We start from the raw sequence: 57671 nt of genomic DNA, 5'->3' as shown, positions 1-57671 counted from the left end.
TCGCGCGTGCACGCGGCGACGACCGGGCGCGTGCTGATGCTGTACTTCGTGCTGCGCCAGGTGAGCGCCGCGCTCGGCCTCACGTCGCTCGGCGGCCACGCGCAGATGGTGCGGCCGCTGATCGCGCCGATGGCCGAGGCCGCGGCGGTCGGCCGCCACGGCGAGCTGCCGGAGTCGGTGCGCCAGCAGATCCGCGCGCACGCGTCGGCGGCCGACAACGTCGCCGTGTTCTTCGGCGAGGACATCTTCATCGCGATCCAGTCGATCCTGCTGATCAAGGGCTTTCTCGAACAGAACGGCATCTCGATCGAGCCGCTGCAGCTGTCGGTGTGGGCGATTCCGACCGCGCTCGCCGCGCTGCTGATCCATTGCGCGCGGCTCGCGCTGCTCGACCGGCGGCTCTCGCGCGGCTTCGGCGCGTTCGCGCGGGAGGGCGCGCGATGATCGGCCTCGAACCGCTGTACACGGTGGCCGGCGCGACGTTCGCCGCGTTCGCATGCTTCAACCTGATGGACCGCACGAACCCGCGCCGCGTCGTCAATTTCGCGTTCTGGGCCATCTATGCGCTGACGTTCCTGTTCGGTGCGCTGCTGCCGCACTTCGTGACGGGCTGTCTCGCGATCGCGCTGGCGCTGATCGCCGGCTCGGGCAAGCTCGGCCGCGGCAAGTCCGACGAAGCCGGCGAGGCGGCGGCCGCGCGGCGCGCGGCGAACGCGCTGCGCTTCGGCAACAGGCTGTTCCTGCCCGCGCTGCTGATTCCCGTCGTCACGCTGATCGGCACGTTCGTGCTCAGGCTCGTGCCGTTCGTCGAACCGAAGAGCGTGACGCTGATTTCGCTCGTGCTCGGCACGCTCGTCGCGTTCGCCGTCGCGCTCGCGATGCTGCGCGATTCGCCCGTTCATGCGCTGAAAGAGGCGCGTCACACGATGGACGCCGTCGGCTGGGCCGCGATCCTGCCGCAGATGCTCGCGGCGCTCGGCGCGCTGTTCGCGCTCGCGGGCGTCGGCGGCGTGGTGTCGGGGCTCGTGCGCGACTGGGTGCCGGTCGATTCGCCGTTCGCGGTCGTTGCCGCATACACGGTCGGGATGGCGCTGTTCACGATGATCATGGGCAACGGGTTCGCGGCGTTCCCGGTGATGACGGCCGGCATCGGCCTGCCGCTGATCGTCCATCAGTTTCACGGCAACCCGGCGATCCTCGGGGCGATCGGGATGCTGAGCGGCTTCTGCGGTACGCTGATGACGCCGATGGCCGCGAACTTCAACATCGTGCCGGCCGCGCTGCTGGAACTGAAGGACAAGAACGGCGTGATCAAGGCGCAGTGGCCGACCGCCGTGCTGCTGCTGGCCGTCAATACGCTGCTGATGTACGCGTTCGTATTCCGCTACTGACGAGACCCCATGACCGACCGACTGACTGCCGAGCTGGCCGCGAAATTCGCGTCGCTCGCGCTCGCGCACCTGACCCGCGAATATCCGAACAAGCTCACGCACGAACTCGCCGGCCCGCACGACGTGCAGGGGCCGCGTGCGCTGCACCCGATCTTCTACGGCAGCTACGACTGGCATTCCTGCGTGCACGGCTACTGGCTCGTGCTGCGCGTGCTCGAGCGCTATCCGGCGCTGCCGCAGGCCGCGCAGATCGTCGCCGTCGTCGATGCGCATTTCACCGACGCCAACGTCGCCGGCGAACGCGCGTATCTCGCGCTGCCGCACAACAGCGGTTTCGAGCGGCCCTATGGTTGGGCGTGGCTGCTCGCGCTGTCCGGACAACTGGAGCGGCTCGCGCTGACCGGCGCGGTGCCGCAGGCGGCGCGCTGGGCGAAGACGATGGCGCCGCTCGCCGACTTGTTCGTGTCGCGCTTCGAGACGTTCCTGCCGAAAGCGACCTATCCGCTGCGCGTCGGCACGCACTTCAACACCGCGTTCGCGCTCGCGCTCGCGCATGATTTCGCGCGCGCCACGCGGCGCGACGGGCTCGCCGCGCTGATCGCCGATACCGCGAAGCGCTGGCATCTGAACGACGTCGCGTGCCAGGCGTGGGAGCCGTCGGGCGACGAGTTCCTGTCGCCCGCGCTGATGGAGGCGGAGCTGATGCGGCGCGTGCTGCCGGCCGCCGACTTCGACGGCTGGTTTGCACGCTTCCTGCCGGATCTCGCGCGCGGCGAACCGGCGACGCTGTTCGTGCCGGCGACGGTCAGCGACCGCAGCGACGGCAAGATCGCGCATCTGGACGGCTTGAACCTGAGCCGCGCGTGGTGCCAGCGTTCACTGGCGCACGCGCTGCCGGAACATGACGTGCGGCGCGCGAAACTGCTGGATGCGGCCGAGCGCCATCTGTCGAGCGCGCTCGCGCACGTGGCCGGTGACTACATGGGCGAACATTGGCTCGCGACGTTCGCGTTGCTCGCGATCGAAGCGTAATCTCCATCGCGGTGAGCGGTGAGCAGGGCGGCCCGCAAGCCGCCCCGCGCCATCGCCCGCCGCTCGCGCTTACTGATAGAAGTTGAGCGTGACCATCGCCGAGCGGCCCGGCGCCCACGTCGCGTAGATCGGATACGCGCTCGCGTAATACTGCTTGTCGAACAGGTTCTGCACGTTCAGCTGCACATCCATCGTCTTGTTCACGCGCCACGTTGCCGCGGCGTCGAAGCGCGCGTAGCCGGGCGTCCACTTCTTCACGGTCGACGATACCGAGGCGTAGGTCTTGCTCATCACCGTCGCGCCGGCACCGAGCGTCAGCTGCGGCAGCACGTCGTAGCTCGTCCACAGCGTGAAGTTGTGCTTCGGCACCATCACCATCGGCAGGCCCGACGCGCCGGGGCTGCCGGGGCCCGCATCGGTCGTGATCGCATTCAGGTACGAGTAGCCGCCGAACACGCGCCACTTGCGCGTCAGGTTGCCCGCGAAGCCGAGCTCGACGCCGCGCACGCGCTGGCTGCCCGCGTTGACCGTATGGCCGAGCCCGTCGCTCACGCGCGCATTGGTCTTGTCGGTCTGAAACAGCGCCGACGTCAGCGACAGCTGATCCTGCAGCACGTCCCACTTCGCGCCGACCTCGATGTTGCGCGAGCGCTCGGGTGCGAGATCCTGGTTCGTCGCGGTGATCTGGTCCGAGCCGCCGCCGAGGCCCGCGTTCGAGCCCGGCGGGTTCGACGACGTGCCGTACGACGCGTACAGGCTCACGTTCGTCACCGGCTTGAACACGAGGCCGAACTGGTAGCTGAACAGGTTCGACGTATTCGACAGGTCGGCGACGCCGGCCTGCTTGCCGGTCGTGTCGTAGCGGTCGAAGCGCAGCCCGGTGTTGAACTGCCAGCGCTCGGACAGCCTGACCGTATCGAAGATGTACGCCGACACGGTGTCGGTGCGCGTGTTCGTCGTCGCGCCGGGGAAGCCCTTGTCGCCGTTCAGCACGATGCTGCCGGTCCACGGCATGTTCGGGTTCCAGCCGCCCGCGAGCGGCGTGCAGTTGCCGGCCACCGAGCACGGGCCGCCGGTGCGGATGTTGTGGCCGGCGGCATCGGACACCAGATAGCCCTCGTAGCGCGACTGCTCATGGCTGAACTCGACGCCGGCCGTCATCGTGTGCTTCATTCCGAACAGTTGCGCGCTGCCGGTCACTTCGGTCTGGTTCGCGATGCTGTTCAGCGCGTACTTGCCGCTCTTCGCCTGCAACGCGATCAGGTTTGGATTCGACGCGAGGATCTGCGGGTTCGTCGCGACGTAGTCGAGCGTCGAGCGCCCGAACATCGTCGTGTTCTTCAGCTTCCACGCGTCGTTGAGGCGGTGCTCGACGCGCACTTCGCCGGTGTCGGTCTGGCCGTAGCGGTAGTCGCGCGTGTTCAGCCCGAAGAACCGGCCGCGATCGGTCGGCACCGGCGTGCCACCCGACGCGCGGAACGGCACGCTGAAGTCGGGCATGTCGTACGAGTTCATGTGGTAGTAGCTGACCGTGACGGTAGTCGGCGTGTTCAGCCCGAACACGACCGACGGCGCGACGCCCCAGCGCTTGTTGTACACGTCGTTGCGGCCGGGCTGGTTCGCGTCGTGGCCCATCACGTTCAGCCGCACGGCCGTCGTGTCGCCGATCTTGCGGTTCGCGTCGAGCGTCGCCCGCTTGTAGCCGTCGGTGCCGAAGCCGATGCTGCCGTTGACGAAGTTGTCGTTCTGCGGCGTCTTCGTGACGATGTCGATGCTGCCGCCCACCGAGCCGCGGCCCGCGTACACGGAGTCCGGGCCCTTGATCACGCTGATCTGCTCGACCGCGAACGTCTCGCGGTTCTGCACGCCCGAATCACGCATCCCGTCGACGAAGATCGAGTTGCGCGATTCGAAGCCGCGGATCACCGGACGGTCGGCCGACGGGTTCGCGGCCGCGTCGCCGCCGAGGAACGTGATGCCCGGCACCGAGCGCAGCGCGTCCGCGAACGAGGTGACGTTCTTCTCCTTGATCAGCTGCTCGGGAATCACCGTGACCGAGCGCGGCGTGTCGAGCAGCGGCGCGGTGAACTTGTACGACGGCGAACGCTTCACCTGCATGTCCGACAGCGCGGACGACTGCACCGCGATGGTCGGCAGCGTCGCCGACGGCGCGGGCGCTGCGGAACCGGAGGAATCGGTCGAAGCAGTGGACGGAGCCGAAGCGGCGGCGGTTTCCGCGCGCGCGAGTAGCGGCGTCAGGAACACGGAGCAGGCGAGTGCGGACACGACGGCACGAGGCCGCGTCTTGAACGGGACGGACATGGCGAGAGGCAGCGAAAGTAGCGTGAATCGGACGCGTCGTCGCGACACGGCCGGCCGCGGCCGTCGTGTCGGAAAACGTCAATACAAATGCGTATGATTCGCATTAGCGATGGCGATTGTACGGAGCGGTAGGAAATATGTAAACAATCGTATTGTTCCGCAACGAAATCGTCATACTCACGGCGCGGAGCGCGGCGACGGCTTTGCGCATCGCGCAAAGCCGCTTTCCATCGGTGGGCGCTGCGCTCGAACGGCGAGTCGATACACTGCCGTACCGGTTGCACGGGCCCCGGCGAATCAGGCCCCGACGAAGGAGACAGTAGAAGATGGACACCCAACGCGCAGCGGTCGTCACGTACCGCGGCAATGCGATCGAGAACACGCACGTCGCCGATATCGCGGTGGTGGATGCGCACGGCAAGTTGTTGTTCCAGTTCGGCGATCCGTTCCGGGTGACGCTCGCGCGTTCGGCGGCGAAGCCGGCGCAGGCGTTGTCCGTGATCGAGACGGGCGCGCCCGAGCGCTTCGGTTTCGACGACGCCGACATCGCGCTCATGTGCGCATCGCACAGCAGCGAGGAGCGGCACATCGCGCGCACGCGCGCGATGCTGGCGAAGGTCGATGCGCACGAGTCGGACCTGCGCTGCGGCGGCCATGTGCCGCTGTCGGATGAGGTGTACCGCTCGTGGATCAAGCGCGACTACACGCCCACCGGCGTGTGCAGCAACTGTTCGGGCAAGCACGTCGGCATGCTGGCCGGCGCGCGCGTGCTCGGCGCCGCGATCGCCGACTACCATCTGCCCGAGCATCCGATGCAGCTGCGCGTCAAGCAGGTGCTCGCCGACGCGTGCGGGCTGCGCGAAGACGAGGTCGACTGGGCGATCGACGGCTGCAATCTGCCGACCCCGGCATTCCCGCTCGACCGGCTCGCGCGTCTCTACGCGTCGCTCGCCGACAGCGCGGATGCGGTCGAAGCCGGCAGCGTCGCGACCACCGATCGCGTGCGCGCGCTCGCGCGCATCCATCGGGCGATGACGGCGCATCCGGAGCTGGTCGCCGGAGATGGCCGCTACTGCACGGTGCTGATGAACGCGTTCGAAGGGCAGGTGGTCGGCAAGCTCGGCGCCGATGCATGCTACGGGATCGGCGTGCGCGCCTGCGCACGCACGCGCGAACTCGGCGCGCAGGGCGCGCTCGGCATCTCGGTCAAGATCGGCGACGGCAACATCGACGTGCTGTACATGGTCGTCAGCGAGTTGCTCGAGCGGCTGGGGATCGGCACCGACGCGCAGCGCGCGCAGCTCGCCGCGTTCCATCGGCCGCGCATGCTGAACACGCAGGGTGTCGAAGTCGGGCACGCGCGCTTCCCGTTCGAGCTGCAGCCGGCCTGACGCGAGCCGCCGCGCCGGGCGCGGGAAGCGCTCGGCCGCTGCACGCGCCGTGGAGCCCGGTATCCGAACGGACCATGGCGATGTCGCTGCCGCTGACCCTGACGCGCGCATGCCCGGCGCGACGCCGGCCATGCGATTGCACGGCCGCCGCCGCGCCGGTTACGCGAGCGCGTCGCGAATCTTCATCAGCTCGACCTCCGACAGCTCGCCGATGTGCGCGAGATGTTCGGCCAGAAAGTCCTTCAGCACGCGCAGCTTCGCCGAGCTGCGCCGGTTCGCCAGATACGCGATGTAGATGTAGTCGCCGGTCAGCTTGTTGTGCAGCCGGTAGCGCGGCAGCACGGCCTCGAGCCGGCCGCTCGCGAGCAGGTCGCGCACCAGCCAGATCTCGAACTCGGCGATGCCGAGCCCCGCGCAGGTCGCGTCGAGCAGCAGCTCCGAGTGATCGGTGACGAGGTTGCCGGCCGGCAGCACGCTGTGCCGCTCGTCGCCGCGCACCAGTTCCCAGCGCGGATCGCCGTCCGGATGCACGTAGCGCAGGCAATTGTGCTGCTGCAGATCCTGCGGCGTCGCCGGTCGCCCGCAACGGTCGAGATAGCCGGGCGTCGCGCACAGCACGCTGTCGTTGCGCGACAGCCGGTGGACGACGAGATTGTCCAGATAGTTCTCGCCCTCGTGGATGTCGAGATCGAAGCCGCCGGCGACCAGATCGTTGTGGTTGTCGGTGAGCCGCACGTCGAGCTGGATCGTCGGGTAGCGCGCGAGAAACGGCGCGATCAGCGGCGCGAGATGGCGGCGGCCGAACGCGACCGGCGCGGTGAGCTTCAGCGGCCCGCTCGGCTGCGCGTTCAGCTCGGCGACGACGCGCAGCGTGTCGTCGAGATCGGCGATCAGCGTGACCGCGCGCTCCAGGTAGATGTGGCCGGCCTCGGTCAGCGTCACGCTGTGCGTCGAACGATGCAGCAGCGCGACGCCGAGCGCGTCCTCGATCGCGGTGATCTTGCGCGCGACCGTCGACGTCGACACGCGCATCTCCTTTGCCACCGCGGAAAAGCTCCCCATTTCGACGACCCGCACGAACGCGCGCATCGCGCCGAGGTGATCGATGCCGGTGTCTCTCGCCATGGTGTTCATCCGCCTCCTGCTGTTGCGTTCCACGCAAAACCGCTTTCGATAATACAGAAACGAGCATCACTCTGCAAAGGCATAGAATGCGATCCCGCGCGTCGGACAGCGGTGCACGCCGCCGTTTTCGGCAGCGCAACGAGACAACAGGAGGGACACCATGACGGAACGCGGCTTTCGCGTCGAAGCGGATCTATTAGGGCAGCGAAACGTGCCCGACTCGGCGTACTACGGCGTCCATACGCTGCGCGCGCAGGAGAACTTCGACATCTCCGGGCGCACGATCGCGTCGCTGCCGTACCTCGTCGTCGCGCTGGCGGCGGTCAAGGAAGCGGCCGCCGACGCGAACTGCGAGCTCGGGCTGCTGCCGCGTGCGTATCGCGACGCGATCGCCGCCGCCTGCGCCGAAATCCGCGACGGCCGCCTGCACGACCAGTTCGTGGTCGACGTCATCCAGGGCGGGGCGGGCACGTCGACCAACATGAACGCGAACGAGGTGATCTGCAACCGCGCGCTCGAAATCATGGGGCATGCACGCGGCCAGTACGAACATCTGCATCCGAACGAGCACGTCAACCTCGCACAGAGCACCAACGACGTCTACCCGACCGCGATCCGCATCGCGACCTGCTTCGCGGTCGAGCAACTGCTCGAGGCGATGGCGCACCTGCGCGACGCGTTCGCGCAGAAGGCCGACGCATTCGCCGATCTGCTCAAGCTCGGCCGCACGCAGTTGCAGGACGCGGTGCCGATGACGCTCGGCCAGGAGTTCTCGACCTATGCGGTGATGGTGAGCGAAGACATCGCGCGCCTGCAGGAGGCCGGCTGGCTGATGCGCGAGATCAACCTCGGCGCGACCGCGATCGGCACCGGCATCACCGCGCATCCCGACTATGCGGCGAAGGCGCTGGCCGCACTGCGGCGCATCACCGGCCTCGACCTGAGCACCGCGCCGAACCTGATCGAGGCGACGCAGGATTGCGGCGCGTTCGTGCAGATGTCGGGCGTGCTGAAGCGGATCGCCGTCAAGCTGTCGAAGATCTGCAACGACCTGCGGCTGCTGTCGAGCGGCCCGCGCGCCGGCTTCGGCGAGATCAATCTGCCGCCGGTGCAGGCCGGCTCGTCGATCATGCCGGGCAAGGTGAACCCGGTGATTCCGGAGGTCGTGAACCAGGTCGCATTCGAGGTGTTCGGCAACGACCTGACCGTGACGTTCGCCGCCGAGGCCGGCCAGCTGCAGCTCAACGCGTTCGAGCCGGTGATCGCCAGCGCGCTGTTCCGCAGCTTCGGCCATCTGAGCGCGGCCTGCACGACGCTCGCCGATCGCTGCGTGAGCGGCATCACCGCGAACCCCGAGCGGCTGCGCGACACGATGGAGCGCTCGGTCGCGCTCGCCACCGCGCTGAACCCGTACATCGGCTACAAGCGCGCCACTGCCGTCGCCAAGGAGGCGCACGAGAGCGGCAAGTCGATTCGCGAGGTCGTGCTGGAACACCGGCTGATGACCGATGCGCAACTCGACGACGCGCTGCAACCCGAAGCGCTGATCCGCCCGCGCGCTTACTGATTTCGGCCACGCGGCGCCGGCGCCTGCCGCCGGCCGCCCGCGCGCCGTTCCCGCGGCGCCGCGTCGGCGGCGCGACACATCAAGAAACGGAGACACACCATGAAGCACGTCAGCGAGCGCGCGCCGGCCAAGGCCGGCGGCGCGCAACCCCGCGATGCCGAGCGCGACGCGATGTTCGCGTCGCACGAGGCCGGCTATGAACAGAAGCTCAAGCCGCGCCACGTGCAGATGATCGCGATGGGCGGTGCGATCGGCACCGGCCTCTTTCTCGGCGCGGGCGGGCGCCTGCAGAGCGCGGGGCCCGCGCTCGCGCTCGTCTACCTGGTGTGCGGCGCGTTCGCGTTCCTGATCATGCGCGCGCTCGGCGAGCTCGTGATGCACCGGCCGACCAGCGGCTCGTTCGTGTCGTACGCGCGCGAGTTCATGGGCGAGCGCGCGTCGTTCGTCGCGGGCTGGATGTACTACCTGAACTGGGCGACCACCGGCATCGTCGACATCACCGCCGTCGCGATCTACATGAAGTACTGGGCGGTGTTCACCGACGTGCCGCAATGGGTGTTCGCGCTCGGCGCGCTGGGCATCGTGTCGGTGATGAACATGATCGGCGTGAAGGTGTTCGGCGAAATGGAATTCTGGTTCTCGATCGTCAAGGTCGGGACGCTCGCGCTGTTCCTCGCGGTCGGCGCGGTGTTTCTCGCGAGCGGCCATCCGGTCGCCGGGCAGATGCCGGGCCTGCATCTGGTCGCCGATCACGGCGGGATCTTTCCGCACGGCATCCTGCCGGCCGTGCTGATCGTGCAGGGCGTCGTGTTCGCGTATGCGAGCATCGAGCTCGTCGGCGTCGCCGCGGGCGAGACCGCCGACGCGCGCAAGGTGCTGCCGAAGGCGATCAACAGCGTGATGTGGCGCATCGCGCTGTTCTACGTCGGCTCCGTCGTGCTGCTGACGATGCTGCTGCCGTGGACCGCGTACAGCGCCCACGAAAGCCCGTTCGTGACGTTCTTCAGCAAGCTCGGCGTGCCGTACGTCGGCACGGTGATGAACGTGGTCGTGCTCACCGCCGCGCTGTCGAGCCTGAACTCGGGCCTGTATTCGACCGGGCGCGTGCTGCGCTCGCTCGCGATGGGCGGCTCGGCGCCGCGTTTCGTGTCGCGGATGAATGCGCGCGGCGTGCCGTACGGCGGCATCCTCGTCACGGTCGCGGTCAACGCGCTCGGCGTGCCGCTGAACTACATCGTGCCGGCGCAGGCGTTCGAGATCGTGCTGAACATGGCGTCGCTCGGCATCATCACGACCTGGGGCTTCATCGTGATGTGCCAGATCCTGTTCCGCCGCGCGGTCGATCGCGGCGAGCTGAGCCCGGTGTCGTTCCGGATGCCCGGCGCGCCGTTCACGTCGTGGCTCACGCTCGGATTCCTGGTCAGCGTGCTGGTGCTGATGGCGTTCGACTATCCCGGCGGCACGTGGACCGTCGCGATGATTCCGGTCGTCGTACTCGCGCTGGTGGTCGGCTGGAAGCTCGCGAAGCGCGGCGCGGCGCGCGATGCCGCTGCTGCGGCCCAGGCTGCCTCGCCGATCGCCGCCGATCCCGCGGGCAGCGTCTGACGATGCCGGCCGCGCGCGCCGGCGCCCGGCCGGCCCACCGCGCTCAGTTCAAGCCGAACCGCGCACCGATCCATTGGCTGAAATCGGCCGCCATCTGCGCGGTGAGTTCGTGGCCGGCGTCGTAGCGCCACGTGTCGTGCGCGACGCCGAGCGCCGTCAGCTTCGCGTCGGCCGTGTCGGCCCATGCGAGCGGCAGCTTGTCGTCGAAGCGGCCGTGCATCACCAGCGCGTGCAGCGGCTTCAACGCGTCGCGCGGTGCGATCAGCGGATCGATTTCCGGCAGGATGCGCCCGCACAGCACCGCGAACGCGGCGACGTCGGACGGCGACGTGAGCGCGACGCTCGCGCTCATGATGCCGCCCTGGCTGAAGCCGGCGATCGCGACCGGCAACGCGGCGGCTTGCTGCGCGGCGTCGCGCGCGCGTAGCGCGCGCAGCAGCGCGATCAGCTTCAGGCGGCTCGCATCGGCGCGGGCCGCGTCGATTTCCGGGCCGTTCGGGCCGAAGCGCACCGGAAACCATGCATGCTGGCCTGGCCCGAACGCCAGCGGCGCGCGCAGGAACGCGATTTCGATGCGCGGGTCGATCGTATCGGCCAGGTTCAGCAGATTGGTTTCGTTGCCGCCGACGCCGTGCAGCAGCAACAGGCGGCCCGCCGGGCGGCCGACGGCCGCGCGCAGCCGGTAGTGGAGGCCCGATTCGGGGTCGGTGGTCAGCTGGGCAACGTCGGTCATCGCGTGGGTCCGGTAGCGAAACGATCCGACAGTCTATGCCGCGCAGCCGGCAGAGTGAACCGCCGGATGGTGATTGATCCTTTCCCGACAGGAATGAATGCCGTCCGGCATCGCGGCCGGCGCTGCGTCGCGCGTATTGCGAATCAGCCACCGGAAAACTGCCGCCAAATGTCCGGCCGGCAGCCAGCCGACCTCGACGATTTGCAGGCGTTCTGCCGGAATCGACACCATTTGAATTGCCGAATTACGAATGGAAAGCGAATATCCGAATTCGCCCGTCGCCGCGCTGAAAGGAGATGGCGAACCCTTGCCGGATAACGATTAACGGCCGATTCCGTCGGAACTTTAGGAATTCGGCTGCGCAATTAATCATTGCAATTTCATCAACGATCCATTGATTTCCGGTCATCGGACCGTCATACACCATCCCCGATAATTCGCCGCTCATATTCTTTCAATAGACCAGAGGGCGATTGAAGCCGGATCGCTGCGGGGAGCTGTACTCATGACCATTCGTCATCGCATTACGCTGCTAGTCGTCCTGACGTTCATCGCGCTGTCCTCGATCGGCGCGTACGCCGTGTACCAGACGCGCAAGAGCGCCGCCGAGGTCCGTCAGGTTACCCAGGGAATCGTGCCGAGCGCGCTCGCGTCGGCGGATCTCGTCGCCGACGTGAAGAACATCCAGATCGCGACGATGACGCTGGTGTACGCACCGGACCCGCAAACCGCCTCGCAGGCGCGCGACGAGCTGAAGGCGAAGCAGGCGGCGCTGCGCGCCGCGCTCGACGCGCAGGCGAAGTCGGCGGTCGGCCAGGCGCAGCAAGGGCTCGTCGCGCAGGCGCGCGACAGCGCCGCGAACTACTTCGCCGCGATCGACGACACCGTCAAGATGAAGGCCGACGGCAAGGCGGAGATGGCGCAGGCGTACCTGTTCGCGAACGTCGCGCAGTATCGCGACGAACTCGAAGGGATCGTCGACACGCTGCGCATCGAGAAGAACCGCCAGAAGGACGACGCGATCAGCGCGCTGAACGGCATGCTGGCGACCACGGCGACCGCGATCGCGGGCGTCGCGGGTACGGTCGTCGTGCTGCTGACGGCGCTCGGCTTCGTGCTGTACCGCCAGATCACGCGCCCGCTGAGCCGGATGCAGACGATGATGAGCGAGATCGCGACGAGCCAGGACTTCACGCGGCGCGTGCCGGTCGGGCGGATGGACGAGATCGGTCACTCGATCGTCGCGTTCAACGGGATGATCGAGAAGATCCAGCAGAACGCCGCGCAGCTGAAGCAGAAGACGGCCGACATCCAGGCGATGCTGCAGAACATGCAGCAGGGGATCCTGACCGTCGTCGAAGGCGCGCGCGTGCACGGCGAGTATTCGGCGTATCTGGAAACCATCTTCGAGACCGACGACATCGCGGGCCGCGACCTGATGGCGCTCGTGTTCGACGATTCGAGCATCGGCGCCGACGCGCGCTCGCAGGTCGAAGCGGCCGTGCACGCGTGTCTCGGCGAGGACAGCATGAACTTCGCGTTCAACGAGCACCTGCTCGTCAACGAAGTCGCGAAGCGGATGCCGGACGGCCGCGAGAAATGGCTCGACCTGAGCTGGTCGGCGATCACCGACGACACCGACACGGTCGTGCGGCTGATGCTGTGCGTGCGCGACGTGACCGAGATTCGCGAGCTGACCGCGCAAGCGGGCGAACAACAGCGCCGGCTCGAGATGATCGGCGAGATCCTGTCGATCAGCCAGGACAAGTTCCACGACTTCGTGCACAGCGCGAAGGGCTTCCTCAGCGAAAACGAACGGATGATCCGCCAGCACGAGCGCGCCGATCATTCGATCGTCGCCGCGCTGTTCCGCAACATGCACACGATCAAGGGCAATGCGCGCACGTACAGCCTGCAGCACCTGACCAACATCGTGCACGAGGCGGAGCAGGCGTACGAATCGCTGCGCCGCGCGGACGGCGGCCCCGAATGGAACCGCGATGCGTTGATGGAAGACCTGGCCCGCGTGCGCGACGCGGTCGACCATTACGCGACGATCAACGCGGTGACGCTCGGCCGCGACGGCGAGCCGGTGCCGCGTGACGGCGCCGACTACCTGATGGTGGAGCGCGCGCATATCAGCGAGAGCCTGCGCATGCTCGACGGCGCCGATCCCGCGAACGCGAGCGACTGGCTCGCCGCGCGCGATTCGGTGCGCCGCCTGCTGAGCCAGTTCGGCACGCAGCGGATCGGCGATGCGCTGGGCGGCGTGATCGAATCGCTGCCGTCGCTCGCGGCCGAGCTCGGCAAGCCCGCGCCGGTCGTGCATATCGACAGCAACGGGCAGCGCGTGCGCAGCGAGATCGGCGCGACGCTGAAGAACGTGTTCATGCATCTGCTGCGCAACGCGCTCGACCACGGGATCGAAACGTCCGACGAGCGGCGCGCGGCCGGCAAGCCGGTGGCCGGCACGATCGACATCGCGGTTGCCGCCGACGGCGACGCGCTGCGCTTCGTGCTGCGCGACGACGGCCGCGGTCTTGCGCTCGCCCGCATCCGCGCGATCGCGCGCGAGCGCGGCTGGATCGACGCCGGCAACGACGCGGCGATGAGCGATGAAGCCGTGGCCGAGCTGATCTTCCGGCCGGGCTTCTCGACCGCGCGCGCGGTGACCGAAGTGTCGGGGCGCGGCGTCGGGATGGACGCGGTGCGCAATTTTCTGAAGCGCGACGGCGGCGACATCGCGCTGCGCTTCACCGACGATCGCGTCGGCGCGTCGTATCGCGCGTTCGAGACGATCGTGTCGCTGCCGGCGCGTTTCGCGGCCGAGGGCGACGGCCGGGACGTCGAGTCGCACGCGCGCGCCGGCATCGCGAACGTCGACGCAGCGGAGTGAACGTGCAGGCGTGGATGATTCCGGTCGGCGCCGCTCTGAGCGGCGGCGTGGCGGCCGCGTTGATCGCCTTCATCGTCGCGCGGGTGTTGCGCGCGCGTTCCGCAGCCGCGATCGCGAGCGAAACGCACGCATTGCGCGACGCGCTGAACGCCGCCGACGCGCGTGCCGACGCGGCCGTCGCCGCGCATGCGCAGGCGGCGCTGGCCTGGACGCAGCGGGAAGCGGAGCTCGAACAGGCGCTGGCGCGCGAGACGGCCGGCGCCGACGAGCGGCGCGACGCGCTGCAGGCGCTCGCGGCCGAGCGCGCGGCGCTGTCGCAGCACGCGACGAAGCTCGCCGACGAAGCCGCGCGGCTGCGCGGGCTGGCCGGCACGTTCGAGCGCTGGCACGAGCAGATGATCTCGCTCACCACGCAGAACCAGGACATGCGCGCGAAGAACCAGGAGCTGTCGGCGATCGTCGCGCACGTGTCGATCGTGTCGTTGAACGCGTCGATCGAAGCGGCGCGCGCCGGCGCGGCCGGGCGCGGCTTCTCGATCGTCGCGAGCGAGGTGCGCGGGCTGGCGGCGCGCTCGCAGCAATTGTCGAACAGCTATCGCGACAGCCTGAACCGCAACGACCTCGTGACGGCCGCGACGTTCCAGGACATCCAGGCCGGCGGCAAGATGATCACCGCCGCGCTGGCAACCGTCGAGACGCTCGCGGCGCAACTGCACGCGCGGCTCGAAGGAGCGGCGGCGTGATCAGTGCGCAGGCGCGTGCCGGCTTCGAGCGGATCTTCTTCGATGCGGCGCGCACGCGGCTCGCGGGCGGCGGCCCATGCGAGATCCGGCCGGTCGCGCACGATGCCGGGCGCGCACCGGACGATCCGTCGCGCACCCAGCGGCGCGCCAAGCCCGATGCGCGCGAGCAGGTCGTCGTGCTGACGATCTCGGCCTTGCATTTCCGTCTGCTGCTCGCGCTGCGCTTTCGCGACGATGCGCCGACGCAACGTCATTTCGCCGCGACGACGCCCGGAGCGAGCACGCAGCGGCCGCTGGCCGAAGCGTTCATGGAAGTCGCGAACCTGTGCTGCGGCGCGATCAACCAGGCGCTCACCGCGCCATTTCCCGATCTCGGGATGTCGACGCCTTATCTGCTGAGCGGCGAGAGCGTCGATTACCTGGCCGCGCTGCATCCCGCTCACACGGCCGCGTACGACGTGACGCTCGACGGCGACGTGCGGATCGGCGCGACGCTCTGCGTGTGCGCGAACGCGCCGGTGGATTTCCACGTGCCGGAAGCGGCTGCGGTGGACACGGGCGGCGAGCTCGAACTGTTTTGACCGAATCCGAGGATTATCCGAGATGACCGTGGACCAACCCGTCAGCAAGGTGCTCGTGCTGGACGACAGCCGCGCGCATGCCGCGACGATCAAGCGCTTTTGCGACGAGCACAACCTCGTGGGCCTGACCGTGCGCCGCAACCGCCTGTTGCAGGTGCTGCGCTCGAACATCGATCTCGGCGCGATCCTGCTCGCCGAAGACTACGGCGGCTCGCCGGCCGAGAGCGCGATCGTCGCGACGCAGATCGACGCGCTGCGCCCCGAGTTGCCGATCATCCTGCGCCGCGCGGCGGATGCGTCGCGCGACGGGCTGCCCGATGCGCTCGCGCGCGTCGCGTGCGCGGCCTACGTCGCCGATGACCTGACGCCGCTCAAGCGCGCCGTCGACGAATACCTGTTCGGCCGCGATTACCCGAACGCGCTCGTGCGCGGCATCGCGGAGATCACCGAGGCGCGCCTCGACGGCCTGTTTCCGGGGATGGCGATCGAATGCGACACGCCGTGCATCGTGCGCGACCAGATCATCTTCGGCGAAGTGTTCAGCCTGATCGCGCTCGAAAGCGCGTGGTGCCGCGGCTACATGCTGCTGCAGACGAGCGAGCAGCCGCTGCTCGACATGATCGGCGGCACGCGCGACGACGGCCGCGCACCCGATTTTCGCGACGTCAACAGCGTGCTCGGCGAATTGACGAATCTCGTGTGGGGCGCGTTCAAGGACCGCTATCTCGGCGACGCCGACGCGCTCGCGCGCCATCCGGTGCAGGTGCCGCTCGTCGTCAATCACAAGCAGAAGTTCATCTCGTTCGGCGGCGATTGCCCGCAGCTGTGCTTCAAGTATCGCGTGACGGACCGCGCGTCGGGCCGCGCGGTGCAGCTCGATCAGCGCTTCGTATTCAGCTTGAGCTGGTCGCCGGAGGATTTCCGCGAAACGGTGCACGACGTCGGGCCGATGGTCGAGTCGGGCGAGCTCGAACTGTTTTGAACATTGAAGTCGGCAACGACGCAAAAGGGGAAGAAAGCATGGCAAAGATTCTGGTGGTCGACGATTCGGGCACGGTGCGCGACGAAGTCGCGGGCTTCCTGCGCAATCACGGGCTCGACGTCGCGACGGCGGTGGACGGCAAGGACGGGCTCGCGAAGCTCAAGGCGACGCCCGGCGTGCGCCTCGTGATCAGCGACGTCAACATGCCGAACATGGACGGCCTGACGATGGTCGAGAAAATCCGCGGCGAACTGGCGAACACGTCGGTCAACGTCGTGATGCTGACGACCGAAAGCAGCCCGGCGATGAAGGAGCGCGGCAAGGCGGCCGGCGTGAAGGGCTGGATCGTCAAGCCGTTCAAGGGCGACGCGGTGCTCGACGCGCTGAAGAAACTCGCGGGCTGACCGCGCGGCGTGGGCTTCCCCGTTGGACTATATTGATGCGTGATCGCATCGACATCATTTCAACCGGGGACGTCATGGATACGAATTGCGCTTCGGCAGCACCCATCCTGTTGCACGACGTGCGTGACGGCGTCGTCACGCTGCGGCTGAACCGTCCGCAGCAGTTCAACGCGTTGTCCGAGGAACTGCTCGCGAGCCTGCAGGCGGCATTCGATTCGATCGCCGCCGACCCGCAGGCGCGCTGCGTGGTGCTCGCCGCCGAAGGCCGCGCATTCTGCGCGGGCCACGACCTGCGGCAGATGCGCGGCAAGCCGGAACTCGATTACTACCGTGCGCTGTTCGCGCAATGCAGCCGCGTGATGCTCGCGATGCGCGCGTTGCCGGTGCCGGTGATCGCGCGCGTGCAGGGGATCGCGACGGCGGCCGGCTGCCAGCTGGTTGCCGCATGCGATCTCGCGATCGCGGCCGATACCGCGCGTTTCGCGGTGTCGGGGATCAACGTCGGGCTGTTCTGTTCGACGCCGGCCGTCGCGCTGAGCCGCAACGTGGGCGCCAAGCGCGCGTTCGACATGCTGGTCACCGGCCGCTTCGTCGACGCGGCGACGGCCGCCGCGTGGGGGCTCGTCAACGAGGCCGTGCCGGAGGATGCGCTCGACGCGGCCGTCGCGCGCAAGGTCGCGGAGATCGTCGCGAAGAGCCCGGCGGCGGTGCGCTACGGCAAGCAGATGTTCTACCGGCAGCGCGAGCTGCCGCTCGACGATGCATACGCGTATGCGGGCGACGTGATGGCCCGCAACATGATGGAAGAAGATGCGGGCGAGGGAATCGACGCGTTCCTGGAGAAGCGCGAGCCGATCTGGCGTTCGTAGCGGGCAGGGGAGCGGCGCGGTGCGGGGCCAGCGTTGCCTTCGCCGATGCGCGGCGCCTCTACGCGGCGGCTGCGCGCACGCGCCGCGTGCAATGCGGCCCGCAACCGTATGCGGCGCGCTGACGGCACCTGCAACGCGCCGCCGCCGCGCTCGTCAACGTCCGTAGCTGCCGGTGCGCAGCGCCGGCTCCGCTGCCGACGCGCCGGGCGGCACGACCACCACCGGCACGCGGCGTGCGAGTGCGCACATCAGCTCGTAGCCGATCGTACCGCTCGCTTCCGCGACGTCGTCCACCTTCACCTGATCGCCCCACAGCTCGACGCTCGAGCCGATGCCGGCGTTCGGGCACGGCGTCAGATCGACGGTCAGCATGTCCATCGATACGCGGCCGATCACGCGCGTCATCACGCCGTCGACGGCGATCGGCGTGCCGGTCGGGGCGTGGCGCGGATAGCCGTCCGCATAGCCGCATGCGACGACGCCGATCCGCATCGGCTGCTCGGCCGTGAAGCGGCGGCCGTAGCCGACCGTTTCCTGCGGCGCGAGCGTTTGTACGCCGATGATCTTGCTGGTGAGCGTCATCGCCGCCATCAGCGGCGTATCGGCGATGTGCCGCGACGCGCCGGTCGGCGATGCGCCGTACAGGATCGTGCCGGGCCGCACCCAGTCGCGATGCGCCTGCGGATGCCACAGCACGGCGGCCGAATTCGACGTCGAACGCTCGCCCGGGATCCCGGCCGTGGCTGCATCGAACTGGTCGAGCTGCCAGGCGACTTCGCCTTCGTCGGCGTTCGCGAAGTGCATCATCAGCGTGATGTTGCCGATCGACGGTGCAGCCGCCGCGCGTTCCCACGCGGCGCGGAACAGGTGCGGACGGTAGCCGAGCCGGTTCATCCCCGAGTTCATCTTCAGCTGGATGTCGATCGGTCGTTGCGGCTGCGCGGCGATCAGCAGATCGAGCTGCTCGTCGCAGTGCACGGCTACCGTGAGCCGGTGGCGGTCGGCGAGTTCGACGTCGACCGGCTCGAAGATCCCTTCGAGCAGCAGCACCGGCTTGTCCCAGCCGAGCTCGCGCACGCGCACGGCTTCGTCGAGATCGAGCAGCGCGATGCCGTCGGCGGCCGCGAGGCCCGGATAGATCCGCTCGATCCCGTGACCATATGCATTGGCCTTGATCACGGCCCACACGCGCGAGCGCGCGGCGGTGCGGCGGATGAAGTCGAGGTTGTGGCGGACGGCGTCGGGACGGATATGGGCGACGATGGGACGGGGCATGGTCGGTTCGGATCGAAGGTCGTTCGGCGCGCGCACGACGGTGCAGCGCGGGGTCGGCAGGGTGGCGTGGCGACGTGCCAAGCCAGTTTCGATCGCTATCTTATGTATGTTGGACCAGTTTTAATTAACGTATTTAGCGTTGATTTGGTGGAATGTTCGATCTCGCGGGCGGGTCGTCGCGATTTCGCGCAGCCGGCCTTGCCGAGTCCGCCGTCTAGAAAACCGGTGCGCGAACGGCGTGACGCGATGCTAAGCTCTGGGAGACCGTGTCATTGACCAATGTAATCATAAAGGAGGAGACTTTGATGACGACGTCCCAGCTGTGCCTGTTCATCGTGGCGCTGTTGCCGTTCCCCATGACGTTTCTCGCGAAGGCCCGCAAGGGCTACGACAACCATGCGCCGCGCGCGTATCTCGCGCGGCTCGAAGGCTGGCGCGCGCGGGCGCAGGCCGCGCACCAGAACGCGTGGGAAGCGCTCGCGCTGTTTACGGCCGGGCTCGTCGTCGCGTGGCACAACGGCGCGAATGCGCATCACGTCGACCAGCTCGCGATCGCGTTCGTCGCGATCCGCATCGTGTATGCGCTGATGTACGTGCTGGACTGGGCGGCGCTGCGCTCGCTCGTGTGGTTCGCCGGGATGGCCTGCGTCGTTGCGTTGTTCTTCGCGGCGCCGTGACGACGATGAGGTAACGAGCCGGCGATGCCCGCGCCGCTGCGTGCGTGGGTTCGCCTGGCACCACCCGCGCCGCGCGCGTGAGCGTCATGGGATGCGTTGTGGATGCGGGCGCTACGGCCTTCGCGCGCTTGAGCGGCGGCGCGCCGGCTTCGCTGGGCACGAACGCGGTCGACGGCGACCGGCGCGCGCCGGCCCAGCGTGAGAGGGGATGCTTCGCACCAAGCGTCCGGCCCCGCTGCCCGCGGCAGCGTCCCTCGCTCGCTCCTTCCGCGGGATGCGCAGTCGTCCACTCCATTCCCGGATCGCCACGGCAACACACGAGTTCGCCGCAACGGCGCTCGCCCACATCGCCTCGTCGGCACTTTCGCACTTCCACGCTCCGCAACGGCGCGCCATTGCCACCGACCGACCGGTCGCTCCCGCCCCGCACCCCTGACGCCCCTTTCCTCAGATCAAACCCGCTTGCCCCGGCTCGGGTTTGTCTCGATACATTTTTCCGTTGCGCGTTTTTTTGTTGTCGTAGTATCCACACTGACAACACATGTTGCTCTAATGTATAATTCAACATCGCATGTTGCGGTGCGGCTTGATGTCGTCGTTCCCCGGCCAGCCGGCCGGTTACCTCGCTCAACCATGCGAAGAAAAGTCATGAGTCGCCGTTCCTTCCTGAAAGCCGTGCGGTCGCTGCCGCGCTCGGCGCCAGCATCGCCCGCGCGGACACCAAGACGCTCGTCGTCGGTACCGATACGTCGTTCATGCCGTTCGAGTTCAAGCAGGGCGACAAGTACGTCGGCTTCGATCTCGACCTGTGGGCCGAGATCGCGAAGGACCCGGGCTGGAAGTACACGATCCAGCCGATGGATTTCGCGGGCCTGATTCCGGCGCTGCAGACGCAGAACATCGACGTCGCGCTGTCGGGGATGACCATCAAGGAGGAGCGCAAGAAGGCGATCGACTTCTCCGCGCCGTACTACGACAGCGGGCTCGCGGCGATGGTGCAGACCGGCAATACGTCGATCAAGTCGATCGACGACCTGAACGGCAAGGTGATCGCCGCGAAAACGGGCACCGCGACGATCGACTGGATCAAGGCACACCTGAAGCCGAAGGAAATCCGCCAGTTCCCGAACGTCGACCAGGCGTACCTCGCGCTCGAGGCAGGCCGCGTCGACGCGGCGATGCACGACACGCCGAACGTGCCGTTCTTCGTGAACAACGAAGGCAAGGGCAAGGTGAAGGTCGCGGGCCAGCCCGTCAGCGGCGACCAGTACGGGATCGGCTTCCCGAAGGTCAACGCGTCGCCCGTGAAGATCAAGGCCGACGGCCGCTACGCGCTGATCTACAAGAAGTGGTTCGGCGCCGAGCCGCCGAAGATGTGGGCGTGACGCCACACGATGGCGCGGCCGGGCGGCCGCGCCGGTCTTGAATCGAACGGGGAGCGACACGTGAATTTCGATTGGTCGGCGATCTGGGCAGCGCTGCCGGACCTGATGGACGGGGTCCGGTTGACGGTGTTCATCGCACTGGTGGGGCTGGTGGGCGGTTTCGTCGTCGGGATGATTGCGAGCATGTTCCGCGCATACGGACCGAAGGCGATGAACATGCTCGCCCAGATTGATATTGAACTGATCCGCGGCACGCCGATCGTCGTACAGGTGATGTTCCTGTACTTCGCGTTGCCGCTGCTCGCGCATATCCGCATCGACGGCCTGACGGCCGCGATCACGGTGAATTCGGGCGCGTATCTCGCGGAAGTGGTGCGAGGCGCGCTGCTGTCGATCCCGAAGGGGTTGACCGAAGCGGGGCTCGCGGTGGCCGTCATCTATCTGATACTGACCGGTGCGATGACGCTGGCGCTTCGGCTCGTCGAAAAGCGGATGAAAATCTTATGAGCATGATCGAATTCCAGAACGTGTCGAAGAGCTTCGGCCACGTGCCGATGCTGAAGAACATCGACCTGAAGATCGACGCGGGCGAGGTGGTCGTCGTGGTCGGCCCGTCGGGCTCCGGCAAGTCGACGATGCTGCGCTGTATCAACGCGCTCGAGAAGATCACCGGCGGCGAGCTGCTGGTCGACGGCCAGAGCGTGCGCGGCAACGCGACGACGATCCGCGACATCCGGCTCGAAGGCGGCATGGTGTTCCAGCGGTTCAACCTGTTTCCGCAAATGACCGCGCTCGAGAACGTGATGTTCGGGCCGATCCAGGTGCGCGGCGCATCGCGCGCGAATCACTATCCGTCGGAGCTGTCGGGCGGCCAGCAGCAGCGCGTCGCGATCGCGCGGGCGCTGGCGATCCGGCCGCGGCAGCGGCCGATGCGGTTCGACGAGCCTACGTCCGTGCTCGATCCGGAATTGCGCCATGAAGTGCTGAAGGCGATGCAGGATCTCGCGACCGAAGGGATGACGATGATCGTCGTCACGCACGAGATCGTCCGGCGACCGTCGGCGGCGCGTCGATGCGCTGCTGCCGGGCATCGACGTGCCTGACGAAGCCGCGCTGCTGCGTGTGCTCGGCGACCGCGCACCGGAAGGGCTGCCGATCTATCGCGACGATCCGGCCGACCCGGACGACGAAAACACGCTGGCGACCGCGGTGTTCGAGATCCGCGACACCGCGATCGACTTCACGATCCATCAACACGGCACGCAGCGCTTCGCGACGCGCATCGTGCCGTCCGGGCACGCGCCCCGCGCGTCCTGATCCATGAGGCAACGCATGACGACCGTTTTTCATCGCGCTCCGCGCGCCACCTTGCCCGTCGCCGTCGCAGGCGACGGCATCGAGATCATCGATTCGACCGGCAAACGCTATATCGACGCCTGCGGCGGCGCGGCCGTATCGTGTCTCGGCCACAGCAACCAGCGCGTGATCGACGCGATCAAGCGGCAGGTGCAGCAGCTGCCGTACGCGCATACGTCGTTCTTCACGACCGACGTGGCCGAGGAGCTGGCCGACCGGCTCGTCGAGGCCGCACCGGCAGGGCTCGAGCACGTGTATTTCGTGTCGGGCGGCTCCGAGGCGATCGAGGCCGCGCTGAAGCTCGCGCGCCAGTATTTCGTCGAGAAGGGCGAGCCGCAGCGCCGCCACTTCATCGCGCGCCGCCAGAGCTATCACGGCAATACGCTCGGCGCGCTCGCGATCGGCGGCAACGCATGGCGGCGCGAGCCGTTCCTGCCGCTGTTGATCGAGGCGCATCACGTGAGCCCGTGCTATGCGTATCGCGACCAGGCGGCGGGCGAGACCGACGAAGCGTATGCGCAGCGCCTCGCCGACGAGCTCGAGCAGAAGATCGTCGCACTCGGCGCGGAGAACGTCGCGGCGTTCGTTGCCGAAACGGTGGTCGGCGCGACCGCCGGCGCGGTGCCGCCGGTACGCACTTACCTGAAGAAGATTCGCGCGGTCTGCGACAAGTACGGCGTGCTGCTGATCCTCGACGAAATCATGTCGGGGATGGGCCGCACCGGCTACCTGTTCGCGTGCGACGAAGACGATGTCGCGCCCGACCTGCTGACGATCGCGAAAGGGCTCGGCGCCGGCTACCAGCCGATCGGCGCGACGCTGGTGAGCGATCGCATCTATCGGACGATCGTCGACGGCTCCGGCTTCTTCCAGCACGGTCACACGTATCTCGGCCATGCCACCGCGTGCGCGGCCGCGCTCGAAGTGCAGCGCGTGATTGCCGACGAGAAGCTGCTCGACAGCGTGAAGGCGCGCGGCGAGCAGCTGCGCGCGTCGCTGCGCGAGCACTACGCTGCGCATCCGCACGTCGGCGACGTGCGCGGGCGCGGGCTGTTCGTCGGCGTCGAGCTGGTGCGCGATCGAGACAGCAAGGCGCCGTTCGATCCCAAGCTGAAGCTGCATGCGGCGGTCAAGCGGGAGGCGATGCAGCGCGGGCTGATGGTGTATCCGATGGGCGGTACGATCGATGGCGTGCACGGCGATCACATTCTCGTCGCGCCGCCGTTCATCTGCACCGCGCAGCAGATCGACACGATCGTCGAACGGCTGTCCGGCGCGATCGGTGCGGCGCTGGCATCGGCCGGCGCGTGAATCCCGAACCCCTGGAGAGGTTGCGATGACAGACAGATTGCCTCCGTTCGATCCGGCATCGGCGAGCGACGAGCAGAAGGCCGTGCTGGCCGAAATCCTCGGCGGCCCGCGCGGCAACCTGAACGGCCCGTTCGTCGGCTGGATCGCGAGCCCCGAGCTGGCGCAGCATGCGCAGCGGCTCGGCGCGTTCTGCCGCTATCGCACCGGCTTGCCGCTGCGGCTGTCGGAGCTGGCGATCCTCGTGACCGCCGCGCGCTGGCGCTCGCAAGCCGAGTGGCACATCCATCATCCGATCGCGCTCGAAGCCGGCGTGCCGGCCGCAACGGCCGACGCGATCCGGCGCGGCGTGAAGCCGGCGTTCGAATCGGACGACGATGCGCTGATCCATGCGTTCGCGACCGAGCTCTACGACACGCAGCGCGTGAGCGACGCGACGTTCGCGCGCGCACGCGCGCGCTTCGGCCACGAGACGGTCGTCAATCTGGTCGCGCTGCTCGGCTATTACGCGCTGGTCGCGATGACGCTCAACACGTTCGGTATGCGCGCAGACGGACAAACTGATTTGCCGTTTTCGGAATAATCGCCGGGTGCGCCGGTGCGGCCGGCATCGCGCGCATGCGTTGCGATGGCGCCGAAAAGCCCGTCGGCACGGGCTTTTCGGCGATGTGAGAGCGGGCGGCCGGCATCGTGGTCGCGCGTGGATTGCGCGCGTCGTTTCGCGTGCGCTTCAGTGCATGAATTTTTCCCCTTCCCTAAAATTTCTGCAAAGAACTTACGGGGGAAATATCGATGCGCTGGGTCCTGTTGATCGTGTTCATTGCGTGTGTGGTCCACACGCATCGGCGCGGCAAGGTTCGGCATCGGTTGTTCAGGCAACTATCCGATCACTCGACCTTCACCGCGCCGCTGAACTGCTTTTCGTATGCGTTCTCGTCGGTGCCGACCACGCCGTTCATCGAGATCGGCCACTTTCCTGAACTCGCGGTGCTGCAGCGCGAATGGCGCACCTTCCGCGACGAAGCGCTCGCGCTGCGCGATTCGAGCCGGATCAAGGCGTCGGCCGAGTACAACGACATCGGCTTCAATTCGTTCTTTCGCAACGGCTGGAAACGCTTCTACCTGAAGTGGTACGACGCGCCGCATCCGTCCGCGCAGGCGTTGTGTCCGCGCACGGTCGAGATCCTGTCGCGGATTCCGTCGATCAAGGCCGCGATGTTCGCGCAGTTGCCGCCGGGCGGGAAGCTCGGCCTGCATCGCGATCCGTATGCGGGGTCGCTGCGCTATCACCTCGGGCTCGACACGCCGAACGACGCGGCGTGCCGGATCGTCGTCGACGGCGAGTCGTATGCATGGCGCGACGGCGAGGCCGTGATGTTCGACGAAACCTATCTGCATTGGGCCGAGAACCGCACCGAGCACGATCGCGTGATCCTGTTCTGCGACATCGACCGGCCGATGAAATACCGCTGGGCGCAGCGCGTCAACGACGCGTTCGGGCAGCTGCTGATGCGCGCGGCCGCGTCGCCGAACGAAACCGGCGACCGCACGGGCGGCCTCAATCACGCGTTCAAGTATCTGTATGCGATTCGGCGCGTGGGCAAGCGGCTGAAGGCGTGGAACCGGACCGTGTACTACATCGTCAAGTGGGCGTTGTTCGGCGGGATCGCGGTCGCGATATTCTGGGTCTGATCGCATGACGGGCGGCAGCGGGGCGGTTCGGGCGGGCTGACGATCGCGGAGCCGCGCTGCATGGTGGGCCGGCTGCGCGTCAATGCAACCAAATGTATTCGCGCGGGATCGCGCGCCGACGCGCGGGTATCATGGCTTGTTCACGTCGACACGATCGGTGAGCAAGCATGACGAGTACCCGAAAGACATTGTGGATCGCCGGTGGGCTGCTGGTCGCGGCCGCGGGCGCCGGCTACGTAATGCTGCTGCGTGCGGACCACCGCGCGATCGCAGAGGCCGGCATCGGCGACGCAGCCGCACCGGCTGCTACGGCCCCAGCCGACGGCCGCACCGCGCAGGGCGCGATCGCGCCGCCCGCGCCCGATGCCGCTCCTTCCGCGCATGTAGATGAGGCGCTGCTGCAACAAGCGGCCGCACGTGACCGTTCGGTGCCGGCGTCTGCGGCGGTCGCGCAACTTGCGCCGGCCGCGCCCGTCGCTGCCGTGCCGGCGCCGAAGCCGGCTGCACCGCCGCCCGCCGTCCACGTGGTCGCGGTCGAGCCGGCCGATTCGACCCCGACGAATGCGAAATCCGCGCAGCTGCCGCAGGCAGCGCCGCAGACGATTCAACCGGTTCAGCCGACTCGCGCGGCGCAACCCGCTGCACCGGTTGACGCCGCGCAAGCGCCTCGGTCTGGCAAGCAACCGAGCCAGCCGAGCCGCCATGCCGCACGCACCCGCGACGGCCTCGAGCGCCACGCGGCAACGGCGCAGCCGGCGCAGCGCGCCGAAACCCCCGAAACCGCCGCGCTGGTGCGCGAGTCCGCCAAGCTCGATCCGTCGTTGCCGCCGCCGCAATACGTGGCGATGCCGGGCCTCGCGCAACCGCATGCGGCCGCCGGCTCGAACCCGGTTGCCGCCGCGATGACCGAGCAGTTGGTGCGGCAATCGAGCACCATCAGGACGACGCCCGCGTCGACGAACGGCGCGCCTGTCGCCCCGTGACGAGCGGCAGCGCGCTCGCGCGGCGCGACGCCGGATAAAAAAGGGCCCCGCACGCCGACCAGAGCATGCGGGGCCAAGAGAGACGAATCGGTGCGCGCGTCGCGCGTTACGCGTTACGCGGCGAGTGCTTCGGCGGGCTGCGGCGCGGCGGTCGTGACCGGCGTCGCGTCCTGCCGGATCAGGTGATCGAACGCGCCGAGCGATGCCTTCGCACCTTCGCCGACTGCGATCACGATCTGCTTGAACGGAACCGTCGTCACGTCGCCGGCGGCGAACACGCCGGGCACCGACGTCCCCCCGCGGGCGTCGACGACGATCTCGCCGTGCTTCGACAGCTCGACCGTCCCTTTCAGCCATTCGGTGTTCGGCACGAGGCCGATCTGCACGAACACGCCTTCGAGCGCGATACGTTTAGTTTCGCCCGACTGCAGATCCTTGTAGACGAGCGCGTTCAGCTTGTTGCCGTCGCCGGTCAGCTCGGTCGTCTGCGCTTGCGTGACGATCGTGACGTTCGGCAGGCTGCGCAGCTTGCGCTGCAGCACCTCGTCGGCGCGCAGTTGTGCGCCGTATTCGAGCAGCGTGACTTCCTTCACGATGCCGGCGAGGTCGATCGCCGCCTCGACGCCGGAGTTGCCGCCGCCGACCACCGCGACACGCTTGCCCTTGAACAGCGGGCCGTCGCAGTGCGGGCAGTAGGCGACGCCGCGGTTGCGGTACTCGCGCTCGCCCGGCACGTTGATTTCGCGCCAGCGCGCGCCGGTCGCGAGAACGATCGTCTTCGCCTTCAGCACTGCGCCGTTCGCGAGGCGGATCTGATGCACGTCGCCGGGGATCAGCGCCTCGGCGCGCTGCACGTCCATGATGTCGACGTCGTACTGCTTCACGTGCTGCTCGAGTGCGGCCGCAAACTTCGGCCCTTCGGTTTCCTGCACCGACACGAAGTTTTCGATGGCCATCGTGTCGAGCACCTGGCCGCCGAAGCGCTCGGCGACGACGCCCGTCGCGATGCCCTTGCGCGCCGAGTAGATCGCCGCGGCCGCGCCGGCCGGGCCGCCGCCGACGATCAGCGTATCGAACACCGGCTTGTTTTCGAGCGACTTGGCGGCGCGTGCGCTCGCGCCGGTGTCGAGCTTCGCGAGGATTTCCTTCACGCTGCTGCGGCCCTGGCCGAACGTTGCGCCGTTCAGGAACATCGTCGGGACGGCCATGATCTGGCGCGCGTCGACTTCATCCTGGAACAGCGCGCCGTCGATCGCGACGTGGCGGATGCGCGGGTTGATCAGTGCCATCACGTTCAGCGCCTGCACGACTTCCGGGCAGTTCTGGCATGACAGCGAGAAATACGTTTCGAACGCGAAGTCGCCGTCGAGCGCGCGAATCTGTTCGATCACGTCGTCGTCGAGCTTGATCGGATGGCCGCCGGTCTGCAGCAGCGCGAGGACGAGCGACGTGAATTCGTGGCCCATCGGAATGCCGGCGAAGCGGATGCCGGCCGGCTTGCCGGGTTCGCCGATCGAGAACGACGGCTTGCGCTCGGCATCGTCGCGGCGCTCGATGACGGTCACGCGCGACGTCAGCGACGCAATCTCGTTCAGCAGCGCAAGCAGTTCCCGAGATTTCGCACCGTCGTCGAGCGAGGCGACGAGTTCGATCGGGCGGGTGATCTTTTCGAGGTACGCTTTCAGTTGATTCTTGAGATTGGCGTCGAGCATGGCGTTCTGAATTCCGTATTGATGTGGCTGCTCGGGCACGGGGTGCCGGAGGAGGGCGGGCGGCGAGGGCCGGCCCGCGGTGGCGTGGCGCGCGCCGTGCGGCGCGCGCGGGGCGATCGTCAGATCTTGCCGATCAGGTCCAGCGACGGGGTCAGCGTTTCCGCGCCCGGCGTCCACTTTGCCGGGCACACTTCGCCCGGATGTGCGGCGATGTATTGCGCGGCCTGCACCTTGCGCAGCAGTTCGCCGGCGTCGCGGCCGATGCCGTTGTCATGGATTTCGCACAGCTTGATCTCGCCTTCCGGGTTGATCACGAACGTGCCGCGCAGCGCCATCCCTTCTTCCTCGATCAGCACGTCGAAGTTGCGCGACAGCGTGAGCGTCGGGTCGCCGATCATCGGGTACTTGATCTTGCCGATCGTCTCCGACGTGTCGTGCCATGCCTTGTGCGTGAAGTGCGTATCGGTCGACACGCCGTAGATTTCGACACCCAGTTTCTGGAATTCGGCGTAGCGGTCGGCCAGATCGCCCAGTTCGGTCGGGCACACGAACGTGAAGTCGGCCGGATAGAACACGACGACGGACCACTTGCCCTTGAAGTTCTCTTCGGTCACGGGCACGAAATCGCCGTTGTGGTATGCGGTTGCCTTGAACGGTTTGATTTGGGTGTTGATGATCGGCATCTTGAGCGTTCCTTTGCGGTGGTGTTGATGAAGTGTGCTCAGTATCCGGGTTCACCCTTGCCTTGTGAAATTGCTTGTTTTAATCCGCTGCATCGGGAATTTCTATCTGGTTGCGGCGCGGTTCCGAACGGGCATGGGCGGGGCTTTGGATCCGTGAGGCGGAGCGAGGCACGGAGGGGCAGCATTGCGTGCGGCGCGTGCGCCGTGGCCGAACGCGAGGAAGCTCGATGCATCGCCGGGGCGCTGCGATCGGTCGCTGGTCGCTGGGCACGAGGCCGATGCGATATCGGCACCGCGGCCACGCGATGTACGGAAATGCCGGGTGCTTCGCATGTGCCGTTGCTCGGTGGTGCGGTTGCGCGATGCGGCGGTTAGTCCATGCGTGTAGTGCGTGTCGGGGCGTCGTCGAGCGCACGAAGCGTATCGAGTACGTCGAGCGCCGGCACGCGTGGACCGGCGTGCGACGCTTGGCCTATACGGTCGCGCGGCTGCCGCCATGCGGCAGCGACTGGCAGGGCAGGACGGGGCAGACATTCGCCCCGCCGCCGCCTTCGCTACAACTGATAGGGCGCCCGGATGCCCGGTTCGGTGACGGGAAAATCCTTCGTGTTGCGCGATACGAGCAGCAGGCCGTTCACTTGCGCGGAAGCCCACACGATCGCATCGGGCAACCGAATGCGGCGCGCCTGGCGAATCGCGACCGCGCGATTCGCCACCGCGCCGTCGAGCGGAATGATGTCGAACGACGACAGCCACGTGCGGATCGCTGCGTCGTCGCTTGCCGTTGCGCCGACCAGGACTTCCATCCAGGTCACCACGCTGATCGCGCGCGACTCGTAGCGGGCGAGTTCCTCGCGCGCGGCTTCCACGCCGCCGAGATAGTCGATCAGGATGTTGGTGTCGAAGAGGGCATTCACCATTCCGCGCGCAACGCCTGTTGATACGCGAGCCCGTCGAGCGCGCGCGTTTTCCAGAGACCGAACACGGTGCCGGCATGCGGCGGCCGAAGCCGTGCGGGACGAGCGTCGGCCGCAAGCCGGCGGCTCCGGCATGCGGTGACGTAACGGGTGTCGATGATCGCTTTTACCATTCTGAACGCAGTGCCTCCTGATAGGTGAGCCCGTCGACGGCGCGGTCCTTCCACAGGCCGAACACGATATCGGCATGCGATCGCTTGTGTTGTGCGATATACGCATCGATTGCATCGCGAATGATCGCGGCGCGAGGGCGTTGCTCAGTGTCGACGATGGCGGCCAGCTCGTCGAGCTGGCCATTCGACAGATCGATCAGGATGCGGCTCATGGCATTCTCCGATATATGATATGCGTATCATATATACATCGAGTGACGTCCGCAAGCTGGGGCATCGCCGACGCGCGGCCGCTACGACAACATCTGCGTGTGCTGAAGGCCCCGATGTCGTATGCGCGCCACATCGGCGCGGTGCGCGACGCGGCGCAGGCGTTCGGCTTGTCGCACCTGGACATCGTGTCGGGCGCAGGCCACGACGCGTGCCATGCCGCGCGTGCCGTGCGTCGACGGTCTCGGCCCAAACGAGGCCGACGCGATCACGCCGGAATGGTCGACGGCCGGCGCCAACGTGCTGCTGCAAGCGGTGCCGCGAAGCGCCCGTGAGCGCCGTGGCTTATTTGCCGGGCTTGCGCCGCGCGACGTACGTCAGGTACGCGACGATCTGGTCGAGTTCCCGGTCGCTCAGCTGCTCGGGCGGGAACGCCGGCATCACGCGGCCCGGCCAGTCGCGCACCGAGGCCGGATCGCGGATGTAGCGGCGCAGCGCGGCCGGCTGGAAGTAGTCGACCGGATTCATCGGCGTGTTCAGATCGGGGCCGGCCTGGCTGCTGCCGGCGCCGTCGATGCGGTGGCAGGCGAGGCACAGCGTGACGAACAGCCGCTGCCCGGCGCGGGCCGGCGCGTTCGCCGGCAATGCGGGATCGACCGCGAGCGACGGCCAGCGCGCGAGCGGCGACGACTGGATCGTGATGCGCACGATCTGATACGGCCACTGCTCGCCGCGCACCGACGCCGCGTCCGGCCCCGACCACACCAGATAGAACGGGCCGGCGCTGACCTGCTTGCCCGGCAGCTTCGGCCACGGCCGCGCCGGGTCCTCGATCGCGAGCCATGCAACGGCGCCGGCCGGCGCACGACGGCGCACCAGATCGAGCGGCAGCTGAGCGGCGAAACCGTCCGCCGCGCGCGTTTCGAGCACGCCGTCCGCCGGCAGCGGCGCATCGCCGAGCAGCGCTGCGAACGGCACCGCACGGAACGTCATCGGCCGCCCGTACGCGATGTCGTGCGGCACGTGCAGCTCGGTCGCATCGGCGCGCGCGAGCAAGGCGTCGCGCGTCAGCACGCGCGGCGCGCCGCCGGTGTCGAGTTCGAGCGTGGACTGTGCGGATGCGTGCGTGGCGAACGCGCACGCGAGCAGCAACAACAGCGAAAACCACCGGCGCTTCAGCATTCGTTCTCCGTACGAGGGTGTTCCGGCCGCGAGAAAACCGCAGGGGCGCTGGCCGGTGAATGGGATCGGGCGACAGTCTAGCCGGTGCGCGCGGCGTTGGCGACTTCGGAACGCACGGCGTGCGGCGTGCGCACGATATAGCATCGGGCACCGAAACATGCGCGGTGCGGTGCGCTGCCTCCTTCACGGCATCGCGGACATCGCGATACAGTCGGCCGCGCCGACGCTACCGGACCATCGGCATGGACACTGTCGCAGACCGTACGCTTTGCCCATATCCGACGATCGTGGCCAGCCAACTGGCGTCGGCCCGGAATTTCCCGTCACGCCGAATTTCCATCCGGACACGCTGCTGGACGGCGTCTCAACGCTCGAGCGCATCGTTCGCGAAGGCGTCTATCGCTCGCAGTTCGAAACCGTGACGAGCAACGAGCGCTGAACGCGCAGCCACGATGTGCGCGCGGGCGCTCGCCGCACCTTGATGGTCAGCGGCGCGCACACTGCGCGTCCGCGTCCGGCAATGGCGTCTCGCGCGCCGTGTCGAAGTCGGCTTCGCGTACGCCGGTCGGTGTCAGCGACACGAAATGCATCGCGGCGGCGCGCGCCGGGAATCCGACGATGCCGGTCGCCCCCCACGGCACCGGCGAGCGCTGCACGCCGCTTACGGTCATGCCGGTCGGCGACAGCGCCAATGTCAGCAGCCGGCCGTCGCGGGTCGGCACGTACGCGTGTGCGCCGTCGATGCCGATCCCCGACTCCCGCACCGACGCCGGCAGACAGTCGAGCGTCGCGACGCGGCGCCCGTCCGGATCGATCAGCATCGCGACGCCGCGCTCGTCGGCCGTCGTCGTCACGACGACGAAGCGGTCGATCGCCGGCACGTAGGCCGACGAGTACACGTAGTACTGGATCGCGTCGCTCAGCGTGCCGAGCTTGTCGAGCTTCGCGGTGACCGGATCGAACATCGCGTATTCGAGCGTCGCGTCGGTGCTGCCGGCGATGTACTTCTGCCAGACCAGCAGCGCGCGGCGCGGCGAGCCCGCGACCAGCGGCCACCATTCGCGGCGATGCGGCGTGACCGGCACGTGGTTCAGCACGCGTCCTTCGGCATCGTAGGTTTTCACATAGACGCCGTTGCCGGTGCCGAGGTTGTCGACGCCGCCGCCGTCGATCCAATCGGTGGAATAGAACACGACGAAGCGTTCGCCGACCGCGGCGACATGGCCCGAATGTCCGCCCGACTCGACGTCGTTCGGATAGGGCTTGACCGGTTTCAGGTCGCGCCGATAGATGCCGTATCGCTGGCTGACCACCTGCGGCGTATTCCAGCCGTCCTCGAACGTGACGAAGATGTCGCCGCGCGGGTTCTGCGCGATCGACACGGGCTCCTGCGCCTCCGGTCGGCTGATGAACGTATGGACGCGCAGCATCCGCGGCTTGCCGGGAAGCCATTCGCCGACGTACACGTCGTGCGGCCAGTTGCCGCTGCGCAGTGCGCCGCGCGGCGCGATGCCGGAACTGCTGAAGAACACCCAGCGTCGCCCGCCGCCGGCGTCGGCCACGCCGACCCCGTGCATGAAGCGCCGCGGGTCGCCGTCGTCCTGCGGCGCGGCGCGTTCCTGCACGGTGACGGTATGCACGGCCGAGGTGCCTGCACACGCGAGCGACGGGACCGCGGCAGCCCAGCAGACGCCGCACAGCGCCGCCCCGAGCCGCGCGCGAGCGCCGCGCCCGCCCGCATGCGCGACGACGGCCGGCCGCCCCATCATTCGACGGTCACCGATTTCGCGAGATTGCGCGGCTTGTCGACGTCGGCGCCGCGCGCGCAGCCGACGTGGTACGCGAGCAGCTGCAGCGCGATCACGTTGACGATCGGCGACAGCGCATCGCCCGATTCGCGCACGCGGATCACGTGCGTGTCGCGGTCGGCGTCGATCCCCAGATGCTGGCCGGCGAGCACGTACAACCGGCCGCCGCGTGCGCGCACCTCCGCCATGTTCGATTTCAGCTTCTGGAACAGGCGGTCGTCCGGCGCGATCGTGACGACCGGCATCGCACTCGTCACCAGGGCGAGCGGCCCGTGCTTCAGCTCGCCGGCCGGATAGCCTTCAGCGTGGACGTACGACACCTCCTTCAGCTTCAGCGCGCCTTCGAGCGCGATCGGATAGTGCATGCCGCGCCCGAGGAACAGCGCGTGGTCGGCGCGCGCGAACTTCGCGGCCCAGCCCATGATCTGCGTTTCGAGCGCGAGCGCGTGGCCGATGCGCGCCGGCAGCGCGCGCAGCCCGTTCAGGTGCAGCGCGACCTGCGCGTCGTCGAGCCGGCCGCGTTGCCGCGCGAGCGTCAGCGTCAGCAGGAACAGCGCGACGAGTTGCGTCGTGAACGCCTTGGTCGACGCGACGCCGAGCTCGATGCCCGCGCGCGTGAGGAAGCAGAGCGGGGCGGTGCGCGCGATCGAGCTGGTCGCGACGTTGCAGATCGCCATCGACAGATGCTGGCCCATCGCGCGTGCATACTCGATCGCGCCGATCGTGTCTGCCGTTTCGCCCGACTGCGAAATGCCCACGACCAGCGTGTGCGGATCGGGCACGGTCTCGCGATAACGATACTCGCTGGCGATCTCGACCTGCGCGCGGATGCCCGCGATGCCCTCCAGCCAGTACTTCGCGGTGAGGCCCGCGTAGTAGCTCGTGCCGCAGCCGAGCAGCAGCACGCTGCGCGTTTTCGACAGCAGCGCGCGCGCGGTTTCGTCGTCGCCGAACAGCGCGGGCGACACGGTGTCGACGCCGTCGAGCGTGGCGGCGATCGCCTTCGGCTGCTCGAAGATCTCCTTCTGCATGAAGTGACGATACGGTCCGAGCGCCGCGTCGTGGTCGCGCGCCCGGACCACGCACAGCGGACGCTGCGCGTCGCTGCCGATCGAATCGACCACGGCGATGCGCTCGGGCGTGATCAGCGCGACGTCGCCGTCTTCGAGGTAGACGAAGCGGTCGGTCAGCTCGCCGAGCGCCGCGCAGTCGGACGCCAGATAGTTCTGGTCCGCGCCGATGCCGATCACGAGCGGCGAGCCGGCGCGCGCGGCCACCAGCCGCTGCGGCTCGCAGGCGCTCAGCACCGCGATCGCATAGGCGCCGTGCAGCCGCTTGACCGCGCGCCTCACCGCGTCGAGCAGATCGTCGCGATACACGCTGTGGATCAGATGCGCGATCACCTCGGTGTCGGTCTCGCCGCGGAACATGTAGCCGCGCTGCCGAAGCTCGGCGCGCAGCGTGTCGTGGTTCTCGATGATGCCGTTGTGTACGACCGCGATCGTGTCGCCCGACATGATCGGGTGCGCGTTCATTTCCGACGGCGCGCCATGCGTCGCCCAGCGCGTGTGCGCGATGCCGGTCTGCCCTTCGAGGCCGAGCGTCAGCACGCGGTCCTGCAGGTCGGCCACGCGCCGCAGCGTGCGTTCGCTGCGCAGGCGGCCGTCGCGCAGCACGGCGATGCCGCACGAATCGTAGCCGCGATACTCGAGCCGGCTCAGCGCCTTGACCAGTTGCGGCACCTGATTGTTCAGGCCGCTTGCTCCGACGATTCCGCACATGATTCACCTCGTCTACAGAACGGGAAGTTGCCGCCCGGCGCGCGGCGCAAAGCGAACGATGCGCCGCGCGCGGACGGACGCGCACGCCGACCTACTCGCGGGGCTGCGGCCCCGCGTGCGCGATCCATTCGATGCCGGCGATCGAGCCGTTCGCGTCGTGCGACGCGACCAGAATGCGCGTCGTGCGCCGCGCGCCGTGGCGGCGTGCGCCGGCCAGCGCGTGCGCGGGCACCGAGCGCGCCTGCACGCTGGCCGAGCGCCGCAGCATCTTCGATACGCGCAGCCGGTACGCGAGCGGATGCACGACGCGCCCCGCGATCAGCCACGTGACGATGGTGCCGGCGATCAGCGCGATGCTCGTCACATAGAACACGATCTGCTCGATCGGCATCTCGGCCTCGTTGAACGGCAGCAGATAGCGGTACGTATAGATGCAGATCGATGCCCAGACCCCGCCCACCAGCGCGGGCCGCACGAGGCGGAACCATGCGACCAGCACGGGGCCGACGAGCGTGCCGCGCTCCGCGATCATCTCGTGCGGCGCACGCAGGGAAAGGTCAATAATCGGCGCGTTCTTCATGTTGAATGCCTCGGTCGGGACTGACCCACACGGCGCGCTTGCCGCGGCCCCGCAGTACGACGGCGGGCAACGCGACGACGGTGGTGATCATGCTGATCAGCCAGAACGCCACGGGGTACCAGATGGTGTCAAGGAAGTACATCAGGAGTTTTTCGTCGTAACGACGATCGATCATGCTGCCGATGATCAGCTGCAGGATGCAGGTTGCGACCAGCAGCATCCCGTGCCAGTGCGGCACCACGGACACATGCCAGTTCGCCGGGAGCGGGTACACCACGTCGATCAGCGCGAGCAGCAGGATGAACGACATCGCGTACGCCCATGCGATGCCGATCAGATACTCCGCGAACAGCGGCCACATCATCATCTGGGTCGGCCGCGCGAGCGTGCCCGCGTACTTGAGCAGCACCTGGATGCCGCCCTTCGCCCAGCGCAGCCGCTGTCGGTACAGTCCTTTCAGCGTCTCGGGCATCAGGATCCAGCTGAGCGCATGCGGCTCGTAGACCACGCGCCAGTCGCGGCACTGCAGCTTCCAGCTGATGTCGATGTCCTCGGTCAGCATGTCCGAGCTCCAGTAGCCGACGTCGGCGAGCGCGGTCTTGCGGAACATCGTGATCACGCCCGACACTGTGAAGATGCGGCCGTACACCTGCTGCGTGCGCTTGATCAGCCCGACGATCGACGAGAATTCGCCGACCTGCATGCGGCCGAGCAGCGACGTGCGCGTGCGGATGCGCGGGTTGCCGGTGACCGCGCCGACGCCCGGATCGGTCACGAAATGCTCGAGCATCCAGCCGATCGCGTCGTGCGCGAGCAGCGCGTCGCCGTCGATGCACAGCAGATACTCGGCGTTCGATACCGCTGCGGCGGTGGTGAGTCCGACCGCCTTGCCTTCGTTGCGCGCGTGGTGAATCACGAGCAGGCGCGGAATCTCGACGGCCAGTTCGTTGAGGATCTCGCCGGTGCGGTCCTTGCTGCCGTCGTTGACCGCGATGACGTCGTAGTTCGGATAATCCATCGCATCGAGGTGGCGGATCACGCTGCGCGCGTTCGCGGCCTCGTTGAAGCAGGGCACGACGATCGAGACCTTCGGAATGCCGCTCGCCGCGATCGCGCGCGTGCCGAGCGTGCGGCCTTCCTCGAGCAGGAAGTAGTGAACGACGCCGCCGATCATCCACAGATACGACATGAAGAAAGGGTAGTAGAACACGAAGTCCTGCACGCGCTGGATGAGGCTGTGGCTGGTCATGGCGTCCGGGTCCCCTGCGCGTTCTGCATCTGCATCAGCGCGTTGATCGATGTCGGGTCGAGGCGCGACTTCAGCGACATCACGTCGCGCATTGCGTCGAGCTCGGGTTGGCCGTTGAGGAAGTTGTCGGGGTAGTAGCCGAAGTTCACCGCGCCCTCGCTGCGCAAGCGCCGCATCTGCGCGAGCAGCGTGCCGGCCGACACCTCCTTGCGCGCATGCCAGTCGTACGACTGCAGTTCGAATACGGTGCGCTGCAGCCCGCGCTGCTTCGCGCGCACCGTGCGCACGAGCTGGTCCAGCCAGCGCTCCGGGTCGCTCGCCTGCTCCATGTACGGCATCGCCATCAACGCGACGTAGTCGTAGGTCGCGAGGAAGTCGTCGTAGTTCTGCGCGTACCACGCCTCGGACTCGGGCTTGATCACCGGCAGCGCGAACAGGTTGCGCGCGGTCAGCACGTCGCCGACGTTCTGATAAGCCAGCACGATCTGTTCGAGCTGCCGCGTCAGGTCGATCAGGTAGCGCGATTTCTGGCGGGTCCAGCGCTTCATCAGGTCGGGGCTCTCGCGGATCTTGCCGACATCGGCCGGCAGTCCCCACAGCGAATAGGTGTGCAGCGCATGCCGGCCTGCGTCCTCGTAATCGTCGAGCACGGCGTCGTCGCTGAACAGGATGCCGCTGAACGACGCGTGCTTGCTGAGATCCTCGTAGATCTGCTCGATCATCAGTCGCGCATCCGGATCGAACGGGCTCAGCCGGAACACGCGCGTGCCGTTCTCGCGCGCCGGCGCGCCGCCGTATGCGGTGACGGCCGCGAGCCCGCGCAGCTTGTCGGACGGCGGCCGGAACGCGAGCACCGGCATCCACGCGTACACCTGCACGTTCGAGCGCGTGTTGAGCTGCCACGCGGCGCGCGAGAACAGGTCGGCGCGCATCGGCAGATGGCGGTTCGGGAAATACACGGCTTCGGCGACGCCCGTGCCCTTCGGGTCCGCATAGGCCTGCAGGTAGACCGACTTCGGCTGCATCCGGTAGATGCGCTCGATCAGCTTGCCGAGATTGGCTTCCTGGCGCGCCGGGTCCGGATCGTAGACCTGATCGAGATCGACCTGCACGATGCGCTCGGGCACGTCGACGTCGCCGCGGTTCGACGCCGGCTCGCGCATCGAGCGCTCGAACCCGCCGATGTCGACGTCGTACATCATCAGGATCCGCCTCAGTCGGTCCAACGGCACGTCGGGCGTGTTCGGGCCGGCATCGAGGCTGAACTGGATGTCCATGCCGAGCGACGTCGATATCCTGCGCACGGGCTGGTTTTCCGCACCGTACGGCCACACCATCGCGCGCGCGACGATGCCGGTGCGCTCGCGGATCTGCCGCACGCAGGTTTGCAGGTCGTCGTGCACGCGTGCTTCGAACTCGGCGTCGGTTTCATAGCGCTTCTCGTCTTTGAGATACAGATGCGACGTGGTCGCCGGCAGCTCGTTGCCTTGCGGGTTCGCGACCGCGCCGTGATGAAGGTTGTGGGTGTGGCAGCCCAGCTCGACGAGGTGCGACTGGCCGATCTGCTTCACCTCGTCCCACGACATGAAGTAGTCGCGCGGCACCTGGACCTTGTCGCTGATGCGGATCGGCAGATCGGGCGGCGCGTCGATCCACGCGGTGACGATGCCCATCACGGCCGGATATTGGAAGCGCTCGAGCAGCGGCAGCACCTTGGTGTAGTGGCTGCGGTAGCCGTCGTCGAACGTGAGCAGCACCGCACGCGGCGGCAGCGGCTTGCCGCCGCGCCGCGACTCCTCGATCTGGCGGACCGTGATGGTGTGATAGTTGTTGGTCTGCAGCCACGAGAAGATCGCCGTCAGCGTGCCGGTGTCGACCGCGAACGGGTCGACCATCGCCGACGCGGACGAGAACGACGCCATCAGGTTGTCGCGCACGTCATGCAGGCAGATCACGCGAAACGTCTTGCCGTCGGCCGGATCGGACGGCGGCAGCAGGTCGATCATCTTGGCCCCCGTCACGCCCGGGAACAACGAACAGGCAGCAAACGTGCCGACGCATCCGCACATGAAGGTCCGTCTCGATTGCATTGTCCGATCTCCTTGCTAGAACGGCAGGTTGACCGACAGGAAGCCGGTTTCGGAGCGCTCGCGCTGGCCGTCGTACGCGTGGCTGCTCACCTCGATGCCGTAGCTGAGCGTGATGTCGCGCTTGAAGGTCCACGCGTGTTCGATGCGCGCACTCCACAGCGCGCTCGTGCCGAAACCGCGCTCGTTGTACATGCCGCCCGACACCGACACGCGCTGCTGCAATCCCATGTCGCCCTTCTTCCACAGCATCAGCTGGTGCATCACGGTGACGGCAGCCGCATAGTCGCGGCCTGGGCTGAAGTACGGTGCGTCCTGGCGCGTGTTGCTGTCGGTGCCGAGATCTAGCGACACGTTGACGAGCTGGTTGGCCGACGTGTACACGCGCTGCGTCGCGCTCGCCGCGATCTCCTGATGCAGGTTCGAGTCGCTGTAGCGGTTCACGCCGTAGCTGAGCCGGACCTCGCGGCGATCGTTCTGGCGATACACGACCGCGACGTTCGCGGAGCGGCCCCAGATGTGCGCCGCATAGGCCTTCCACGGGAGCGAGTTGTCGTTGCTGTCGAGCGCGCCGCTCACGGTCCAGTAGTCGTTCAGCGCGTAGGCGATCGTGCCGCGGCCGCCGGTTCGGCCATCGGTGCCGAGCGAGCGCGTGGCTTCCGCCTGCACGGTCAGCGGCCCGTGCCGGTAGTCGCCGCCGACGCCGGTGCGCGTGCGGCTGATCCTGCCGGCATCGGTCTGCGCGTAGCCGAAGAACGTATGCGAGAACACGCGCCAGTTGTCGCCGAACGGCTGTGAGTACAGATAGCTGTCCGACGTGAAGCTGTTGTCGGCCAGTGCGCTGTTGCCGTGTTCGTAGCTCAGTTCCGTCGTGAACACGGGGCTGCGATAGGCGTTGTAGTCGCGCTTGAAGCTGCGCACGGCGCCGCTGTCGGGGAACGTGTTGCCGAGCGTCTGATCGGCGTATTTCGCGCTCGCGTAGTCGTCGGCCGCGAGCGCCGCGCGGCCGAGACCGGCGAGCATCTCGACGCTGTCCGGATGATCGGTCAGCGAGGCGCGGTACATCGAGATCGCCTGGCGCGGATGCGACTGGCCCGACACCGCGTCGGCGTGCGCCGCGCGGATTTCCGCATTGAACGGCACCTCCTTCTCGAGCTGTTCGAGCGCGGCGATCCCTTCGTCGACGTGCCCCGTGACGATCAGGTATTGCGCGCGCAGCCGGTAGTAGCGCAAATAATCGCTTTCTTCCGGGCCGTAGTTGCGTACCTCCTTCGCGGGCGGCAGCGACGTGCGCATGTCGTCGAGCACTTTTCCGGCGTCGGCCGCGCGGCCCTGGTCGACGTACGACCAGAACAGCCCTTCGCGCAGTTCGATCGCGCGCGTGCGGGCGCCGTACTGGAAGCCGCGGGTCGCGCGGTCCGTCGGCGATGCGGTGGCCTGTTTCAGCGCACGCTCGTATACGGCGTGCGCCTTGGCCGGTTCGCTCAGGTACAGGTAGGCATCGCCGACGGCCGCGAGCGCGTCGATCGAGATCTCCGCGTTGGACGGGATCGTCTCGAACGTCGCGACGGCCGTTTTCATGTCGCCGCGTGCCGCATGCGCGATCGTGCGGTCGCCGGCGAGCGCGGTGCGGACCGGCGAATACTCGGGGGTCGGCGGCATCCGCTGGTCGAGATCGTCGGCGGCGCGCAGCGCGTCGTCGATCCCGTCGAAGCGGTCGGCGCTCGTCATCGAGCGCGACTTGTCGCGGCCGCCGCGGACCTGCTGACGTATCGACAGTTCCTCCAGCTGCGCGACGTCGACGGCCGAGAATGCGTCGGGCCGTGCCTTCGCTTCCTCGAGCGCCTTGACCGCGCCGCCGCTCGCCGCGAGGCCGAATACGTCGTTGCGCACGGTGGCGACGTCGGCGGTTCGCAGGTTCGGCGCCTGCGCGTTCGGCGCCTCGACGTCGGGGCCTTGCGAGCGCTGCGGCGTATCGCCGGGGAGCTGGGCGCCGGGCGACAGCGAGTTCGGCGCGTCGAGCGTGGACGGTTGCGCGCCGGGCGGCCGCAGGGTGGGCGCGTCCGGCAGCGGCGGGGCGGATGCCGAGGCGGTTCGGGTCGGTGCAGCGGGGGGCGCGGCCTGGGCTAGCAGTTGCGGCGTGGCCGGTGTGGGCTGTGCTGGCGTGGGCGGTTGGGGCAGGGCGAACGCGGATGTAGGCGGCGCAGTAGGCGTGCGCGTCGGCGGTGTAGCGGGTGGTGAAGGTGGCGACGACATCGAGGACATCGAGGACACCGAGGACACCGAGGACACCGAGGACGGCGAGGACGGCGACGAGGCCGACACCGACACCGACGACATCGACTCAGCCGCACCCGGCGAACTGTGCAGCGATCCATCCGGCGTATGCTCAGCGGCCGGTGTCGTGTCCGGCATCGTGTCCGCGGAGGCGGCGTCCGACGTGCCGACCGCGTCCATCGACCGAACCGGAGCGGCCAGCGCCGGCTCGACCGCACGCGGTTCGCTTGGCGGCGACGTATCCGGCTCGACGACGACCGTGGTCGGCCTCGCCGACGCTTGCAGGCGCGACGCCTGCCGCGCCTGCGCGACCTGCATCGATGCATCGGAGGCCCGGGCGATCGGGGGCGGCGCCGTGGGCGGCTCGGCGTCGGCCACCTGCACGACTTGCACCGTCGTACCGGCCGGCTGCATATCGGGCGGCAGCGCATCGCGCCCGCCGCCGGCGTCGGCCTCGGCGATTTCGCGCGCGCCGAGAGCTGACGCATCGCCTTCGCCGGCCAGACACGAGCCCGACGCGACGAGCAGCAACAGCAGGGGCGCATGCAGCAGGATCCGCCGGTTGGGCGGCGCGACGGACGTGCATTGTTGCTGGCGATTGCTGGCCACGATGTCTCCTCTGTCCGAATCGGTCACGACCGTTGCGCGCCCGGCGACGCACGTCGCCGCGATCGCGCGGGCGGGCGGCCATGCCCGCCGGCCGTGGACCGTCTACAGACGATTGCGTATCGCTTGCCCAAGCAGCGCACGCGATTCGCTATTCGTCGGATCGATGGCGAGCGCACGGCTCGCGTTTTGCTCGACGCATTGCCACTGGTCGAGCTGCGCGCACCGGCGCGCTCTTGCCAGCGCACGAGCGCTTGCGAGCTCGTCGTGCGTGACGCTGGTGGTCTCCATCCGGGCCGCGTCGGTCAGATACGACTGCGCCGGCGCGGGCGGCTGCACAGGGAGCTGCTTTTGCGCTGGGGGCCGCAGTTGCGACGCAGCCGCGCGGTGCCTGCGCGTGTGCCCCGGCGCTGGCGAACGCGACGTCCGGTGCGTGTCGCCCGTGTCCGTTACGCGCGCGCCGCCCGATGTGTCGTGCGGGCTCGTCGCGAGCGCCGCGTGCCGCGGGTCCGCACCGCGCGGCGGTTTCGCGGCGGAACCGGCGTCCGCTTGCGGTGCGGCGGGCGCTTTCGCGTCGGCGGCCGATGGCGGCGGGATGAGCGACGCCGACAGCGCGGCCGTCGATGCGGCGCCGACCGGTGCCGACGCGGCGACGAATGCGTTGCGATACTTGCCGACGGCCGTGCCGATCTCGCCCGCCACGTCGCGGGCGATGCTTGCGTGGCCGCGGCCCGGGTTGCGCTCGACGAGCGCAAACGCGCCGAAGATCGCGGCAAACGCCACGACGCTGAGCGCCGCATTCCTGCCGGGGCCCCACGAGGGTTTCGGTGGCCCGGCGGGGGAGTCGCCCGGTCGTTCTCCACGAGTCATTCGATGCTCCTCGGTGCGCGCGGATCCGATGGATGGCGCAACCGCGCGCGATCGGCCGGCGCCTACCACTTCAGTTGCGTGGTGAGCGCCCCCGTTTCGACGACCGCGAACTGTGTCGCGCCCGCATAGGTTCCTTCGATCCGGTAACTCGCGTCGGGCACGCTGAACAGGCAGCGCGGCCCGCTCGACTTGAACTCGACGAGTACGCGGCCATGTCGTCTGAGCCGCACCTGAACGTTCGACAGCGGCTGCCCGGTGCCGCCCGACACGAACGACACGCCGAGGTTGTACGGGCGACCGTCAGGCGGTAGCGGCGCGGTTCCGTCGATGCGTGCGTCGCCGCAGATGTACGAAATCATGTAGCGACCGGGCGCGATGCCCGACGCAGGTGCACCGCCGCCTGGCTGCGTCTGGGCGCCGGCATGCGCGAGACATGCAAATGCGACGACGCCGACGAGCACGCGCGCATGCTTCTTGAGCGACGAGGAAGACATTGTCACCTCCATCCGGAATTCATCGCACTGATTTATTCCGGGTCGAAATTAACGGCGTTCTTTTGCGACACGCTATTGATACACGATGGATTTTGAACAAACAACCGCGGGTGGCGGATATCGGACGCGCTTTAAAGGTCTTATTTAAACGGAATATGGATTAATTGGACGAAATGAATCAGCTCTGAACAAAGTCGCTATTTCCGGTCGTCGAAATTGGGCCGCGGTAGGAATGGCAGGAAGCAGGTCTCTGCGTGGTGGTTGTACCGAACTTCGTGCCGAAAAATAACGACTGATAAAAGAAACATTTGCGTCTGTATTCGAGTCGCTGCAGTGACGGCGAATGTACAGATTCAATCGGTAGTAAATGAGGGTGCGACGTTTTTGGTGATTATCACCATTGCGCGCAAGTCGAGATTTTTATTTTGTTTTGTAACGAGGTATTTCCGGCATACGAATCGCGCAGCGGCGGCGATCGATTTTGCATTCGGCAATAACGGCGGTCCGGATTCGCAAACGTTTGGTGTGACGGCCGATTTGATCGCGCGTGCGGCGGCCTGCATATTTACCGGCACAGGCTCGAAAAATGTGCAGCCGCGCCCGCCTGGGCGATCGGCCGGCGCGTGCAGGATCGCCGCCGACGTACCCCGCGAACCGCGACGCCGCTACCGCCCGCGCGCGCTGCCGCGCGCGACGCGCACCGCTGCCGTGGCAGGCGACTGACCGCCCACGGCGGCGTCGTTCGCTGCGCGCGGCCGGTTCATGATGTAGGTCCACAGCTGCTCGGCCGCGAGCCCGCGCTGGCGCGCCGAGCGGTACAGCCGGATCTCCAGCTCGGTGACCCAATCGGCGGACCCCGCGCGCACCAGCGAGCCGTCGGCGAGCTCCTTCGCCACGCAGCTCTCCGGCAGCCAGCCGATGCCGTGGCCGGCCACCACCATGCCTTTCAGCGCCTCGGACATATGCGTCTCGAAGCACCGGTGCAGCGCATACGGCCCCGCCGCATTCAGCAGCAGCATTTCGACGACGTTGCCGAGAAACGCGCCGGAGGAGTAGGCGAGCAGCGGCAGCGGCGCATCGGCGGCGCCCGGCAGCTCGAATACGGGCTTGCCGTGCGCATCGGGCGTCGACACCGGCAGAATCCGCTCGACGCCGAGCGTGACGAACGGGAAATGGTTGGGATCGAGCACGATCGGCAGTTGCGGATGGTGATAGCCGAGCAGCAGATCGCATTCACCTTCGACGAGCTGCTGCACGCCTTCCGGCACGTTCACCGCATTCACGCGGGCGGTCACATTGCCGACTTCGCCGTTCAACTGCTTCAGCCATTCGGGAAACAGCGTGAACACCAGCGTATGCGCGACCGCGAAGCGCACGACCTGATCGCTGGCGGCGAACTGGTCGTAGCCGTTCACGAGGTTGCGTGCCGCGTACATGCTGCGCAGGATGTCCGCCGCCAGCGCGCGGAACATCTGTCCGGCCGGCGTCAGCGCGACCGGGTTGATGCTGCGGTCGACCAGCTTGGCGTCCATCCAAGTTTCGAGCGCGGCGATTCGTCTGCTGAATGCCGACTGCGTCAGGTGCCGATGACGCGCGGCCCGGGAAAAACTCTTGGTATCCGCGAGGCTCAGGAAATCTTCCAGCCACTTTGCTTCCATTTCTTTCTTCGCTTTTTATAGTCGGGCGCCCACGGCGCGGCGCCACGGATTCGCTGCACGAACTTTCTAGCGTACCGCGCCTCGCCGCGAGCAGACCGATGTTTTTTTTCGATCGGTGTCAGTCGAAATATGCATGGGCATTGTCGGCGGCATTACGGCTGCATAAGTTTGAGACGCCGGAACCGGCTAACCGGTTAGTTCATCGCGTCGAACCGGGCGCCGCAGACGGTACTTCCCCAAGGGCCGGCCGCGGCAACCGTGGCCGGCCCGCTTCAGCCGCGATTCGGGGCCGCGGCGTGCCGGCGAATCGTCGCGGTGCAGATTGCATACGCGTGACACGCACGCGCACTAAGTTCGACGTCTGGCGCGGTGATCGCGCAATTGCACGCTGTCGATGCGACGCGCCGGGCCGCCGTTGCACCGACATGGTGCGGCATGGCGCGCAAGCGTGCGCGGGGCGGTGCAAAACGGGGGAAACGCACGGGTACGGCAAGGCACGGTCCTTGCAAAGCAGTATTTACGCCGGTCCGGCATGCGCAATGCCGGGAAGAATGATCGATGGAGAAAAAGATCGATGAAGCCATTCGATGAAATGCTGCAATCCGGCGACATGGTGAGGGCGCCTTATGCGCGCCTCAAGCAGTGGCTCGACACGCAGGACCCTGCCAGCCTCGCCCAGAAGGCCCACGATGCGGAGGCCGTGTTCCGCAGGACGGGCATCACGTTCGCCGTCTACGGCGACGCCCAGGCGGCCGAGCGCCTGATCCCGTTCGACATCGTGCCGCGCATCATCTCGGGCGCCGAATGGAGCCGCCTGTCGCTCGGCATCGAGCAGCGCGTGATGGCGCTCAACGCCTTCCTCGACGACATCTACCATCGCCAGGAGATCGTGCGCGCGGGCATCGTGCCCAAGCATCTGATCGCGCACAACGAGGCGTTCATCCCCGAGATGATCGATTTCCGGCCGCCCGGCAACGTCTATACGCACATCATCGGCGTCGACATCGTGCGCACCGGCGAAGATCAGTTCTACGTGCTGGAGGACAACGCGCGCACGCCGTCCGGCGTGTCCTACATGCTGGAGAACCGCGAGACGATGATGCAGCTCTTTCCGGAGCTGTTCCAGCAGGTCAAGGTACGCCCGGTCGAGACCTATCCGCAGATGCTGCGCCAGTCGCTCGCGGCCGTGTGCCCGCCCGGCGGCAACGCCGACAATCCGACCATCGCCGTGCTCACGCCGGGCATCCACAACTCCGCGTACTACGAACATTCGTTCCTCGCCGACCAGATGGGCGTGCATCTCGTCGAAGGCAGCGATCTGCAGGTGATCGATGGCCGCGTCGCGATGCGCACGACCGAAGGCTTTCGCGCGATCGACGTGCTGTACCGCCGCGTCGACGACGCGTTCCTCGATCCGCTCACGTTCCGGCCCGACTCGGTGCTCGGCGTGGCCGGGATCATGGACGTCTACCGCGCCGGCAACATCACGATCGCGAACGCGCCCGGCACCGGCATCGCCGACGACAAGGCGATCTACTCGTACATGCCGGAGATCGTCGAGTTCTACACCGGCCGCAAGGCGCTGCTGGAGAACGTGCCGACGTGGCGCTGCGGCGACGCCGACAGCCTCGAATACGTGCTCGCCCATCTCGACGAGTTGGTCGTGAAGGAAGTGCACGGCTCGGGCGGCTACGGGATGCTGGTCGGCCCGTGCGCGTCGAAGGCCGAGCTCGCCGCGTTCGCCGCGAAGCTGCGCGCGCGGCCGGCGAACTACATCGCGCAACCGACGCTGGCGCTCTCCACGACGCCGATCCTGACCGACGCCGGCCTCGCGCCGCGCCACGTCGACCTGCGGCCCTTCGTGCTGGTGTCGGACCGCATCCGCATCACGCCCGGCGGCCTCACGCGCGTCGCGCTGCAGGAAGGCTCGCTCGTCGTCAACTCGAGCCAGGGCGGCGGCACCAAGGACACCTGGGTGCTGGCCGACTGAGCCGCGAACGCACGCGCGCGCCACAGCCGGCGCGCGAACCGAACGAAGACGGAGTGGACACGAGATGCTTCTGGGACGAACTGCGAGCGGTCTGTACTGGATGTACCGCTATATCGAGCGCGCGGAGAACATCGCGCGCATCGTCGACGCCGGGTTGCGGATGGCGCTCACGCGCACGTCCGACGCGCCGGCCGAATGGTCGTCGGTGCTGGTCAGCTCGGGCGCCGACGACGGCTATCGGCGCAAATACGACGCGTATGCCGCCGACACCGTGACCGACTATCTGCTGCGCGACCGCGACAATCCGTCGAGCGTGCTGTCGTGCATCGAAGCCGCGCGCTCGAACGCGCGGATGGTGCGCACGGCGCTGACGCGCGAGGCGTGGGAGAGCGTGAACGGCGCGTGGCTCGCGCTGCGCCAGGCGCTCGCGCGGCCGGTGCCGGAGAGCGCGCTGCCCGCGGTGCTCGACGAAGTGAAGCGCGAGACCGCGCTGATCCTCGGCAGCTTCTACAGCACGATGCTGCGCAACGAGATCTTCGATTTCGCGCAGATCGGCGCGTTCGTCGAGCGCGCCGACAACACCGCGCGGATCATCGACGTGAAGTACCACCTGCTGCTGCCGTCGGTGTCGCACGTCGGCACGATTCTCGACAACTACCAGTGGGAGACGATCCTGCGCTGCGTGGCCGCGCACCGTTCGTACCGCTGGGTGTACGACGTCCAGTACAAGCCGATGAACATCGCCGACTACCTGATCCTGAACGGCCGCATGCCGCGTTCGCTGCGCTATTGCTACGGGCGCGTGGTGTCGAGCCTGAACCTGCTCGCGAAGGATTACGGCGTGACACATCCGTGTCACGACACGGCCACCAAGATCCTGCAGATGCTGTCCGACACGTCGGTCGAGCGGATCTTCAAGAGCGGCCTGCACGAGTTCCTGACCGACTTCATCGGCCGCAACAACAGCCTCGGCGTCGACATCGCCCAGGCCTACAACTTCGACTGAGACTTGCCATGCGACTCGCTATCCGACACATCTCGCGTTATCAGTTCGACGAGCAGGCGTCCCACGCGCTGCAGCGGCTGCGGCTGCGGCCGCAATCCGGGCCGGGGCAGACGGTGCGTGCGTGGCAGGTGACGATCGACGGCGTCGAGCCGACGTTGTCCTATGCGGACGGGCTCGGCAACCGCGTCGATCTCGTGCGTCACGAGCGCGGCGCGAAGCCGGAGATCGTCGTGGTCGCGGCCGGCGTCGTCGAGACGCAGGACCGCGCGGGCATCCTCGGCAATCAGGACGGTTATGCGCCGCCGTGGATCTTCGAGCGGGAGACCGCGCTCACGAAGGCCGGCGACACCGTGCGCGAGCTGACGCAGGCGTTGCCGATCGAGCCGCACAGCCTCGATGCGCTGCACTGGCTGATGACGGAAGTGCACGGCCGCATCGCGTATGCACCGAATCTGACCGACGCGCCCGTCGATGCCGAAACGGCGCTGCAAAACGGCGAGGGCACGAGCCGCGATCATGCGCACGCGTTCATCGCGGCCGCGCGCGCGCTGAAGGTGCCGGCGCGCTACATCTCGGGCTACGTGCTCGCCGACGGCGCGATGCAGCGCATGGCAGACTCGAAGCAGAGTGCAGCGGACGGCGAACAGGAGGAAATGCTCGCGCTGCAAAGCGCCGACGGCATGCAGCAGGTGCTCGGCGCGTCGCACGCCGCGCAGTCGCAGCGCGTGCCGCTGGCGGCGCTCGGCGCACAGCCGCAACCGGCCGCGCTGATGCAGCAGCCGGCCGGACACGCGTGGGCCGAGGCTCATGTCGAAGGGCTCGGCTGGGTCGGCTTCGATCCGTTCATGAACCGCTGCCCGGACGAGCGCTACGTGCGCATCGCCGTCGGCCTCGACTATCGCGACGCGCAGCCCGTGACGGGGCTCGGCGCGAGCACCGTCGGCGTCGAGATCAGCGTCGTGCAGTCGCCCGAACTCGTCTGACCCGCAACTCTGCCCAGGCCGCCGCGCCGTCCCGCCGTATCGGCGGCGACGCGCGATGCGCGGCCGGCTCAACCCGAACCGAGCGGCTCTCCCATGCCCATCCACGTCGCGCTGCATCACACCACCCGCTACCGTTACGACCGGCCGATCAACCTCGGGCCGCAGATCGTGCGGCTGCGGCCCGCGCCGCACTGCCGGACGCCGATCCTCTCGTATTCGATGACGGTCGAGCCCGCGCAGCATTTCATCAACTGGCAGCAGGATCCGTTCTCGAACTATCTCGCGCGGCTGGTGTTTCCGGAGCGCACCGAACACTTCGAAGTCACGATCGACCTCGTGGCCGAGATGTCGGTGTACAACCCGTTCGACTTCTTCCTCGAAGCGAGCGCGGAGCAATATCCGTTCAGCTATGACGACGCGTTGAAGACCGAGCTCGCGCCATATCTCGCGTGCGACGCGCAGACGAGCGCGGCGCCGCTGTTCCGCGCCTATCTCGACGGCGTCGACCGCACGCCGGCCGGCACCGTGAACTTCCTCGTCGCGCTGAACCAGCAGCTGCAGGGCGACATCGGCTATCTGGTGCGGATGGAGCCGGGCGTGCAGACGCCCGAGCAGACGCTCGAGCTCGCATCGGGCTCGTGTCGCGACAGCGCATGGCTGCTCGTGCAGCTGTGCCGCCATCTCGGCATCGCCGCGCGGTTCGTGTCCGGCTATCTGATCCAGCTGACCCCCGACGTGAAGGCGCTCGACGGTCCGAGCGGCACGTCGGTCGATTTCACCGACCTGCATGCATGGTGCGAGGTGTATCTGCCCGGCGCCGGTTGGATCGGCTTCGATCCGACCTCGGGGCTGCTCGCCGGCGAAGGGCATATTCCGCTCGCCTGCACGCCGCAGCCGACGAGCGCGGCGCCGGTCGAGGGGCTGATCGACGAATGCGAAGTCGTGTTCGAGCACGAGATGGTGGTGACGCGCGTGTACGAATCGCCGCGCGTGACCAAGCCGTATACCGACACGCAGTGGGACGCCGTGCGCACGCTCGGCGCGCAGGTCGACCGCGCGCTGACGGCAGGCGACGTCCGGCTGACGCAAGGCGGCGAGCCGACCTTTGTGTCGATCGACGATCGCGACGGCGCCGAATGGAACACCGATGCGCTCGGCCCGACCAAGCGCGGCTACGCGACCGAACTGGTGCAGCGGCTGCGTGCCGAATACGGCGACGGCGGCTTCCTGCATTTCGGGCAGGGCAAGTGGTATCCGGGCGAGCAGCTGCCGCGCTGGGCGCTGTCGATCTACTGGCGCGCCGACGGCCAGCCGGTGTGGCACGACCCGTCGCTGTTCGCCGACGAGCGCGAACCGTCCGCATGCACGACCGACGACGCGAAGCGCTTCATCGACGCACTGGCCGCGCGCCTCGGCCTGACCGACGAATTCGTCGTACCCGGCTACGAGGACGTGTGGTACTACCTGTGGCGCGAGCGCCGGCTGCCCGTCAACGTCGATCCGTTCGACTCGCGGCTCGACGACGAGCTCGAACGCGCGCGACTGCGCAAGGTGTTCGACCGGCAACTCGACAGCGTGGTCGGTTACGTGCTGCCGATCAAGCGCGTCGACGAAGGGGCGGCACTCGACGGTCCGCGCTGGCAGACCGGCCCGTGGTTCTTCCGCGACGAGCGGATGTACCTCGTGCCGGGCGATTCGCCGATGGGCTATCGGTTGCCGCTCGATTCGCTGCCGTGGGTCGCCGATGCCGACTATCCGTATCTCGTCGAGCGCGATCCGTTCGCGCCGCGCGACGTGCTGCCCGACGCGGCCGCGTTCCGCGCGCGTCATGCGGGCGCCGCCGACGCGCCGCGCTACCTGGCCGGCGTGCAGCGCGAAGCGTCGGCACATACGGTGATGCAGTGGCGCAGCGACGGCAGCGTCGAACGCGGCCGGCCGGCCGACGGCGGGCGCGGGGAGCATGGGGAGCACGACGCACAGCGCCGCCCCGAGCGCTTCGAATCGGCCGCGTGGATCACGCGCACCGCACTGTGCGCGGAGGTGCGCAACGGCATCCTGTATCTGTTCATGCCGCCGCTTGCCGCGCTCGAGGACTATCTCGAACTGCTCGCGGCGATCGAGCTGACCGCGCACGCGCTCGACGTGAAGCTCGTGCTCGAAGGCTACCCGCCGCCGCGCGATGCCCGGCTCAAGCTGCTGCAGGTCACGCCCGATCCCGGCGTGATCGAGGTGAACATCCATCCGGCGAAGAGCTTCGACGAGCTGGTCGACCAGACCGAATTCCTCTACGACGCCGCGTGGCAGTCGCGCCTGTCGACCGAGAAGTTCATGGTCGACGGCCGGCACGTCGGCACCGGCGGCGGCAACCATTTCGTGCTCGGCGGCGCGACGCCGGCCGACAGCCCGTTCCTGCGCCGCCCGGACCTGCTCGCGAGCCTGATCGCGTACTGGCACAATCATCCGTCGCTGTCGTATCTGTTCTCGGGGTTGTTCATCGGGCCGACGAGCCAGGCGCCGCGCGTCGACGAAGCGCGCAACGACCAACTGTACGAGCTGGACGTCGCGTTCGCGGAGATCCAGCGCAACAAGCTGCTGTATGGCCAGGACATGCCGCCGTGGCTCGTCGACCGCGTGCTGCGCAACCTGCTGATCGACGTGACGGGCAACACGCACCGCAGCGAGTTCTGCATCGACAAGTTGTATTCGCCCGACTCGTCGACCGGGCGGCTCGGGCTGCTCGAGCTGCGCGCGTTCGAGATGCCGCCACATGCGCGGATGAGCATCGTGCAGCAACTGCTGCTGCGCGCGCTCGTCGCGCGCTTCTGGGCCGCGCCGTACACGACGCCGCTCACGCGCTGGGGCACCGCGCTGCACGATCGCTTCATGCTGCCCGCGTTCCTGAAGATGGACTTCGACGACGTGCTCGCCGAGTTGCGCGATGCCGGCTTCGCATTCGATGCGGCGTGGTTCGCGCCGCATTTCGAATTCCGCTTCCCGCTGTTCGGGCAGATCGCGGTGAACGGGATGCAGCTGTCGCTGCGCGGCGCGCTGGAGCCGTGGCACGTGATGGGCGAGGAGGGGGCGACCGGCGGCACCGTGCGCTACGTCGATTCGTCGCTCGAACGGCTCGAAGTGCGCGTGACGGGGCTCAACGACAACCGGCACGTCGTGACCGTCAACGGTCGCGCGCTGCCGCTGCAGCCGACCGGCACCGCCGGCGAATACGTCGCGGGCGTGCGCTACAAGGCATGGGCGCCGCCGTCCGCGCTGCATCCGACCATCGGCGTGCATGCGCCGCTCACGTTCGACATCGTCGATACGTGGCTCGAGCGCTCGCTCGGCGGCTGCCGGTATCACGTCGCGCATCCGGGCGGCCGCAACTATGCGACGTTCCCGGTGAACGCGTACGAGGCCGAGAGCCGGCGGCTCGCGCGCTTCGTCGCGATGGGGCATACGCCGGGGCGGATGGCCGTATCGCCGGTCGCGCCGAGCCGTGAATTTCCGTTCACGCTCGACCTGCGACGGCCCTGAATCGCCGATGAAAGGACGGACCACGATGCGCGTTTCGCGCGCCCCCGGCACGCCGCGTCAGGTGCTAGGATGCCGACAGGCCGCGGCCGGCCGACGCGCCGGCCGTGACCGCATGCCGGGCGGCAGCGCGCAGCTGCCATCCCATCCTGACGACGCAACGCCCTGACCGTGCCGCCCTTATACCCCGACGATCTCGCCGACGCCGACGCGATGCCCACGCTTTTCGATACCGGCGCTCAGCCGGACGCCGCGGAACTCGCCGCCGCGCTCGCGGCACCGGCTGCGGCCGGCCGCTACGACGAGCTGCGCGGCAGCGCCGCCGGCCTGAACGCACCCATGCTCGCGCCCGCGTGGCGCAGTTTCTTCACGTCGCTCGGCAGCGACGGCGTCGCCGACCTCGATCGCCGCGCCGACGCGCTGCAACGGCGCATGCGCGAGAACGGCCTGTTCTACCAGCTCCATGAACAACGCGTGGGCGACGGCGCCGCCGGCCCGTGGTCGCTCGATCTGCTGCCGCTGATGGTCACGCCGGACGACTGGGCCGCGATCGAGCGCGGCGTGCTGCAGCGCGTGCGGCTGCTGAACGCGACGATGGCCGACCTGTACGGCCCGCAGACGATCCTGGAGCGCGGGCTGCTGCCGCCCGCGCTCGTCACCGGCCATCCCGGCTATCTGCGCGCGATGCGCGGCGCGCGCGTGCCGGGCGATACGTGGCTGCACGTCGTTGCGTTCGATCTCGCGCGCGGCCCCGACGGGCAGTGGCGCATCGTCGCGCAGCATACGCAGGGCGCGGCCGGGCTCGGCTATCTGCTGGAGAACCGGCTGATCGTGTCGCGGCTCTTTCCGCGCGCGTTTCGCGGGCTGCGCGTGCAGCGGCTCGCATCCGCGTACCGGTCGCTGCTGCAAAGCATGCAGGCGTTGAGTCCGACGGCGAAGAACTCGCGGATCGTGCTGCTGACGCCGGGGCCGCACAGCGCGACGTATTTCGAGCATGCGTATCTCGCGCGCTACCTGGGGCTGACACTCGTCGAGGGCGGCGATCTGACCGCGCGCGACAACCACGTGTTCCTGAAGACGCTCGGCGGGCTCGAGCCCGTGCACGGCATCCTGCGGCGCGTCGACGACGCCTGGCTCGATCCACTCGAGCTGCGGCCCGATTCGCTGCTCGGCGTGCCGGGGCTGCTGCAGGCGGTGCGCGCGGGCAACGTGCTGCTCGCGAACGCGCCGGGCTCCGGCTTTCTCGAATCGCCCGGCGTGCTTGGGTTCCTGCCGCGGCTCGCCGAGGCGCTGCTCGGCGAAACGCTGACGCTGCCCGCCGTGCATTCGTGGTGGTGCGGCGAGGCGGCTGCGTGCGACGACGCGCTGCCGCAACTGGCGCGCTGCATCGTGAAGCCGTCGTATCCGCCCGACGTGCAGGCCGGCGGCGCATTCGACCCGGTGATCGGCGCGCGGCTCACGTCGGCGCAACTGTCCGAGTGGCGCGCGCGGATTCTGGCGCAGCCCGAGCACTACACGATACAGGCCGATCTGCCGCTGTCGCAGGCGCCGACCTGGCCGGGGAACGGCACGTCCGACGGCCACGGCGGCGCGCGCATCGTGCCGAAGCCGCTGCTGCTGCGCGTGTTCGCACTGGCCGACGGCGCGCAGCGCTGGCGGATGCTGCCGGGCGGCCTGTCGCGGGTCGGCACGCGCGACACGCTGTTCAACGCGCCGATGCCGCGCGGCGGCAGCACCGTCGATACCTGGGTGATGACCGACGGCATCGTCGATTCGACGACGCTGCTGCAGGCGCGCCTCGGCCCCGACGATCTGGTCGGGCGGCCGCGCGCGATCGCGAGCCGGGCGGCCGAGAACCTGTTTTGGCTCGGCCGCTACACCGAGCGCGCGACCAATTTGATGCGCCTCGCGCGTGCGGCGCTGGAGCGCCTGCGCGGCGAGGACGACGTCGACAGCCCCGCGCATCTCGAGCTGATCGACACGTTGTGCCGCGACACCGGGCTGGTCGCCGCCGATGCGCCGAATGCCGTCGAGGCGCCGCGCGCGTTCCAGCATGCGCTCGCGACGTCGCTGACGCGCGGCGCGGATCGCACCTCGGGCATCGCGTCCTGCCTGTTCGGGATGCGCGGCGCGGCGGCCGCGATCCGCGAGCGGCTGTCGAGCGAGCAGTGGCGACTGATCGACGACGCGACGCAGTTGTTCGCCGACAGCGCCGACCATCCCGAAGCCGAGGAGCAGATCGGCAACGAGGCGTTGCAGCTGCTGGAGCGCGTCGGCCTGCTGCTCGGCGCGATCACCGGCGCGCAGACCGACCACATGACGCGCGACGACGGCTGGCGCCTGCTGTCGATCGGCCGGCAGATCGATCGGCTCGACTTTCTCTGCAGCGTGCTGAAGTTCGCGTTCGACGAAGGCGCGGTGCATCGGCAGGACGGCTTCGAGCTCGTGCTGGAGCTGTTCGACAGCACGATCACGTTCCGCTCGCGGTTCCAGCGCCGCTTCGACATCGCGCCGCTGCTGTCGCTGCTGGTGCTCGACACCGACAACCCGCGCTCGCTGGGCTGGGTCGTGCAGGCGCTGCGCGGCCGGCTCACGAAGGTCGAGCGCAGCGAAGGCTATGCGTTGTCCGAACTGGCCGAGACGATCCCGGACGTGCCGGCGTGGTCGCTGCACGAACTGTGCGAGACCGAAGGCGGCCGGCACGAGCGGCTGCTCGCCGCGCTCGACGAGACCGTGAAGGCCGTGTGGGATCTGTCGAACCGGATCGGCGAGCGCTATTTCAGTCACGTGCGCGAGGCGGGCAGGACGCTATGGTGACGAGCAAACATGCGGCGAAGACGAAGGCGAAGGCACAGGCGAACGGCGAGGCTGGCGATGCCGTCGGCGCGAAGCAGACGGAGGGCGCGATCGCCGCATCGGCAGCATCGACCGCATCGACGCCATCGGCCGGCGCGCGCGGGCGCTTGTTGCGCGTCACGCACGACACCGAATACCGCTACGCGGCGCGCGTCGAATCGGCGCAGCACCAGGCGCGGCTGCAGCCGCTCGCGACGCCGCGCCAGCAGGTGCTGTCGTTCGCGCTCGACATCGAGCCGGTGCCGGAGACGGTCGGCACCGACGTCGACGCGTTCGGCAACGCGCGTGCCTCGTTCGCGCTGAACCAGCCGCACGATGCGCTGCTCGTGCGCAGCTGCAGCACCGTGCGCGTGACGCCGCCCGTGTGGTCGCGGGGCGCGCGCGGCGCGCCGCCGCCGGCGATCGCGAACCCCGATGCCGATCATGCGACCGCGTGGGAGGCCGTGCGCGAGCGCCTGCGGTTCCGCGCCGGTGCGCCGTACGATGCGGCGAGCGAATTCGTGTTCGCGTCGCCGCATGTCGCGTGCGATCCGGAGCTGGCCGCGTATGCGGCCGTGAGCTTCACGCCGCAGCGTCCGCTGGTGCAGGCCGCGTGGGACCTGATGCGGAGGATTCACGCGGACTTCGCGTACACGCCGAACAGCACCGACATCACGACTACCGCGCTCGATGCGCTGCGCTTGCGCAAGGGTGTGTGCCAGGATTTCGCGCACGTGATGATCGGCGCGCTGCGCTCGCTCGGGCTGGCCGCGCGCTATGTGAGCGGGTATCTGCTGACGCAGCCGCCGCCCGGCCAGCCGCGGCTGATCGGCGCCGATGCATCGCATGCGTGGGTCGACGTGTACGATCCGGCGTGGCCCGAAGATGGCGGATGGCTGCAGCTCGATCCGACCAACGACCGCGCGCCGGGCGACGACTACGTGATGCTGTCGATCGGCCGCGACTACGCGGACGTGACGCCGCTGCGCGGCGTGATCCGCGGCGGCGGCGCGGATCAGGAGCTGAAGGTCGGCGTGACGGTCGAGCCGCTCGACGAGGGAGCGTGACGCGGCATGATCGGCCGCCCGCGCCGCGCGTCCTGCGTTTAAGTCTTCGTTAATACGGCCGGCTTAGCATGGTGATGCTGGCGAACGGATCGCACGCTGGTCCGGCGCCGGTGGCACGTGCGGGTGCGCCGCCGCGATGACGGCGCGCCGACGCGCGTCGCCGGCCGAATGCAGGGGCGGCATCCATGATCAAGCACTTCGACTACACGCTCGACGATCAGACGATCGCGCTTTGCGCGAGCTTCGGCGCGGGCCCGGCATTTCGGCGCGTGCTCGTGAGCCGCGCGGATTCGATGGAGACGCTGGTGGTGCTCGACGCGCGCGGCTTGTCGGGGCTGCTGAAGGTCGCGACCGAGGCGCCGGAAGGGCTGCTCGACGATGCGATCCGCAAGGTCGGCGACGAACGGCTCGTCGAGCGGGCGATCAGCGGCCGGACCATCGTCGAAGCCGCGTTGTGAGCGCAGTCGCGCGTGCACGCGCGATGTCGCCTCGTGCCGCTTACGCGGCGAAGCGGTCCGTCGCGGCGAGCAGCGCTTTCAGGATGCCCGGTTCGTTGTACGCATGGCCGGCGTCCGGCACGATCTCGAAGGTTGCGTCCGGCCATGCTTTCGCGAGTTCCCACGCGGTGCGGGCCGGCGTCGCCACATCGTAGCGGCCTTGCACGATCACGCCCGGAATGCCGGCGAGGCGATGTGCGTCGCGCAGCAACTGGCCTTCGTCGACGAAGCCGCGATTGACGAAGTAGTGATTTTCGATCCGCGCGAAGGCGAGCGCGTAGTGGCCGTCCGCGAAGTGTGCGGCCAGCGCCGGGTTCGGCAGCAGCGTGATCGTGCGGCCTTCCCAGATGCTCCATGCGCGCGCGGCTTCGAGCTTCGCGGCTTCGTCGTCGCCCGTCAGCCGGCGATGGTAGGCGGCCATCAGGTCGCCGCGCTCCGCTTCCGGTATCGGCGCGAGAAACTCTTCCCACAGGTCCGGGAACAGCCACGACGCGCCTTCCTGGTAGTACCAAAGCAGCTCGGCGCGACGCATCGTGAAGATCCCGCGCACGACGAGCGCGCTCACGCGCTGCGGGTGCGTCTGCGCATAGGCGAGCGCGAGCGCGCTGCCCCATGAGCCGCCGAAGACGAGCCACTGCTCGGCGCCGACCATTTCGCGCAACCGTTCGATGTCGGCGACCAGATCCCAGGTCGTGTTGTTGTCGAGACTCGCATGCGGCGTCGAGCGCCCGCAGCCGCGCTGGTCGAACAGCAGGATGTCGTAGCGCGCGGGATCGAACAGACGCCGATGGTCGGGGCTGCAGCCCGCGCCGGGGCCGCCGTGCAGGAATACCGCGGGCTTGCCGGACGGGTTGCCGCAGCGCTCCCAGTAGATGCGATGGCCGTCGCCGGTGTCGAGGTGGCCGTGGGCGTAGGGTTCGATCGGTGGGTACACAGGCAGGCTCCGGGTGAGGATCGGCGAAAGTGCGTGATATTGCGGTGCCGCAACGGATCGTTGTGCGTGCATCGAAGCGGCCGCCGGCGAGTACGGGTTGTCATTATGCCCGTGCAATTTGGGGTGGTGTGGGGCGGTGTTTTGTGGGCGTGGGGCGGCCGCGGCGGTGTGAATCGATCGCGAATTCGGCATTGCCGGGCGCGGCTTGCGTCCTTGCCCGGTTTCGT

At 68.1% G+C, this 57671-nt stretch carries 47 protein-coding genes and 4 pseudogenes (1 of these 51 running past the window's edge); 31 read left to right on the top strand and 20 right to left on the bottom strand.

The features are described 5' to 3' along the window. The 3 genes in view from MYA_RS22080 to MYA_RS22070 are tightly spaced (at most 9 nt apart) and all read left to right on the top strand, a layout consistent with a single transcriptional unit that may run on beyond the window. On the top strand, window positions 1–444 hold the 3' portion of the coding sequence (locus MYA_RS22080) for a DUF969 domain-containing protein (RefSeq protein WP_011881919.1). It extends 246 nt beyond the left edge of the window; 444 of the gene's 690 nt are visible here — the last part of the coding sequence; the start codon falls outside the window, past its left edge; it ends in the stop codon at window positions 442–444. Further along, on the top strand, window positions 441–1391 hold the full coding sequence (locus tag MYA_RS22075; RefSeq protein WP_041494170.1) for a DUF979 domain-containing protein: 951 nt from the start codon (window positions 441–443) through the stop codon (window positions 1389–1391). The genes MYA_RS22080 and MYA_RS22075 overlap by 4 nt, the downstream gene beginning before the upstream one ends. Window positions 1392–1400: 9 nt before the next feature. Further along, on the top strand, window positions 1401–2423 hold the full coding sequence (locus tag MYA_RS22070; protein WP_014725122.1) for a DUF2891 domain-containing protein: 1023 nt from the start codon (window positions 1401–1403) through the stop codon (window positions 2421–2423). Between the two features lie 69 nt (window positions 2424–2492). Here the strand turns inward: MYA_RS22070 and MYA_RS22065 are convergent, their stop codons facing one another. Continuing rightward, entirely contained in the window at window positions 2493–4745 is a 2253-nt protein-coding gene (locus tag MYA_RS22065; RefSeq protein WP_041494169.1) for a TonB-dependent receptor, read from the bottom strand. Window positions 4746–5071: 326 nt separating this feature from the next. Between MYA_RS22065 and MYA_RS22060 the strand changes: the two genes are divergently transcribed. Further along, complete coding sequence (locus MYA_RS22060) at window positions 5072–6136, top strand: asparaginase (RefSeq protein WP_014725119.1); 1065 nt, start codon at window positions 5072–5074, stop codon at window positions 6134–6136. A 159-nt stretch (window positions 6137–6295) separates the two neighbouring features. Here the strand turns inward: MYA_RS22060 and MYA_RS22055 are convergent, their stop codons facing one another. Then, window positions 6296–7270 carry a LysR family transcriptional regulator gene (locus MYA_RS22055; protein WP_011881924.1) on the bottom strand — a complete coding sequence of 325 codons (975 nt, stop codon included), beginning with the start codon at window positions 7268–7270 and terminating at the stop codon, window positions 6296–6298. Between the two features lie 151 nt (window positions 7271–7421). Here MYA_RS22055 and aspA point away from each other — a divergent pair, with 151 nt between their 5' ends. Continuing rightward, a complete protein-coding gene (gene aspA, locus MYA_RS22050) occupies window positions 7422–8828 on the top strand; it encodes an aspartate ammonia-lyase (RefSeq protein ID WP_011881925.1) in 1407 nt (468 codons plus the stop codon). 99 nt (window positions 8829–8927) lie between these two features. Continuing rightward, window positions 8928–10433, top strand: a complete 1506-nt coding sequence (locus tag MYA_RS22045) for an amino acid permease (protein WP_014725118.1) — start codon at window positions 8928–8930, stop codon at window positions 10431–10433. 43 nt (window positions 10434–10476) lie between these two features. Here the strand turns inward: MYA_RS22045 and MYA_RS22040 are convergent, their stop codons facing one another. Together MYA_RS22040 and MYA_RS22035 are read right to left on the bottom strand one after the other, a co-directional pair. After that, window positions 10477–11166 (bottom strand): alpha/beta hydrolase, encoded by a 690-nt coding sequence (locus MYA_RS22040; RefSeq protein WP_011881927.1) that lies wholly within the window; start codon window positions 11164–11166, stop codon window positions 10477–10479. 33 nt (window positions 11167–11199) lie between these two features. Then, the gene (locus tag MYA_RS22035; RefSeq protein ID WP_014725117.1) at window positions 11200–11397 is read right to left on the bottom strand and encodes a hypothetical protein; all 198 of its coding nucleotides are present in this window, start codon (window positions 11395–11397) and stop codon (window positions 11200–11202) included. Between the two features lie 274 nt (window positions 11398–11671). Between MYA_RS22035 and MYA_RS22030 the strand changes: the two genes are divergently transcribed. From MYA_RS22030 to MYA_RS22005, 6 genes are all read left to right on the top strand, one after another. Next, complete coding sequence (locus MYA_RS22030; protein ID WP_014725116.1) at window positions 11672–14062, top strand: MCP four helix bundle domain-containing protein; 2391 nt, start codon at window positions 11672–11674, stop codon at window positions 14060–14062. Between the two features lie 2 nt (window positions 14063–14064). After that, entirely contained in the window at window positions 14065–14805 is a 741-nt protein-coding gene (locus MYA_RS22025; protein WP_226092216.1) for a methyl-accepting chemotaxis protein, read from the top strand. Next, a complete protein-coding gene (locus tag MYA_RS22020) occupies window positions 14802–15386 on the top strand; it encodes a hypothetical protein (protein ID WP_011881930.1) in 585 nt (194 codons plus the stop codon). Before MYA_RS22025 ends, MYA_RS22020 begins: the two co-directional genes overlap by 4 nt. Window positions 15387–15408: 22 nt before the next feature. Beyond that, window positions 15409–16368, top strand: coding sequence for a chemotaxis protein CheX (locus tag MYA_RS22015; RefSeq protein ID WP_014725114.1), 960 nt, complete (start codon window positions 15409–15411; stop codon window positions 16366–16368). A 38-nt stretch (window positions 16369–16406) separates the two neighbouring features. Next, window positions 16407–16772 carry a response regulator gene (locus MYA_RS22010; RefSeq protein ID WP_006765703.1) on the top strand — a complete coding sequence of 122 codons (366 nt, stop codon included), beginning with the start codon at window positions 16407–16409 and terminating at the stop codon, window positions 16770–16772. 74 nt (window positions 16773–16846) lie between these two features. Then, window positions 16847–17641, top strand: coding sequence for an enoyl-CoA hydratase (locus MYA_RS22005; RefSeq protein WP_085954508.1), 795 nt, complete (start codon window positions 16847–16849; stop codon window positions 17639–17641). Between the two features lie 153 nt (window positions 17642–17794). On the opposite strand, the gene alr is transcribed toward MYA_RS22005, so the two are convergent. Continuing rightward, window positions 17795–18916: an alanine racemase gene (alr, locus tag MYA_RS22000; protein ID WP_014725112.1), complete on the bottom strand. Its 1122-nt coding sequence runs from the start codon at window positions 18914–18916 to the stop codon at window positions 17795–17797. A gap of 305 nt (window positions 18917–19221) precedes the next feature. Between alr and MYA_RS21995 the strand changes: the two genes are divergently transcribed. From MYA_RS21995 to MYA_RS21955, 9 genes and pseudogenes are all read left to right on the top strand, one after another. After that, window positions 19222–19593 (top strand): MAPEG family protein, encoded by a 372-nt coding sequence (locus tag MYA_RS21995; protein WP_011881935.1) that lies wholly within the window; start codon window positions 19222–19224, stop codon window positions 19591–19593. A 648-nt stretch (window positions 19594–20241) separates the two neighbouring features. After that, a pseudogene (gene glnH / locus MYA_RS21990) lies at window positions 20242–20978 on the top strand (glutamine ABC transporter substrate-binding protein GlnH). A gap of 9 nt (window positions 20979–20987) precedes the next feature. Continuing rightward, a complete protein-coding gene (locus tag MYA_RS21985; protein ID WP_014725108.1) occupies window positions 20988–21485 on the top strand; it encodes an ABC transporter permease subunit in 498 nt (165 codons plus the stop codon). Beyond that, window positions 21482–22024: pseudogene (locus MYA_RS21980) on the top strand (ATP-binding cassette domain-containing protein); the annotation flags it as partial. The gene MYA_RS21985 and the pseudogene MYA_RS21980, both read left to right, overlap by 4 nt. Next, window positions 22017–22295 (top strand): annotated as a pseudogene (locus MYA_RS21975) (peptidase C45); the annotation flags it as partial. The pseudogenes MYA_RS21980 and MYA_RS21975, both read left to right, overlap by 8 nt. A gap of 15 nt (window positions 22296–22310) precedes the next feature. Beyond that, window positions 22311–23645: an aspartate aminotransferase family protein gene (locus MYA_RS21970; protein ID WP_011881939.1), complete on the top strand. Its 1335-nt coding sequence runs from the start codon at window positions 22311–22313 to the stop codon at window positions 23643–23645. 25 nt (window positions 23646–23670) lie between these two features. After that, window positions 23671–24225 carry a carboxymuconolactone decarboxylase family protein gene (locus MYA_RS21965; RefSeq protein ID WP_011881940.1) on the top strand — a complete coding sequence of 185 codons (555 nt, stop codon included), beginning with the start codon at window positions 23671–23673 and terminating at the stop codon, window positions 24223–24225. A 209-nt stretch (window positions 24226–24434) separates the two neighbouring features. Further along, entirely contained in the window at window positions 24435–25334 is a 900-nt protein-coding gene (gene lpxO, locus MYA_RS21960) for a lipid A hydroxylase LpxO (RefSeq protein ID WP_011881941.1), read from the top strand. A gap of 167 nt (window positions 25335–25501) precedes the next feature. Then, window positions 25502–26317, top strand: coding sequence for a hypothetical protein (locus MYA_RS21955; protein ID WP_041494167.1), 816 nt, complete (start codon window positions 25502–25504; stop codon window positions 26315–26317). Between the two features lie 113 nt (window positions 26318–26430). On the opposite strand, the gene ahpF is transcribed toward MYA_RS21955, so the two are convergent. From ahpF to MYA_RS21935, 4 genes are all read right to left on the bottom strand, one after another. Further along, window positions 26431–28029, bottom strand: a complete 1599-nt coding sequence (gene ahpF / locus MYA_RS21950; RefSeq protein ID WP_014725104.1) for an alkyl hydroperoxide reductase subunit F — start codon at window positions 28027–28029, stop codon at window positions 26431–26433. A gap of 119 nt (window positions 28030–28148) precedes the next feature. Next, complete coding sequence (gene ahpC, locus MYA_RS21945) at window positions 28149–28712, bottom strand: alkyl hydroperoxide reductase subunit C (protein ID WP_011881944.1); 564 nt, start codon at window positions 28710–28712, stop codon at window positions 28149–28151. 554 nt (window positions 28713–29266) lie between these two features. Continuing rightward, window positions 29267–29632, bottom strand: a complete 366-nt coding sequence (locus MYA_RS21940; protein WP_014725103.1) for a type II toxin-antitoxin system VapC family toxin — start codon at window positions 29630–29632, stop codon at window positions 29267–29269. 163 nt (window positions 29633–29795) lie between these two features. Continuing rightward, window positions 29796–30014, bottom strand: coding sequence for a hypothetical protein (locus tag MYA_RS21935; protein ID WP_011881946.1), 219 nt, complete (start codon window positions 30012–30014; stop codon window positions 29796–29798). 111 nt (window positions 30015–30125) lie between these two features. Between MYA_RS21935 and MYA_RS32245 the strand changes: the two are divergent. Continuing rightward, window positions 30126–30348, top strand: a pseudogene (locus tag MYA_RS32245) (Zn-dependent hydrolase); the annotation flags it as partial. A 9-nt stretch (window positions 30349–30357) separates the two neighbouring features. Here the strand turns inward: MYA_RS32245 and MYA_RS21925 are convergent. Beyond that, a complete protein-coding gene (locus MYA_RS21925) occupies window positions 30358–31194 on the bottom strand; it encodes a c-type cytochrome (RefSeq protein WP_014725100.1) in 837 nt (278 codons plus the stop codon). A gap of 157 nt (window positions 31195–31351) precedes the next feature. Between MYA_RS21925 and MYA_RS30185 the strand changes: the two genes are divergently transcribed. Continuing rightward, window positions 31352–31633, top strand: coding sequence for a DUF3626 domain-containing protein (locus tag MYA_RS30185; protein WP_224019984.1), 282 nt, complete (start codon window positions 31352–31354; stop codon window positions 31631–31633). 46 nt (window positions 31634–31679) lie between these two features. Here the strand turns inward: MYA_RS30185 and MYA_RS21920 are convergent, their stop codons facing one another. The 8 genes from MYA_RS21920 to MYA_RS21885 all read right to left on the bottom strand — a co-directional run bounded on the left by MYA_RS21920 (window position 31680) and on the right by MYA_RS21885 (window position 42946). Next, window positions 31680–32960, bottom strand: coding sequence for a hypothetical protein (locus MYA_RS21920; protein ID WP_014725098.1), 1281 nt, complete (start codon window positions 32958–32960; stop codon window positions 31680–31682). Then, entirely contained in the window at window positions 32960–34783 is a 1824-nt protein-coding gene (gene glmS / locus MYA_RS21915; RefSeq protein WP_014725097.1) for a glutamine--fructose-6-phosphate transaminase (isomerizing), read from the bottom strand. Before glmS ends, MYA_RS21920 begins: the two co-directional genes overlap by 1 nt. 91 nt (window positions 34784–34874) lie before the next feature. Continuing rightward, on the bottom strand, window positions 34875–35363 hold the full coding sequence (locus MYA_RS21910; RefSeq protein ID WP_014725096.1) for a hypothetical protein: 489 nt from the start codon (window positions 35361–35363) through the stop codon (window positions 34875–34877). Further along, window positions 35341–36612, bottom strand: coding sequence for a poly-beta-1,6-N-acetyl-D-glucosamine synthase (gene pgaC, locus MYA_RS21905; RefSeq protein ID WP_011881951.1), 1272 nt, complete (start codon window positions 36610–36612; stop codon window positions 35341–35343). The genes MYA_RS21910 and pgaC overlap by 23 nt, the downstream gene beginning before the upstream one ends. Next, entirely contained in the window at window positions 36609–38702 is a 2094-nt protein-coding gene (gene pgaB, locus MYA_RS21900; protein WP_014725095.1) for a poly-beta-1,6-N-acetyl-D-glucosamine N-deacetylase PgaB, read from the bottom strand. The genes pgaC and pgaB overlap by 4 nt, the downstream gene beginning before the upstream one ends. A 15-nt stretch (window positions 38703–38717) precedes the next feature. After that, the gene (gene pgaA, locus MYA_RS21895; protein ID WP_014725094.1) at window positions 38718–41585 is read right to left on the bottom strand and encodes a poly-beta-1,6 N-acetyl-D-glucosamine export porin PgaA; all 2868 of its coding nucleotides are present in this window, start codon (window positions 41583–41585) and stop codon (window positions 38718–38720) included. A gap of 102 nt (window positions 41586–41687) precedes the next feature. Beyond that, the gene (locus tag MYA_RS21890) at window positions 41688–42452 is read right to left on the bottom strand and encodes a hypothetical protein (RefSeq protein ID WP_011881954.1); all 765 of its coding nucleotides are present in this window, start codon (window positions 42450–42452) and stop codon (window positions 41688–41690) included. Between the two features lie 62 nt (window positions 42453–42514). Then, a complete protein-coding gene (locus tag MYA_RS21885) occupies window positions 42515–42946 on the bottom strand; it encodes a hypothetical protein (protein ID WP_014725092.1) in 432 nt (143 codons plus the stop codon). Window positions 42947–43279: 333 nt separating this feature from the next. Between MYA_RS21885 and MYA_RS31400 the strand changes: the two genes are divergently transcribed. Continuing rightward, window positions 43280–43669 (top strand): hypothetical protein, encoded by a 390-nt coding sequence (locus MYA_RS31400; RefSeq protein ID WP_131754126.1) that lies wholly within the window; start codon window positions 43280–43282, stop codon window positions 43667–43669. Here MYA_RS31400 and MYA_RS21880 read toward each other — a convergent pair. Next, on the bottom strand, window positions 43612–44604 hold the full coding sequence (locus tag MYA_RS21880) for a LysR substrate-binding domain-containing protein (protein ID WP_014725091.1): 993 nt from the start codon (window positions 44602–44604) through the stop codon (window positions 43612–43614). The two genes, MYA_RS31400 and MYA_RS21880, sit on opposite strands and share 58 nt — an antisense overlap. Window positions 44605–45178: 574 nt before the next feature. On the opposite strand from MYA_RS21880, the gene MYA_RS21875 reads away from it, so the two are divergent. From MYA_RS21875 to MYA_RS21845, 7 genes are all read left to right on the top strand, one after another. Beyond that, window positions 45179–46594, top strand: coding sequence for a circularly permuted type 2 ATP-grasp protein (locus MYA_RS21875; RefSeq protein ID WP_011881958.1), 1416 nt, complete (start codon window positions 45179–45181; stop codon window positions 46592–46594). A 64-nt stretch (window positions 46595–46658) separates the two neighbouring features. Then, window positions 46659–47600, top strand: coding sequence for an alpha-E domain-containing protein (locus tag MYA_RS21870; protein ID WP_011881959.1), 942 nt, complete (start codon window positions 46659–46661; stop codon window positions 47598–47600). An 8-nt stretch (window positions 47601–47608) separates the two neighbouring features. After that, the gene (locus MYA_RS21865; protein ID WP_011881960.1) at window positions 47609–48583 is read left to right on the top strand and encodes a transglutaminase family protein; all 975 of its coding nucleotides are present in this window, start codon (window positions 47609–47611) and stop codon (window positions 48581–48583) included. Window positions 48584–48676: 93 nt separating this feature from the next. Then, window positions 48677–52114, top strand: a complete 3438-nt coding sequence (locus MYA_RS21860) for a transglutaminase family protein (RefSeq protein WP_014725090.1) — start codon at window positions 48677–48679, stop codon at window positions 52112–52114. 210 nt (window positions 52115–52324) lie between these two features. Beyond that, window positions 52325–54928: a circularly permuted type 2 ATP-grasp protein gene (locus tag MYA_RS21855; protein WP_050991246.1), complete on the top strand. Its 2604-nt coding sequence runs from the start codon at window positions 52325–52327 to the stop codon at window positions 54926–54928. Beyond that, complete coding sequence (locus tag MYA_RS21850; RefSeq protein ID WP_011881963.1) at window positions 54922–56013, top strand: transglutaminase family protein; 1092 nt, start codon at window positions 54922–54924, stop codon at window positions 56011–56013. Before MYA_RS21855 ends, MYA_RS21850 begins: the two co-directional genes overlap by 7 nt. 185 nt (window positions 56014–56198) lie before the next feature. Beyond that, window positions 56199–56471: a hypothetical protein gene (locus MYA_RS21845; RefSeq protein ID WP_011881964.1), complete on the top strand. Its 273-nt coding sequence runs from the start codon at window positions 56199–56201 to the stop codon at window positions 56469–56471. Between the two features lie 40 nt (window positions 56472–56511). On the opposite strand, the gene pip is transcribed toward MYA_RS21845, so the two are convergent. Next, a complete protein-coding gene (gene pip / locus MYA_RS21840; protein ID WP_011881965.1) occupies window positions 56512–57444 on the bottom strand; it encodes a prolyl aminopeptidase in 933 nt (310 codons plus the stop codon). Window positions 57445–57671 lie beyond the last annotated feature (227 nt).

This window comes from Burkholderia sp. KJ006, from assembly GCF_000262695.1.
GTDB lineage: Bacteria > Pseudomonadota > Gammaproteobacteria > Burkholderiales > Burkholderiaceae > Burkholderia > Burkholderia vietnamiensis.
This window is presented reverse-complemented; position numbering and strand designations above follow the sequence as displayed.

Bases quoted from the DNA above. Each gene is read 5' to 3' on its own strand.
- MYA_RS22075 (WP_041494170.1), top strand. From the start codon at position 441: ATGATCGGCCTCGAACCGCTGTACACGGTGGCCGGCGCGACGTTCGCC.
- MYA_RS22070 (WP_014725122.1), top strand. From the start codon at position 1,401: ATGACCGACCGACTGACTGCCGAGCTGGCCGCGAAATTCGCGTCGCTC.
- MYA_RS22065 (WP_041494169.1), bottom strand. From the start codon at position 4,745: ATGTCCGTCCCGTTCAAGACGCGGCCTCGTGCCGTCGTGTCCGCACTC.
- MYA_RS22060 (WP_014725119.1), top strand. From the start codon at position 5,072: ATGGACACCCAACGCGCAGCGGTCGTCACGTACCGCGGCAATGCGATC.
- MYA_RS22055 (WP_011881924.1), bottom strand. From the start codon at position 7,270: ATGAACACCATGGCGAGAGACACCGGCATCGATCACCTCGGCGCGATG.
- aspA (WP_011881925.1), top strand. From the start codon at position 7,422: ATGACGGAACGCGGCTTTCGCGTCGAAGCGGATCTATTAGGGCAGCGA.
- MYA_RS22045 (WP_014725118.1), top strand. From the start codon at position 8,928: ATGAAGCACGTCAGCGAGCGCGCGCCGGCCAAGGCCGGCGGCGCGCAA.
- MYA_RS22040 (WP_011881927.1), bottom strand. From the start codon at position 11,166: ATGACCGACGTTGCCCAGCTGACCACCGACCCCGAATCGGGCCTCCAC.
- MYA_RS22035 (WP_014725117.1), bottom strand. From the start codon at position 11,397: ATGGTGTCGATTCCGGCAGAACGCCTGCAAATCGTCGAGGTCGGCTGG.
- MYA_RS22030 (WP_014725116.1), top strand. From the start codon at position 11,672: ATGACCATTCGTCATCGCATTACGCTGCTAGTCGTCCTGACGTTCATC.
- MYA_RS22015 (WP_014725114.1), top strand. From the start codon at position 15,409: ATGACCGTGGACCAACCCGTCAGCAAGGTGCTCGTGCTGGACGACAGC.
- MYA_RS22010 (WP_006765703.1), top strand. From the start codon at position 16,407: ATGGCAAAGATTCTGGTGGTCGACGATTCGGGCACGGTGCGCGACGAA.
- MYA_RS22005 (WP_085954508.1), top strand. From the start codon at position 16,847: ATGGATACGAATTGCGCTTCGGCAGCACCCATCCTGTTGCACGACGTG.
- alr (WP_014725112.1), bottom strand. From the start codon at position 18,916: ATGCCCCGTCCCATCGTCGCCCATATCCGTCCCGACGCCGTCCGCCAC.
- MYA_RS21995 (WP_011881935.1), top strand. From the start codon at position 19,222: ATGACGACGTCCCAGCTGTGCCTGTTCATCGTGGCGCTGTTGCCGTTC.
- MYA_RS21985 (WP_014725108.1), top strand. From the start codon at position 20,988: ATGGCGCGGCCGGGCGGCCGCGCCGGTCTTGAATCGAACGGGGAGCGA.
- MYA_RS21970 (WP_011881939.1), top strand. From the start codon at position 22,311: ATGACGACCGTTTTTCATCGCGCTCCGCGCGCCACCTTGCCCGTCGCC.
- MYA_RS21965 (WP_011881940.1), top strand. From the start codon at position 23,671: ATGACAGACAGATTGCCTCCGTTCGATCCGGCATCGGCGAGCGACGAG.
- lpxO (WP_011881941.1), top strand. From the start codon at position 24,435: ATGCGCTGGGTCCTGTTGATCGTGTTCATTGCGTGTGTGGTCCACACG.
- MYA_RS21955 (WP_041494167.1), top strand. From the start codon at position 25,502: ATGACGAGTACCCGAAAGACATTGTGGATCGCCGGTGGGCTGCTGGTC.
- ahpF (WP_014725104.1), bottom strand. From the start codon at position 28,029: ATGCTCGACGCCAATCTCAAGAATCAACTGAAAGCGTACCTCGAAAAG.
- ahpC (WP_011881944.1), bottom strand. From the start codon at position 28,712: ATGCCGATCATCAACACCCAAATCAAACCGTTCAAGGCAACCGCATAC.
- MYA_RS21940 (WP_014725103.1), bottom strand. From the start codon at position 29,632: ATGGTGAATGCCCTCTTCGACACCAACATCCTGATCGACTATCTCGGC.
- MYA_RS21935 (WP_011881946.1), bottom strand. From the start codon at position 30,014: ATGAGCCGCATCCTGATCGATCTGTCGAATGGCCAGCTCGACGAGCTG.
- MYA_RS21925 (WP_014725100.1), bottom strand. From the start codon at position 31,194: ATGCTGAAGCGCCGGTGGTTTTCGCTGTTGTTGCTGCTCGCGTGCGCG.
- MYA_RS30185 (WP_224019984.1), top strand. From the start codon at position 31,352: ATGCGCGGTGCGGTGCGCTGCCTCCTTCACGGCATCGCGGACATCGCG.
- MYA_RS21920 (WP_014725098.1), bottom strand. From the start codon at position 32,960: ATGGGGCGGCCGGCCGTCGTCGCGCATGCGGGCGGGCGCGGCGCTCGC.
- glmS (WP_014725097.1), bottom strand. From the start codon at position 34,783: ATGTGCGGAATCGTCGGAGCAAGCGGCCTGAACAATCAGGTGCCGCAA.
- MYA_RS21910 (WP_014725096.1), bottom strand. From the start codon at position 35,363: ATGAAGAACGCGCCGATTATTGACCTTTCCCTGCGTGCGCCGCACGAG.
- pgaC (WP_011881951.1), bottom strand. From the start codon at position 36,612: ATGACCAGCCACAGCCTCATCCAGCGCGTGCAGGACTTCGTGTTCTAC.
- pgaB (WP_014725095.1), bottom strand. From the start codon at position 38,702: ATGCAATCGAGACGGACCTTCATGTGCGGATGCGTCGGCACGTTTGCT.
- MYA_RS21890 (WP_011881954.1), bottom strand. From the start codon at position 42,452: ATGACTCGTGGAGAACGACCGGGCGACTCCCCCGCCGGGCCACCGAAA.
- MYA_RS21885 (WP_014725092.1), bottom strand. From the start codon at position 42,946: ATGTCTTCCTCGTCGCTCAAGAAGCATGCGCGCGTGCTCGTCGGCGTC.
- MYA_RS21880 (WP_014725091.1), bottom strand. From the start codon at position 44,604: ATGGAAGCAAAGTGGCTGGAAGATTTCCTGAGCCTCGCGGATACCAAG.
- MYA_RS21875 (WP_011881958.1), top strand. From the start codon at position 45,179: ATGAAGCCATTCGATGAAATGCTGCAATCCGGCGACATGGTGAGGGCG.
- MYA_RS21870 (WP_011881959.1), top strand. From the start codon at position 46,659: ATGCTTCTGGGACGAACTGCGAGCGGTCTGTACTGGATGTACCGCTAT.
- MYA_RS21865 (WP_011881960.1), top strand. From the start codon at position 47,609: ATGCGACTCGCTATCCGACACATCTCGCGTTATCAGTTCGACGAGCAG.
- MYA_RS21860 (WP_014725090.1), top strand. From the start codon at position 48,677: ATGCCCATCCACGTCGCGCTGCATCACACCACCCGCTACCGTTACGAC.
- MYA_RS21855 (WP_050991246.1), top strand. From the start codon at position 52,325: ATGCCCACGCTTTTCGATACCGGCGCTCAGCCGGACGCCGCGGAACTC.
- MYA_RS21850 (WP_011881963.1), top strand. From the start codon at position 54,922: ATGGTGACGAGCAAACATGCGGCGAAGACGAAGGCGAAGGCACAGGCG.
- MYA_RS21845 (WP_011881964.1), top strand. From the start codon at position 56,199: ATGATCAAGCACTTCGACTACACGCTCGACGATCAGACGATCGCGCTT.